This window comes from Acidovorax sp., assembly GCF_046291265.1.
GTDB lineage: Bacteria > Pseudomonadota > Gammaproteobacteria > Burkholderiales > Burkholderiaceae_C > Acidovorax.
This window is the reverse complement of sequence record NZ_JBKBTV010000021.1, coordinates 1-56,331: the sequence shown is the minus strand read 5'-3', so window position 1 is coordinate 56,331 and position 56,331 is coordinate 1. Positions and strand designations below refer to the sequence as shown.

The 56,331-nt window shown below is 64.6% G+C and carries 52 protein-coding genes (1 of these 52 only partly in view); 29 read left to right on the top strand and 23 right to left on the bottom strand.

The genetic code is table 11. The features are described from left to right. The 3 genes from gatB to gatC form a co-directional block, all read right to left on the bottom strand. Window positions 1-818 carry the 5' portion of an Asp-tRNA(Asn)/Glu-tRNA(Gln) amidotransferase subunit GatB gene (gene gatB, locus ACK41V_RS10510; protein ID WP_409781700.1) on the bottom strand. It extends 640 nt beyond the left edge of the window, so the window shows 818 of its 1,458 coding nt (coding positions 1-818); the start codon lies at window positions 816-818; its stop codon lies off the left edge, out of view. A gap of 111 nt (window positions 819-929) precedes the next feature. Continuing rightward, on the bottom strand, window positions 930-2,417 hold the full coding sequence (gatA, locus tag ACK41V_RS10505) for an Asp-tRNA(Asn)/Glu-tRNA(Gln) amidotransferase subunit GatA (protein ID WP_409781697.1): 1,488 nt from the start codon (window positions 2,415-2,417) through the stop codon (window positions 930-932). A gap of 12 nt (window positions 2,418-2,429) precedes the next feature. Further along, complete coding sequence (gatC, locus tag ACK41V_RS10500) at window positions 2,430-2,729, bottom strand: Asp-tRNA(Asn)/Glu-tRNA(Gln) amidotransferase subunit GatC (RefSeq protein WP_409781694.1); 300 nt, start codon at window positions 2,727-2,729, stop codon at window positions 2,430-2,432. Between the two features lie 204 nt (window positions 2,730-2,933). Between gatC and ACK41V_RS10495 the strand changes: the two genes are divergently transcribed. From ACK41V_RS10495 to mrdA, 4 genes are all read left to right on the top strand, one after another. Further along, on the top strand, window positions 2,934-3,977 hold the full coding sequence (locus ACK41V_RS10495; protein ID WP_409781691.1) for a rod shape-determining protein: 1,044 nt from the start codon (window positions 2,934-2,936) through the stop codon (window positions 3,975-3,977). A gap of 129 nt (window positions 3,978-4,106) precedes the next feature. Beyond that, window positions 4,107-5,027 (top strand): rod shape-determining protein MreC, encoded by a 921-nt coding sequence (mreC, locus tag ACK41V_RS10490; protein ID WP_409781689.1) that lies wholly within the window; start codon window positions 4,107-4,109, stop codon window positions 5,025-5,027. Window positions 5,028-5,091: 64 nt separating this feature from the next. Then, on the top strand, window positions 5,092-5,610 hold the full coding sequence (gene mreD / locus ACK41V_RS10485) for a rod shape-determining protein MreD (RefSeq protein WP_409781686.1): 519 nt from the start codon (window positions 5,092-5,094) through the stop codon (window positions 5,608-5,610). 26 nt (window positions 5,611-5,636) lie between these two features. Continuing rightward, window positions 5,637-7,577: a penicillin-binding protein 2 gene (mrdA, locus tag ACK41V_RS10480; RefSeq protein ID WP_409781683.1), complete on the top strand. Its 1,941-nt coding sequence runs from the start codon at window positions 5,637-5,639 to the stop codon at window positions 7,575-7,577. A gap of 84 nt (window positions 7,578-7,661) precedes the next feature. Here mrdA and ACK41V_RS10475 read toward each other — a convergent pair whose 3' ends face one another. The 5 genes from ACK41V_RS10475 to ACK41V_RS10455 all read right to left on the bottom strand — a co-directional run bounded on the left by ACK41V_RS10475 (window position 7,662) and on the right by ACK41V_RS10455 (window position 12,068). Beyond that, a complete protein-coding gene (locus ACK41V_RS10475) occupies window positions 7,662-8,561 on the bottom strand; it encodes a DMT family transporter (RefSeq protein ID WP_409781681.1) in 900 nt (299 codons plus the stop codon). Window positions 8,562-8,642: 81 nt separating this feature from the next. Continuing rightward, window positions 8,643-9,395, bottom strand: a complete 753-nt coding sequence (locus tag ACK41V_RS10470) for an amino acid ABC transporter ATP-binding protein (protein ID WP_409781678.1) — start codon at window positions 9,393-9,395, stop codon at window positions 8,643-8,645. Continuing rightward, window positions 9,392-10,174 carry an amino acid ABC transporter permease gene (locus ACK41V_RS10465; RefSeq protein WP_409781676.1) on the bottom strand — a complete coding sequence of 261 codons (783 nt, stop codon included), beginning with the start codon at window positions 10,172-10,174 and terminating at the stop codon, window positions 9,392-9,394. The genes ACK41V_RS10470 and ACK41V_RS10465 overlap by 4 nt, the downstream gene beginning before the upstream one ends. Window positions 10,175-10,303: 129 nt before the next feature. Then, a complete protein-coding gene (locus ACK41V_RS10460; protein ID WP_409781673.1) occupies window positions 10,304-11,068 on the bottom strand; it encodes an ABC transporter substrate-binding protein in 765 nt (254 codons plus the stop codon). Window positions 11,069-11,309: 241 nt separating this feature from the next. Beyond that, complete coding sequence (locus tag ACK41V_RS10455) at window positions 11,310-12,068, bottom strand: sulfite exporter TauE/SafE family protein (RefSeq protein WP_409781670.1); 759 nt, start codon at window positions 12,066-12,068, stop codon at window positions 11,310-11,312. 378 nt (window positions 12,069-12,446) lie between these two features. Here ACK41V_RS10455 and ACK41V_RS10450 point away from each other — a divergent pair, with 378 nt between their 5' ends. Together ACK41V_RS10450 and ACK41V_RS10445 are read left to right on the top strand one after the other, a co-directional pair. Then, a complete protein-coding gene (locus tag ACK41V_RS10450; RefSeq protein ID WP_409781667.1) occupies window positions 12,447-13,799 on the top strand; it encodes an ammonium transporter in 1,353 nt (450 codons plus the stop codon). A gap of 165 nt (window positions 13,800-13,964) precedes the next feature. Next, window positions 13,965-14,288, top strand: a complete 324-nt coding sequence (locus ACK41V_RS10445; protein WP_409781664.1) for a hypothetical protein — start codon at window positions 13,965-13,967, stop codon at window positions 14,286-14,288. A gap of 25 nt (window positions 14,289-14,313) precedes the next feature. Here ACK41V_RS10445 and ACK41V_RS10440 read toward each other — a convergent pair whose 3' ends face one another. Both ACK41V_RS10440 and ACK41V_RS10435 read right to left on the bottom strand, forming a co-directional pair. Next, complete coding sequence (locus ACK41V_RS10440) at window positions 14,314-14,664, bottom strand: antibiotic biosynthesis monooxygenase family protein (RefSeq protein WP_409781661.1); 351 nt, start codon at window positions 14,662-14,664, stop codon at window positions 14,314-14,316. Window positions 14,665-14,701: 37 nt separating this feature from the next. Continuing rightward, window positions 14,702-16,378 carry a GMC family oxidoreductase gene (locus ACK41V_RS10435; RefSeq protein ID WP_409781741.1) on the bottom strand — a complete coding sequence of 559 codons (1,677 nt, stop codon included), beginning with the start codon at window positions 16,376-16,378 and terminating at the stop codon, window positions 14,702-14,704. A gap of 292 nt (window positions 16,379-16,670) precedes the next feature. Here ACK41V_RS10435 and ACK41V_RS10430 point away from each other — a divergent pair, with 292 nt between their 5' ends. From ACK41V_RS10430 to ACK41V_RS10415, 4 genes are all read left to right on the top strand, one after another. Next, window positions 16,671-17,795, top strand: a complete 1,125-nt coding sequence (locus ACK41V_RS10430) for an MlaE family ABC transporter permease (protein WP_409781658.1) — start codon at window positions 16,671-16,673, stop codon at window positions 17,793-17,795. After that, on the top strand, window positions 17,792-18,694 hold the full coding sequence (locus ACK41V_RS10425; protein ID WP_409781655.1) for an ABC transporter ATP-binding protein: 903 nt from the start codon (window positions 17,792-17,794) through the stop codon (window positions 18,692-18,694). Before ACK41V_RS10430 ends, ACK41V_RS10425 begins: the two co-directional genes overlap by 4 nt. Then, window positions 18,694-19,659, top strand: coding sequence for an MlaD family protein (locus ACK41V_RS10420; RefSeq protein ID WP_409781652.1), 966 nt, complete (start codon window positions 18,694-18,696; stop codon window positions 19,657-19,659). Before ACK41V_RS10425 ends, ACK41V_RS10420 begins: the two co-directional genes overlap by 1 nt. Window positions 19,660-19,741: 82 nt before the next feature. Further along, window positions 19,742-20,446, top strand: coding sequence for an ABC-type transport auxiliary lipoprotein family protein (locus tag ACK41V_RS10415; protein ID WP_409781649.1), 705 nt, complete (start codon window positions 19,742-19,744; stop codon window positions 20,444-20,446). Between the two features lie 32 nt (window positions 20,447-20,478). On the opposite strand, the gene ACK41V_RS10410 is transcribed toward ACK41V_RS10415, so the two are convergent. The 3 genes from ACK41V_RS10410 to ACK41V_RS10400 all read right to left on the bottom strand — a co-directional run bounded on the left by ACK41V_RS10410 (window position 20,479) and on the right by ACK41V_RS10400 (window position 25,410). After that, entirely contained in the window at window positions 20,479-21,888 is a 1,410-nt protein-coding gene (locus tag ACK41V_RS10410; RefSeq protein ID WP_409781646.1) for an NAD(P)/FAD-dependent oxidoreductase, read from the bottom strand. Window positions 21,889-22,060: 172 nt separating this feature from the next. Then, entirely contained in the window at window positions 22,061-23,518 is a 1,458-nt protein-coding gene (locus ACK41V_RS10405; RefSeq protein WP_409781644.1) for a DUF1501 domain-containing protein, read from the bottom strand. Between the two features lie 11 nt (window positions 23,519-23,529). After that, window positions 23,530-25,410 (bottom strand): DUF1800 family protein, encoded by a 1,881-nt coding sequence (locus ACK41V_RS10400; RefSeq protein ID WP_409781641.1) that lies wholly within the window; start codon window positions 25,408-25,410, stop codon window positions 23,530-23,532. Between the two features lie 394 nt (window positions 25,411-25,804). Between ACK41V_RS10400 and ACK41V_RS10395 the strand changes: the two genes are divergently transcribed. The 4 genes from ACK41V_RS10395 to ACK41V_RS10380 all read left to right on the top strand — a co-directional run bounded on the left by ACK41V_RS10395 (window position 25,805) and on the right by ACK41V_RS10380 (window position 28,644). Beyond that, entirely contained in the window at window positions 25,805-26,023 is a 219-nt protein-coding gene (locus ACK41V_RS10395; RefSeq protein ID WP_409781638.1) for a CsbD family protein, read from the top strand. Between the two features lie 85 nt (window positions 26,024-26,108). After that, window positions 26,109-26,690, top strand: a complete 582-nt coding sequence (locus ACK41V_RS10390) for a hypothetical protein (protein WP_409781635.1) — start codon at window positions 26,109-26,111, stop codon at window positions 26,688-26,690. A gap of 214 nt (window positions 26,691-26,904) precedes the next feature. Beyond that, window positions 26,905-27,429: a hemerythrin domain-containing protein gene (locus tag ACK41V_RS10385; RefSeq protein ID WP_409781632.1), complete on the top strand. Its 525-nt coding sequence runs from the start codon at window positions 26,905-26,907 to the stop codon at window positions 27,427-27,429. A 168-nt stretch (window positions 27,430-27,597) separates the two neighbouring features. After that, entirely contained in the window at window positions 27,598-28,644 is a 1,047-nt protein-coding gene (locus ACK41V_RS10380) for a diguanylate cyclase (RefSeq protein WP_409781629.1), read from the top strand. A 130-nt stretch (window positions 28,645-28,774) separates the two neighbouring features. Here the strand turns inward: ACK41V_RS10380 and ACK41V_RS10375 are convergent, their stop codons facing one another. After that, complete coding sequence (locus ACK41V_RS10375; protein ID WP_409781626.1) at window positions 28,775-29,110, bottom strand: hypothetical protein; 336 nt, start codon at window positions 29,108-29,110, stop codon at window positions 28,775-28,777. After that, the gene (gene creD / locus ACK41V_RS10370) at window positions 29,107-30,600 is read right to left on the bottom strand and encodes a cell envelope integrity protein CreD (protein WP_409781624.1); all 1,494 of its coding nucleotides are present in this window, start codon (window positions 30,598-30,600) and stop codon (window positions 29,107-29,109) included. Before creD ends, ACK41V_RS10375 begins: the two co-directional genes overlap by 4 nt. Window positions 30,601-30,844: 244 nt before the next feature. Between creD and ACK41V_RS10365 the strand changes: the two genes are divergently transcribed. Continuing rightward, window positions 30,845-33,607 carry a di-heme oxidoredictase family protein gene (locus ACK41V_RS10365; protein ID WP_409781621.1) on the top strand — a complete coding sequence of 921 codons (2,763 nt, stop codon included), beginning with the start codon at window positions 30,845-30,847 and terminating at the stop codon, window positions 33,605-33,607. Between the two features lie 109 nt (window positions 33,608-33,716). Further along, window positions 33,717-34,094: a phosphopantetheine adenylyltransferase gene (locus tag ACK41V_RS10360; RefSeq protein ID WP_409781619.1), complete on the top strand. Its 378-nt coding sequence runs from the start codon at window positions 33,717-33,719 to the stop codon at window positions 34,092-34,094. Here the strand turns inward: ACK41V_RS10360 and creC are convergent. From creC to ACK41V_RS10340, 4 genes are all read right to left on the bottom strand, one after another. Continuing rightward, window positions 34,078-35,571: a two-component system sensor histidine kinase CreC gene (gene creC / locus ACK41V_RS10355; protein ID WP_409781616.1), complete on the bottom strand. Its 1,494-nt coding sequence runs from the start codon at window positions 35,569-35,571 to the stop codon at window positions 34,078-34,080. The genes ACK41V_RS10360 and creC overlap by 17 nt on opposite strands. Window positions 35,572-35,655: 84 nt before the next feature. Continuing rightward, a complete protein-coding gene (creB, locus tag ACK41V_RS10350) occupies window positions 35,656-36,345 on the bottom strand; it encodes a two-component system response regulator CreB (RefSeq protein ID WP_409781614.1) in 690 nt (229 codons plus the stop codon). A gap of 159 nt (window positions 36,346-36,504) precedes the next feature. Continuing rightward, window positions 36,505-37,140 carry a MarC family protein gene (locus ACK41V_RS10345; protein WP_409781611.1) on the bottom strand — a complete coding sequence of 212 codons (636 nt, stop codon included), beginning with the start codon at window positions 37,138-37,140 and terminating at the stop codon, window positions 36,505-36,507. Further along, window positions 37,140-37,889, bottom strand: a complete 750-nt coding sequence (locus ACK41V_RS10340; protein ID WP_409781608.1) for an SDR family oxidoreductase — start codon at window positions 37,887-37,889, stop codon at window positions 37,140-37,142. Before ACK41V_RS10340 ends, ACK41V_RS10345 begins: the two co-directional genes overlap by 1 nt. Window positions 37,890-38,003: 114 nt before the next feature. Between ACK41V_RS10340 and ACK41V_RS10335 the strand changes: the two genes are divergently transcribed. Beyond that, window positions 38,004-38,693 (top strand): dienelactone hydrolase family protein, encoded by a 690-nt coding sequence (locus tag ACK41V_RS10335; protein WP_409781605.1) that lies wholly within the window; start codon window positions 38,004-38,006, stop codon window positions 38,691-38,693. A 14-nt stretch (window positions 38,694-38,707) separates the two neighbouring features. Next, window positions 38,708-39,640 carry an amidohydrolase gene (locus ACK41V_RS10330; RefSeq protein WP_409781602.1) on the top strand — a complete coding sequence of 311 codons (933 nt, stop codon included), beginning with the start codon at window positions 38,708-38,710 and terminating at the stop codon, window positions 39,638-39,640. 67 nt (window positions 39,641-39,707) lie between these two features. On the opposite strand, the gene ACK41V_RS10325 is transcribed toward ACK41V_RS10330, so the two are convergent. Together ACK41V_RS10325 and ACK41V_RS10320 are read right to left on the bottom strand one after the other, a co-directional pair. Further along, entirely contained in the window at window positions 39,708-40,886 is a 1,179-nt protein-coding gene (locus ACK41V_RS10325) for a heavy metal sensor histidine kinase (protein ID WP_409781600.1), read from the bottom strand. Between the two features lie 52 nt (window positions 40,887-40,938). Next, the gene (locus ACK41V_RS10320) at window positions 40,939-41,619 is read right to left on the bottom strand and encodes a heavy metal response regulator transcription factor (RefSeq protein ID WP_409781597.1); all 681 of its coding nucleotides are present in this window, start codon (window positions 41,617-41,619) and stop codon (window positions 40,939-40,941) included. 335 nt (window positions 41,620-41,954) lie between these two features. On the opposite strand from ACK41V_RS10320, the gene ACK41V_RS10315 reads away from it, so the two are divergent. After that, window positions 41,955-42,965, top strand: a complete 1,011-nt coding sequence (locus ACK41V_RS10315; RefSeq protein ID WP_409781595.1) for a porin — start codon at window positions 41,955-41,957, stop codon at window positions 42,963-42,965. A gap of 281 nt (window positions 42,966-43,246) precedes the next feature. Beyond that, window positions 43,247-44,797 (top strand): tetratricopeptide repeat protein, encoded by a 1,551-nt coding sequence (locus ACK41V_RS10310; RefSeq protein WP_409781592.1) that lies wholly within the window; start codon window positions 43,247-43,249, stop codon window positions 44,795-44,797. A gap of 85 nt (window positions 44,798-44,882) precedes the next feature. Here the strand turns inward: ACK41V_RS10310 and ACK41V_RS10305 are convergent, their stop codons facing one another. Together ACK41V_RS10305 and hemB are read right to left on the bottom strand one after the other, a co-directional pair. Continuing rightward, window positions 44,883-46,016 carry a magnesium transporter CorA family protein gene (locus ACK41V_RS10305; RefSeq protein ID WP_409781589.1) on the bottom strand — a complete coding sequence of 378 codons (1,134 nt, stop codon included), beginning with the start codon at window positions 46,014-46,016 and terminating at the stop codon, window positions 44,883-44,885. 60 nt (window positions 46,017-46,076) lie between these two features. Beyond that, a complete protein-coding gene (gene hemB / locus ACK41V_RS10300; RefSeq protein WP_409781586.1) occupies window positions 46,077-47,075 on the bottom strand; it encodes a porphobilinogen synthase in 999 nt (332 codons plus the stop codon). Between the two features lie 339 nt (window positions 47,076-47,414). Here hemB and ACK41V_RS10295 point away from each other — a divergent pair, with 339 nt between their 5' ends. The 9 genes from ACK41V_RS10295 to tuf all read left to right on the top strand — a co-directional run. After that, window positions 47,415-47,843, top strand: coding sequence for a CopD family protein (locus tag ACK41V_RS10295; protein WP_409781583.1), 429 nt, complete (start codon window positions 47,415-47,417; stop codon window positions 47,841-47,843). 27 nt (window positions 47,844-47,870) lie between these two features. Continuing rightward, on the top strand, window positions 47,871-48,968 hold the full coding sequence (locus tag ACK41V_RS10290; protein WP_409781580.1) for a VanZ family protein: 1,098 nt from the start codon (window positions 47,871-47,873) through the stop codon (window positions 48,966-48,968). 135 nt (window positions 48,969-49,103) lie between these two features. Further along, a complete protein-coding gene (locus tag ACK41V_RS10285) occupies window positions 49,104-49,463 on the top strand; it encodes a (2Fe-2S) ferredoxin domain-containing protein (RefSeq protein ID WP_409781577.1) in 360 nt (119 codons plus the stop codon). A gap of 96 nt (window positions 49,464-49,559) precedes the next feature. Then, entirely contained in the window at window positions 49,560-50,213 is a 654-nt protein-coding gene (locus ACK41V_RS10280) for an alpha/beta hydrolase (RefSeq protein ID WP_409781574.1), read from the top strand. A gap of 76 nt (window positions 50,214-50,289) precedes the next feature. Beyond that, complete coding sequence (locus tag ACK41V_RS10275; RefSeq protein ID WP_409781572.1) at window positions 50,290-51,459, top strand: D-alanyl-D-alanine carboxypeptidase family protein; 1,170 nt, start codon at window positions 50,290-50,292, stop codon at window positions 51,457-51,459. A 336-nt stretch (window positions 51,460-51,795) separates the two neighbouring features. Next, the gene (gene rpsL / locus ACK41V_RS10270) at window positions 51,796-52,173 is read left to right on the top strand and encodes a 30S ribosomal protein S12 (RefSeq protein ID WP_008905797.1); all 378 of its coding nucleotides are present in this window, start codon (window positions 51,796-51,798) and stop codon (window positions 52,171-52,173) included. A 163-nt stretch (window positions 52,174-52,336) separates the two neighbouring features. Then, window positions 52,337-52,810 (top strand): 30S ribosomal protein S7, encoded by a 474-nt coding sequence (rpsG, locus tag ACK41V_RS10265; RefSeq protein WP_005798541.1) that lies wholly within the window; start codon window positions 52,337-52,339, stop codon window positions 52,808-52,810. A gap of 149 nt (window positions 52,811-52,959) precedes the next feature. Then, window positions 52,960-55,062 carry an elongation factor G gene (fusA, locus tag ACK41V_RS10260; protein ID WP_409781567.1) on the top strand — a complete coding sequence of 701 codons (2,103 nt, stop codon included), beginning with the start codon at window positions 52,960-52,962 and terminating at the stop codon, window positions 55,060-55,062. Window positions 55,063-55,287: 225 nt separating this feature from the next. Continuing rightward, window positions 55,288-56,331: elongation factor Tu (gene tuf / locus ACK41V_RS10255; protein ID WP_409781565.1), on the top strand; the 1,044-nt coding region annotated here is incomplete at its 3' end.

Genomic DNA, 56,331 nt, shown 5'->3' with positions numbered 1-56,331 from the left:
TCCGCAGCATCTTCCTTGGTCCGCATCGCGCGCGTCTCGCCCGTATCCGGGTCGAACAACACCGTCGCCTGCTGGATCGCATGCCCGTCTTCGATCTGCTCGATCTGCCAGCGGATCTCGTAGTCGATGGCCTGCTGCATGAACTTGAAGCTGTTCAGGTTCTTGATCTCGCGGCGTGTACCCAGTTCGGCGCCGGGCTTGCGCACCGACACGTTGGCGTCGCAGCGGAAGCTGCCTTCCTGCATGTTGCCGTCGCAGATACCGATCCAGGTCACGATTTTGTGCAGCTCTTTGGCGTAGGCCACCGCCTCTTCGGACGAGCGCATGTCGGGCTCGGTCACGATCTCCAGCAAAGGCGTGCCCGCACGGTTCAGGTCGATGCCCGATTGGCCAATGAAGTCCTCGTGCAGCGACTTGCCCGCATCTTCTTCCAGATGCGCGCGCACCAGCTTCACGGTCTTCTTCTGGTCGCCCAGAAAGAACTCCACCTCGCCGCCTTGCACGACCGGGATCTCGAACTGGCTGATCTGGTAGCCCTTGGGCAGGTCGGGGTAGAAATAATTTTTGCGGGCAAAAATGCTCACGGGTGCGATGTGCGAGCCCAGTGCCAGCCCCAGGCGAATGGCGCAGGCCACGGCCTCGCGGTTCATCACGGGCAGCGTGCCGGGCAAAGCCAGGTCCACGGCGCAGGCCTGGGTGTTGGGCTCGGCGCCGAAGGCCGTGCTGGCGCGGCTGAAAATTTTGCTCTGGGTGGCGAGCTGGGTGTGGGTCTCAAAGCCGATGACGACTTCGTAACCCTGAATCAGTTTCACAGACATGGGTTCTGTCCTTGGCTATCAAAAGAGGAGCTGGTAGCGCTTGATTTATAAAAACTTCAACATCTTTTGATGTTGAAGTCTTTTAATGGCGAGCGCTATCAGCTATGAATTTCAGAGCGGACTGCGCAGATGGAAGTCAGTGGCTTGTTGCAGGCGGTGGGCTGCATTCAGAAGGCGGGCTTCTTCAAAGTAGTTGCCAATCAATTGCAGGCCGACTGGCATGCCACCTTCGCCAAAGCCTGCGGGCACGCTCATGCCGGGCAGGCCCGCCAGCGAGCCGGGCAGCGTGAAGATGTCGGCCAGGTAGTCGGCCAGCGGGTCGTTGCCGTGTTCGCCCAGCTTCCAGGCCACGGTGGGGGCCACAGGGCCCGCAATCACGTCGCAGTCTTTGAACGCGTTCTGGAAGTCGTCCGCAATCATGCGGCGAATCTTTTGCGCCTGCAGGTAGTAGGCGTCGTAGTAGCCGTGGCTCAGCACGTAGGCGCCGATCATGATGCGGCGCTTGACCTCGTCGCCAAAACCTTCGGCGCGCGTCTTTTTGTACATGTCCACCAGGTCGGTGTAGTCCTTGGCGCGGTGGCCGAACTTCACGCCGTCAAAACGGCTCAGGTTGGACGACGCTTCGGCCGGGGCAATGATGTAGTAGACCGGGATGGACAGCTCGGTGCGCGGCAGGCTGATCGGCACCAGCTTGGCGCCGAGCTTTTCGTATTCCTTCAGGGCCGCATCGACGGCGGCGCGCACGTCGAGCGACAGGCCTTCGCCAAAAAACTCGGCGGGGATGCCGATGCGCAGGCCGTCAATGCTGTCGTTCAACTTGGCACTGAAATTCTCGGCAGGCACGTCGAGCGAGGTGGAGTCGCGGTCTGGGTCGGGGCCGCACATGGCGGACAGCAGCAGCGCGCAGTCCTCGGCGCTGCGGGCCATGGGGCCCGCCTGGTCCAGGCTGGAGGCGAACGCGATCATGCCGTAGCGGCTGGCGCGGCCATAGGTGGGCTTGATGCCGGTGATGCCGCAAAACGATGCGGGCTGGCGGATGGAGCCGCCGGTGTCGGTGCCGGTGACGGCCGGGGCCAGGCGCGCGGCCACGGCCACGGCGCTGCCGCCCGATGAACCGCCGGGGATGCGGCTGGTGTCCCAGGGGTTGCGCACGGGTGCTGGGGCGTCAAAGCCCAGGGGAGCGACTGCCGAGTTTTCGTTGGACGAGCCCATCGCGAACTCATCGCAGTTGAGCTTGCCCAGCGTCACGGCGCCTGCATCGGCGAGCTTGCTGACCACGGTGGCGTCAAACGGTGACTGGTAGCCCGCCAGCATCTTCGAGCCTGCGGTGCTGGGGAAGCCGCGGGTAACGAAGATGTCCTTGTGGGCAATGGGCACGCCCGCCAGCGGGCCGGCCGTGCCAGCGGCGATGGCGGCGTCTTGCGCGCGGGCCTGGGCCAGGGTGATGTCGGGGTTCACGGCCACGTAAGCGCCCAGGTTCTGGTGGGCTTGTGCGCGGTCCAGAAAATGCTGGGCGGCTTCGACGGCCGAGACGCGGCGCTCGCGCAGTTCGGTGGCCAGCTGGGTCACGCCCAGGTCATGCAATGCGGTGGAAGTCATGCGGCGGGGCTCTTACTCGATCACTTTGGGCACGAGGAACAGGCCTCGTTCGACAGCGGGGGCGCTTTGCTGGTTGGCTTCACGCTGGTTGGGCTCGCTCGACACGTCTTCGCGCAGCCGCAGGGCCACGTCCTGGATGGCCGCGACGGGGTGGGAAAGGGGCGTGACGCCCGATGTATCCACAGCCCGCATCTGTTCCACGATGTCAAAGAAGCCGTTGAGCTGCGTGAGCATGCGCTCACTTTCGGAGGGTGTCAGCTCAAGCCGCGCCAAGTTGGCAATGCGGCCGATGTCCTGGGGGGTCAGTGCCATAGGGAGGAAAATTGAGGGAAACCAGAAGTAAAGCTGTGATCCGGGCCGCGCCGGAGGAAGTTATTCACAGGGGATGGGGTATTATCCCGGCTTTGCCGCAAGGCTCTCGAAATGGGAGTCAATTGCGTGAAAAAAGCCTTAGACAGCCCCCAAAACCAGGCGATGGCAGGCCGACGCGCGTGCTATGCCCGAGAGGATTTTTGAATGTTCGGAGCCTTCCGTCGGTATTTCTCCACCGACCTTGCCATTGACCTTGGCACAGCCAACACCCTCATTTTCGCCCGCGATAAGGGCATTGTGCTCGATGAGCCCTCTGTCGTCGCCATCCGCCACGAAGGCGGGCCCCACGGCAAAAAAGTCATCCAGGCCGTAGGTCACGAGGCCAAAGCCATGCTGGGCAAGGTGCCCGGCAACATCGAAGCCATCCGGCCCATGAAAGACGGCGTGATTGCCGACTTCGTGATCACCGAGCAGATGATCAAGCAGTTCATCAAGATGGTGCACCCCCGCACGCTGTTCACCCCCAGCCCGCGCATCATCATCTGCGTGCCCTGCGGCTCCACCCAGGTCGAGCGCCGCGCCATCAAGGACGCCGCCGAAGCGGCTGGCGCCACCGCCGTCTACCTGATTGAAGAACCCATGGCTGCCGGTATCGGCGCTGGCCTGCCCGTTTCCGAGGCTTCTGGCTCCATGGTCGTCGACATCGGCGGCGGCACCACCGAAGTCGGCGTGATCTCGCTGGGCGGCATGGTCTACAAGGGCAGTGTGCGCGTGGGTGGCGACAAGTTCGACGAAGCCATCATCAGCTACATCCGCCGCAACTACGGCATGTTGATTGGTGAGCCCACGGCCGAAGCCATCAAGAAGAACATCGGCTCGGCCTTCCCTGGCTCCGAAGTGCGCGAGATGGAAGTCAAGGGCCGCAACCTGTCCGAAGGTGTGCCGCGCAGCTTCACCATCTCCAGCAACGAAGTGCTGGAGGCGCTGACCGATCCCCTCAACCAGATCGTCTCGGCCGTGAAGAACGCGTTGGAGCAGACCCCGCCCGAGCTGGGCGCCGACATTTCTGACCGCGGCATGATGCTGACCGGCGGCGGCGCGCTGCTCCGTGATCTGGATCGCCTGCTGGCCGAAGAAACCGGCTTGCCGGTGCTGGTGGCTGAAGACCCGCTGACCTGCGTGGTCCGTGGTTGCGGCATTGCGCTGGAGCGCATGGACCGCCAGGGCAGCATTTTCACGAGCGAGTAATCCCGGTGCCTGCATTCTCCAGGCACTTTTTTCGCTCTGAATTGCATGACTGCAACTGCTCCTATGCTTCTTTCTGAGCACCTGCCCGCGGAGCCGCCTCCGCTTGGCAGGCACTGACCGCTGCGCACCATGGCTTTCGGTACCCTGGAGCGCAGCGCTCCCCCATTGTTCAAACAGGGCCTCTCGGCCCTTTCGCGTTTGGCCGTCTACGGTGCTCTGGCGCTGTTTTTGATGGTGGCCGACGCGCGCTTTCAGCTCACGGGCCCGTTTCGGCAGGCGGTGGCCACAGCGCTGTACCCTTTGCAGTGGCTGATGCTGAAACCGGTGGAATTCGCACGCCACGGATCGAGCTATTTCGACTCCCTGCAGACCGCGCAAGACGAACTCGACACCGCACGCCAAAAGATGGCCCTCATGGGCCAACGCGCCAACCAGGCCGAACAGCTGGCGCTGGAAAACGGGCGCCTGCGGCAACTGCTGGCCCTGCGTGACCGCCTGGAAACCCCCGCGCAGGCGGCTGAGGTGATCTACGACACCGCAGACACCTACACGCGGCGCGTGGTGATTGATCGCGGGCAAATGGGCGGCGTCGAGCCCGGCGCGCCCGTCATGGATGAGGCCGGTGTGCTGGGGCAGGTCACGCGCGTTTTTCCGCTGGTGAGTGAAGTCACCTTGCTGGTCGACCGCGACCAGGCCATTCCGGTGCTCAACGTTCGCACGGGTGCGCGGGGTGTGGCCTATGGCGACCCGGTGGCCGGGCATGGTGGTGGCATGGAACTGCGTTTCATGCCCGCCAACGCCGATGTGCGCGAAGACGATCTGTTGACCACCAGTGGCGTGGACGGTTTGTATCCGTCGGGTCTGCCTGTGGCGCGGGTGGTGCGTGTGGAGCGGCGGGCCGATTCTGCGTTTGCCCGCATCTACTGCATGCCGCTTGCCCAGGTGCAAGGCGCCCGCCATGTGGTGGTGCTCAAGCCGCTGGCAGACAACGTGCTGCCGCGACCCGAGCCGGTGCAAACAGCGCCCGCCAAACGAGGGACGCGCAAATGATTTACGCCATCTTGCCGGTGCGTCGCACTGAAGGTGCAGCCCCCGTCCCGAAAGGAGGCCCGCGATGATCATGCCGCGTGGTGAACCGCTGCTGATGCCCGTGAACCCGGTGTTCATCGTGGCCAGCCTGGCCGCGGGACTGGCCGTGAACCTGCTGCCGCTGGGGCGTGTGGTGTGGGCGCCCGACGTGCTCATGCTGTTGCTGGTTTTTTGGGGCGTGCACCAGCCGCTGCGCATTGGCATGGGCGTGGCGTTTGTGTTGGGGCTGTGCATGGATGTGAGCCAATCGGCCTTGCTCGGCCAGCACGCGCTGTCCTACACCGTGCTTTCGTTTGGGGCCATTGCCATCCACCGCCGCCTGTTGTGGTTCAGCGTGCCATCGCAGTCCCTGCAGGTGCTGCCCCTGTTTATCCTGGCCCATGCGATCGAGCTTTTGCTGCGCATGGCGTCCGGCGGCATATTCCCGGGGGTGTGGAGTTTTCTGGCGCCGCTGCTGGAGGCGCTGCTCTGGCCGCTGGCCAGCTGGGTGCTGCTGGCGCCCCAGCGCCGTCCGCCCGACCGTGACCAAAACAGGCCTTTGTGACCAACAACCATGCTGGATAGCCTGACATGACCGAACTGCGCAGCAGCGAAGCCGACGCCTCGCGTTTTCGGGTGCGCGCGCTGGTGATTGGCGCGGTGGTCTTTTTTGCCTTCTGCCTCATCGTCGCCCGGCTGGTGTTCTTGCAGGTGGTGCGCCACGACGACCTGGCCGCGCAGGCCGAGAGCAACCGCACGGCGGTGGTGCCCATCGTGCCCAACCGTGGGCTGATCATGGACCGCAATGGCGTGGTGCTGGCCACCAATTACTCTGCCTACACGCTGGAGATCACGCCGTCCCGTGCGGGGACGCTGGACGACACCATTGACGAATTGTCCAAGGTGGTCGAGATCCAGACCCGCGACCGCCGGCGTTTCAAGCGGCTCATGGAAGAGTCGCGCAACTTCGAGTCCCTGCCGATCCGCACGCGCCTGACCGACCAGGAAGTCGCGCGTTTTACGGCTCAGCGCTACCGGTTTCCGGGCGTGGACGTCAAGGCGCGGCTGTTTCGCAACTACCCGCTGGGCGACGTGGCCAGCCATGCCATCGGATACATCGGGCGCATCAACCAGACCGAGAAGGCGCGCATTCAAGACTCTGAAGACGAGGCCAACTACCGGGGTACGGAATACATCGGCAAGCTGGGCATCGAGCAGAGCTTTGAATCCGCTCTGCATGGCGCCACCGGGGTGGAGCAGATGGAAACGTCGGCGGGCGGGCGGGCGGTGCGCAAGCTGTCCAGCCACGCGGCCACGCCCGGCGACAGCGTGATGCTGTCCATCGACATCAAACTGCAAAAGCTCATTGAAGACATGTATGGTGAGCGCCGTGGTGCACTGGTCGCGATTGACCCGCGCAACGGAGAAATCCTGGCGTTGGTCAGCAAGCCCACGTTTGACCCCAATCTCTTTGTCGAAGGCATCGACTCAGAAAGCTGGACCGCTCTCAACGAGTCCATCGACAAGCCGCTGCTCAACCGTGCCCTGCGTGGCACGTATCCGCCGGGCTCCACTTACAAGCCTTTCATGGCCATGGCCGCGCTGCAGCTGGGCACGCGCTCGCCCAGCATGGTGGTCAGCGACCCGGGTTACTACAGCTTTGGCGGCCGCACATTCCGTAGCCATGAGGGCGGCCTGGGCGGTGTGGACATGCACCGCGCCATCCAGCAGTCGAGCAACACCTATTTCTATTCGCTGGCGGTGGAGATGGGGGTCGATGCCATCCATGACTTCATGAAGCCGCTGGGCTTTGGGCAGTCCACGGGCATCGACCTTAACGGCGAAGTGCGGGGCATACTGCCCAGCACCGAGTGGAAGCGCAATGCCTATAAGCGCCCCGAGATGAAACGCTGGTTTCCCGGCGAGACCGTGTCGCTGGGCATTGGGCAGGGCTACAACAACTTCACCATGCTGCAGCTGGCGCTGGCGCAGGCCACGCTGTCCAACGGCGGCATCCGCTACCGGCCGCACATGGCCAAGGCCGTGAAGAATGCGGTGACGGGGGCCATCACCGAGATCAGCCAACCGCCCGGCGAGGATCTTGGGTATCTGCCCAAGAACGTGGAGGTCGTGCGCAACGCCATGGTGGCCGTGAACAAGGGCGGCACTGGTACGCGCGTGTTTGCCGGGGCGCCGTATACCGCTGGCGGCAAGACCGGCACGGCCCAGGCGATGACCATGGGCCAGAACGTGAAATACAACGCCAAGGCGCTCGAAGAGCATCAGCGCGACCACTCGCTCTTTACCGCCTTTGCCCCGGCCGAAAACCCCACCATTGTGCTGGCGGCCATCGTGGAGAATTCGGGCTTTGGCGCCGCCCATGCCGCCCCCATCGCGCGCCGGGTGTTTGATTACTGGTTGCTGGGCGAATATCCCAATGACGAAGACATGGCTGCCGTGCAGAAAGGCCTGGCTTCGGCGCCCATCGGCAAGCCGCGCAAAGCGGTCGATGTGCCGCTCATTGCGCCGTAATTGCTATATAAATGATAGCTATATGCGCTTTATTTATAAGCGCTAGAGCCTGTTTTGGCATAAACATTCACCCAACTCCTCATATCACGCCTGCTGCGGGCGCCCCGCGCGCGCAGCAGGCTGGATCTGGCTGAACACCAGCGCCGCCACGATCAGCGCGGCACCACCGAGTCCCGCCCAGCCCAGCCTTTCGCCCAGCAGCGCCCAGGCCGTCAGGGCCGCAAACACCGGCTCCAGCCCGAACACGATGGCGCTGCGCATGGCGTCCACGCGCTGCTGTCCCCACGCCTGAAGCGTGACCACCACCACACTGGCCAGCAGGCCCAGGTACAGCAGCGCCACCCACGCATCCACGGGCAGGCTGGCCAGGGTTTGTAGCCAGTCCATGCGGCCGTCGCGTGTCAGCAGCAGCAATGCGGTGGACGCCAACGCTATCACGGTCGCCTGCGCCGCCGCCATGCGCGTGGCCCGCAGCGGCTGTGCCGCCGTGCGGCGCGCGCACTCCTCCAGCGCCAGGATGTACAGCGCGTAGAACACCGTGCTGGCCAGCGTCAGCGTATCGCCCAGGTTCCAGGGCTCGTTCTCGTGGAACATCAGCGCCATGCCCGCGCAGGCCATCACGCACGCGGCCCACAGCCGCCAGCCATAGCGGCGGCCCATGAAGGCCATGGCGATCAGCGGCACGACCAGCACGTTGAGCCCGGTCACAAACGCGTTGCGGTTGCTGCTGGTGCGCGCCAGGCCCTCGATCTGCAGCCAGAACGCAATGAACAGCAGCAGCCCCAGGGCGCAGCCCCACCGGCGTTCGGGGCGCCGCATGCCCCACCACAGCGGCGCCAGCACCACCAGGGCAATCACAAAACGCAGCCAGATGATCTGCAGCGCGTCGAGGTGGGCCGAGAGCAGTTTCATGGCCGGGAAGGTGGTGCCCCACACCACGGTCACAACGAGCAGGGCCATCAGGCCCCAGCGTTCAGTGCGCATGACAAGAAATCCCCAAGATCAGAAAGAAAAAGGGCCGCCGGTTGCCCGGCGGCCTCTGCAAGGCCGAAGAGGCAGCGCGGGTCAGTGGCTGACCTGCCCCAGAAACGCGCGGATGCGGTCGTTGGCCGGGTTGCCGAAGAACTCCTGTGGCGGCGCGTCGTGCGCAATGCTGCCTTGGTCGAAGAACATCACCCGGTCGGCCACCTCGCGGGCAAAGCCCATCTCGTGGGTGACCACAATCATGGTCATGCCGCCGCGCGCCAGGCCGCGCATCACGTCCAGCACTTCCTTGACCATCTCGGGGTCCAGCGCCGAAGTGGGCTCGTCAAACAGCATCACCTTCGGAGCCATGGCCAGGGCCCGCGCAATGGCCACCCGCTGCTGCTGCCCGCCCGACAGTTGCCAGGGGTACTTGTGCGCGTGGTCCTGCATGCCCACGCGGCGCAGCAGTTGCATGGCTTCGTCGTTGGCCTGGGTGCGTGGGGTGCGGCGAATGCGACGGGGCGCCAGGGTCACGTTGTCCAGCACGCACATGTGGCCGAACAGGTTGAACTGCTGGAACACCATGCCCACTTCGCAGCGCTGGCGCTGCAGCGTGCTGAGATCGTCGCAGACCTCCACGCCGTCGATGGTGATGCGCCCGCTGTCGTGGGGCTCCAGCCGGTTGATGGCGCGCAGCAGGGTGCTCTTGCCCGAGCCCGATGCGCCAATGATCACCGTCACCTCGCCGGTGTGGAAAACGGTAGAGACGTCCTTGAGTACCTGGTGTGTGCCAAAAGACTTGCACACCCGCTCGGCCACGATGTAGGGCTTGGGTTGAACGTTCGGGTTCACAGATTGCGCCCTTCCACGTCAAAGCGGTACTCGACGGCATTGGAAATTTGCGTGACCAGCGTGGTCAACAGCAGGTAAGTGATGGCCACCGTGGTCAGCGTGGCAATGGGCTGGAAGGTGGCTGACTGGATGCGGTTGCCCACGTTGGTCAGCTCCACCACACCAATCGCATAGGCCAGCGAGGAGTCTTTGAGCAGCGCCACAAAGTTGCTCACCAGCGGTGGCAGCGAGATCTTGAACGCCTGCGGAAACACCACGTCCAGAAACACATGCATGCGGCCCAGGCCCAGCGCCCTGGCGGCCTCCGTCTGCCCACGGGGCACGGCCAGCAGGCCGGCGCGCAGCGCTTCGGCGTTGTAGGCACCCACGTTCAGCCCCAGGGCCACCACGGCAGCGGCAAAGTCGGGCAGGTTCAGCCCCGGCACCAGCACGGGCAGGGCAAAGTACACAAACAGGATCTGCACCAGCAGCGGCGTGCCGCGGATGGCCCAGATGTACACGCCAGCCACCCAGCGCACGGCAGTCCAGCGGGAGGTCCGGGCCAGTGCCGCCGCTGTGCCCAGGGCCAAGCCCACGGTACCGCTGACCAGCGTGAGCCACAGCGTGGTGCGCGCGCCCTCAGAGAACGCCTGGGCGTTGGGCCCGATGGGGTCCGGGAAGAACGACAACACGTGGCCCAGCAGAGAGAGGGCCAGCACCATCAGCACCAGCGCTGCGACCAGCGTGGCATTGCTGCGCTGCTGTCGGGACCAGCTTTGTGGCCAAAGAGCGAGAAGCATGGATCAGACGACCGGAAGGTCTTGTTTGGAAATCGGGCGTGGTGGCAGGGTCTTCATCCGCCCGCCACCAGAAACAGCAAAGGGTGCGCAGCGGGCCTGGGCCCTCTGCGCACCCCCCGTGCCGTCACATCAGTTGCAGCGCACGTCTTCCTTGAAGTACTTGTTGGAGACGGTGACGTAGCTGCCGTCGGCCAGCACTTCGGCAAATGCCTTGTTCCATGCATCGGCCAGGCCCGTGTTGCCCTTGGCCATGGCGGGGGCGATGCGTTCGACGAACAGCATGTCTCCGAGCTTGAAGCCCGCCTTGGCGTTCTTGGCGGCGGCTTCTTTGGCCACGAACTTGTCGCTCACCCACGCGTCCACGCGCTTGGAGATCAGGGCGCGCTGGGCGTCGGTGTCTTGTGGGAAGTTCTTCACTTCCTTCACGCCGCTGACCTTCTTGACTTGCTCCAGGTAGCTGGTGCCAGTCTGAACGGCTACGACCTTGCCTGTCAGGTCCTTGGCGTTGCGGATTTTTGCATCCATGGCCACGATGATGCCGCCCGAGCAGTAGTGGGGGTTGGCAAAGGTCACTGCCTTGGAGCGTTCTTCGGTCACGCCGTGCGAGGCGATCACGGCGTCCCAGCGGCTTTGGCCCAAGCCGGTCAGCAGGGCGTCAAAACCCAGGGTCTTCCATTCCAGCTTCAGGCCCATCTTCTTGACCACCAGCTCGGCCACTTCCACCTCAAACCCCGTCAGCTTGGTGCCTTCGAAGAAGTTGAAAGGGGCAAACTGGCCTTCGGTGGCGATGATGATCTTGCCGTCCTTCTTGATCTCGTCCAGCGTGCGGGCCTGGGCGGCGAGGGTGGCGCACAGCGCGATGGCGGTGACAACGGCAGCTTTGAAAAACTTCATAGTGACTAGTTCCTGCAGGGGTGGTTCAGGTACAAAAAATCCGGCATGCGGGTAGGCAAGCCGGAGCGGGTGGATGCTGGCATCGCCATCAGCGATGCCCCTCGTCATCAAACGGAAACGTGCAGAAATTATAGGACGCTCGTTCGCATTTGAACCATGCAGGGCAACCCCGATGACCTGGGCGCGGGCTGGTGGTAGGACTGGCCCAAAGCAAGCACAGTGCCACCTCGGTCGTCGCACCTCAGCGCAGGAACGCGTCGTACCCGGTCTTGAGGATCAACGTGCTCACCACCACAATGAAAATGCCGCGCACAAATCCGGTGCCATGTTTGAGCGCCATGTGTGTGCCCAGCAGGCTGCCCACCACATTGGCCACGGCCAGCGTCACTGCAAAGTGCCACCACACATGGCCCTTGGCGGCAAACAGGGCAATGGCAGCGATGTTGGTGGCGCAATTGAGCAGCTTGGCCGAGGCCGATGCATTGAGAAAGTCGTAGCCCAGCAGCCGCACAAACAGAAAAACGAAGAAGCTGCCCGTGCCTGGGCCGAAGAAGCCGTCATAAAAACCAATCAGCACGCCGATCAGGCTGGCGGCCACGACCTCGGCGCGGCCTGCAAAGCGGGGGGTGTGGTGCCGCCCGAGTTCCTTTTTTGCCAGGGTGTAGACCAGCACACCGAGCAATACCAGGGGCAGCAGCTTGCGCAAAAAGTCGGCCGACATCACCGTGACGGCCCATGCGCCCGCAAACGACCCTGCAAATCCAGCGCCCGCAGCGGGCAGCATGGCGCGCCAGCGAATCTGCACGCGGCGGCTGTATTGCCAGGTGGCCATGGCCGTGCCCCACACCGACGCTGCCTTGTTGGTGCCCAGCAGCGTAGCGGGTGCGGCGCCCGGAAACGCTGCAAACAGCGCGGGCACCATCACCAATCCACCCCCGCCCACAATCGCATCCACAAAACCCGCCAGCAGCGACGAAGCGGTGATAAAAAGCCATTCCATCGCAGGATTGTCGCACCGCGCCTGCTATCAATTTGAATAGTAAAACGAGCCAGACCGGTGGGCCCGCACGACGCAACGAAAAGCGAACGGGCAAGAAAAAGGCGCTGGGATCACCAGCGCCTGGAAAAAGTCTGCACCTCGTTGGGTGCTTGAAATTTGATTATTGGTAGAAAGGATGTCTCCTCGGGCCCCTCGCTTTGGCACACCGAAGCGCGCTTTCGAGTGGCGTAACTGTAACGGCTGCACCCCGCTGGTGCATTGGGGGTTTCCCGCACCCTGTTCTGGGGCGTTGGCGGGGCTTCACGCGCTGAATCAGATAGAACGGGCTGGCACGGCTCCTGCAATGCGACTTGTAACAATTTGCGAAAGGGAGCCTACATGCGGGCAGCCAACCACCGGTTCATTGCGGGCGTGTCGTTGTGTCTGGGGCTGTGCGCCAGCGCACTGGCCCAGACGACCCCCGAGGTTGCTGCGGCTGCCGCCGCGCCCCTCACCCGCCCGGGGCTGGTGCAAGTGGCATCGGTCAATGCCGCCGATACCGCGTGGATGATGACCTCCACCGCGCTGGTGCTGCTGATGACCCTCCCCGGCATTGCGCTGTTTTATGCCGGCATGGTGCGCAAGAAAAACGTGCTCAACACCATGGCCAGCGTGGTCGCCATTGCGGCCCTGGTCAGCGTGTTGTGGTTCGCAGCAGGTTACTCGCTGGCGTTCACGCCCGGCAGTCCGTGGCTGGGGGGTTTTGAACGCATGGGGTTTGCGGGGTTTGACTTGCAACTGGCCGCAGGCAAGCTGGCCGTCAGCCACGTGGCACCACACATCCCCGAGTCGGTGTACGCGATGTTCCAGCTCACCTTTGCCATCATCACCGCCGCGCTGCTGGTGGGGGCGTTTGTGGAGCGCATGCGCTTTTCCGCGATGCTCATCTTCATCGGCCTGTGGACCTTGCTGGTCTATGCCCCCGTGGCGCACTGGGTGTGGGAGCCGGGTGGCTGGCTGGCGCAGATGGGGGCGCTGGATTTTGCCGGTGGCTCGGTGGTGCACGTCAATGCGGGCGTGGCTGGCCTGGTGTGTGCCTGGTATCTGGGGCGTCGCACGGGTTATGGCCGTGAGCCGTTTGAGCCCTACAACCTGGGTCTCACCATGGCAGGCGCTGGCATGTTGTGGGTGGGCTGGTTTGGTTTCAACGCCGGGTCTGCCGTGGCCGCCGACGGGCGTGCGGGCCTGGCCATGGCTGTCACGCACTTGGCCGCGGCGGCGGGCGCTTTGTCGTGGATGCTGGGCGAGTGGGTGGTGCGTGGGCGGCCGTCGCTGCTGGGGCTGTGTTCGGGCCTGGTGGCGGGGCTCGTGGCCATCACACCCGCGGCGGGTTTTGTCACGCTGCGCTCGGCGGTGCTGATCGGCGTGGTGGCGGGCCTGGCGTGCTACTGGGGAGCTACGGGTCTCAAGCGGCTGTTGCGTGCCGATGACTCGCTGGACGTGTTTGGCGTGCACGGCATCGGCGGCATCGTGGGCTCGCTACTGACCGGTGTGCTGGCCACCAAATCGGTGGGTGGCGTCGAGGGCAGCCTCGTCACGCAGGCCATTGGTGTGGGTGCCGTGATGGCCTACAGCCTGGTGGTGACAGGCGTGTTGCTGTGGATCACCAACTTTGTGGTGGGCCTGCGTGTGGATGAGCAAAGTGAGCAGGCCGGCCTCGACATTGCCCAGCACCGCGAGCGGCTGGGGTAGATGGAAGCCCCCCTGAGCCGCTTTGCGTCTTCCCCCGGCGGGGGACGCCTCCAGTGGTCTGGCAAAGCCAGTTCCACGGTGGCACTGGCCTGGGCCGCGCCTCTGTCATGGCCAGTTGATGGCGTGCAGTTCCCTGAATGACTGAATTGCAGTGAGGATTCGACCATGCCAGATACCGACACCCTCGCCATCGCCGCCCACCTGCATGTGCTGCTGCGCCGCAAGACGGGGCGCGTCACCGACACCGAGTGGATGGCCGTGAATGCCGACTACGCACGGGAAATCGTCCGTTTTGCGCGCCAGCATGCGGTGGAAGACAACCTGCCTGAGCTGGCCGAGTGGGCCGACCGGCTGGACCATGTGTTGCACGCGGCGCCACCGCCCGCCACGCGCCGCCCGCTGATGGACGTGGCCACGCAGGCGGTGCGCCAGCGGATTGCGCCATCGCCACCGCCGGAGTTGCCGCGTTACGTGGGGGGCATACGCTGAGGGTGTGGCGCCCTCAGCGGCCGGTTCAGTGGCCGCCGGGGCCCTGCACGAACAGGCCCGCCGTGGGCAGCAGCCCCTTGAGCTTGTCATCGCCGTAGGTGCGCAGCACCTGTGAGATCACGACCTGGTAGCCATTGAGCCACTGCGCTTGCGCGGCCTTGGCCTCAAGGTGGGTGGGGTGCTGCATCAATGCCTGCAGGGCTTCGAGCGATTGCCAGTAGTAAACGTTGGATACCAGGCCCTTGCCCGTGTCTTCCCACGATTCCTCGCCCAGGTAGCCGTCAATGGACCGGGCCGCGTTGGCAATCGCTTCGTCCAGGCGGTGGAACGTGTCGTCAAACTGCTTGGCAGCAAAGATGAAGGTGGAGGAGTACATCGGCGCGATGTTATCCACGCCCGTGACTTGCCGGTCGTCAGCCCGCGCGCCGCGCCTGAATGATCCACTCCGCCGCCTTCTCCGCCATCATCAGCGTGGGCGAGTTGGTGTTGCCGCTGGTGATGGTGGGCATGGCGCCCGCGTCCACCACCCGCAGGCCCGCAATGCCGCGCACGCGCAGTTGCGAGTCGAGCACGGCCATCGGGTCATCGTCCCGCCCCATCTTGGTGGTGCCCACGGGGTGGAAGATCGTGGTGGCAATGTCACCGGCCAGGCGGGCCAGGTCCTCGTCGCTTTCAAACTGCACACCGGGTTTCCATTCCTCGGGCTGGTACTTGGCCAGCGCGGGCTGGGCCACGATGCGGCGCGTGACGCGCAGGCTGTCGGCGGCCACCTGGCGGTCTTCGGGCGTGCTGAGGTAGTTGGGCGCAATGGCAGGGGCGGCTTTGAAGTCTGCGCTTTTGATGTGCACCGTGCCGCGGCTGGTGGGGTTGAGGTTGCACACGCTGGCGGTGAAGGCCGGGAAGCTGTGCAGCGGCTCGCCAAACGCATCCAGCGACAGAGGCTGCACGTGGTATTCGATGTTGGGGTAGGGCTGGTCAGCGCTGCTGCGGGTGAAGGCGCCCAGCTGTGACGGCGCCATGCTCATGGGGCCGCTGCGTTTGGCAGCGTATTCCAGCCCAATCTTGGCCTTGCCCCACAGCGAACTGGCCATGGTGTTGAGGGTGGGCACGCCCTTGACCTTGAACACCGCGCGGATCTGCAGGTGGTCCTGCAGGTTAGCGCCCACGCCCGGCAGGTCGTGCACCACATCGATGCCGTGCTGCTGAAGCAAAGCGGCAGGGCCGACGCCCGACAGTTGCAGCAATTGGGGCGAGTTGACGGCGCCCGCGCTCAAGATGACTTCGCTTGTGGCGTGCGCGGTGACCATTTCGTGGCCGTCCCACACCTGCACGCCGGTGCAGCGTTTGCTGCCGTCGGGCTGGGTTTCGATGATGAGCCGGGCGGCCTGTGCGCAGGTCCACATTTCAAAGTTGGATCGGCCATAGCAGGCGGGCCGCAAAAAGGCCTTGGCCGTGTTCCAGCGCAATCCGCTTTTCTGATTGACTTCGAAATAGCCCACGCCTTCGTTGTTGCCGCCGTTGAAGTCGTCGGTGGCCGGAATGCCCGCCTGCTGCGCAGCCTGTGAAAACGCGTCCAGTACGTCCCAGCGCAGGCGTTGCTTTTCGATGCGCCATTCGCCCGTGCTGCCGGTGGTCTTGCTGCCGTGCAGGCGTTTGAAGTTTTCGTTCACGCCTTCGGGTTTGTCCAGGCGCCAGTGGTCTTCGTGTTTGCGGAAATGGGGCAGGGCGCTGTCCCAGCGCCAGCTTGCGTCGCCGGTCAGTTCTGCCCACTGGTCGTAGTCGCGGGCCTGGCCGCGCATGTAGATCATGCCGTTGATGCTGCTGCAGCCGCCCAGCGTCTTGCCGCGCGGGTAACGCAGCGTGCGGCCGTTCAGGCCCGCGTCGGGCTCGGTGTTGTAGAGCCAGTCGGTGCGCGGGTTGCCAATGCAATACAGGTAGCCCACGGGGATGTGGATCCAGTGGTAGTCGTCTTTGCGGCCAGCCTCGATCAGCAGCACGCGGTGGCGGCCGTCGGCGCTCAGGCGGTTGCAGAGCAGAGCGCCAGCCGTGCCGCCGCCAATGATGATGGTGTCAAACGTGGTGTCGCTCATAGCTGTGGGCTGGGGGCCGTGCAGGGCCGTGGTGGTTGGGTGGTTCATTGTGCGGATCGCACAGAGGCTGTCGATAGGGTGTGGGATGATTGCTATATTTTTTGTAGCTGTATGCGCTTATGGGTATTGCGCTAGGTGCCAATTTGATAATAATTACACAACGTGCGGCCCAGGTTGTGCTTGGCGGGCCCTTGTCTGACGGGCTGCTGTAGCCTTGCTCCGCTACCATGCACGCTCCCTTTCCTTTCTGGCGGCCGCTGATGTCGTCTTTGTCGCCCTTGCCGCCCAGCCCATGACCGATCACGCCCCCCACATTGTTCGCACCGACACGCCCCAGGGCCCGTGTGCGCAACTGCGTGGGCGTTGGGGCGCGGCCGAGCTGGGCACCCGCGCGCAATGGCAGGCGGTGTCCGGTCAACTCCACAACAACCCCGCCGCGCCCACCCTGGGCTGGGACCTGCAGGAACTGCAGTGGCTCGACCATGTGGGCGCACAGCTGTTGTGGAACCACTGGCAGCGCGACTGGCCCGCCCAACTGGCTTGCACCGACAGCCAGCGCGACATGCTGGAGCGCGTGGCGCAGTTCACCACGGCGCCGCCACCGCCTACGCCGTGGCGCCTGGGCCAGGAGGTGGATCACCTGGGCGTGCTGGTGCTGCACGGCGTAGACCACGCCCGCCACATGCTCGAAATGGTGGGCCAACTGGTGCTGGACCTGGGGCGCCTGCTGCGCGCACCGGCCCGCGGGCCGTGGCGCGATGTGTCGGGCCACCTGTACCGCATGGGCGCCACCGCGCTGCCCATCACGGCGCTGGTGGGTTTTTTGATCGGGGTGGTGCTGGCCTACCTGATGAGCCTGCAGCTGCGCCAGTTTGGCGCCGAGTCGTTCATCGTCAACATCCTGGGCATCTCGCTCATCCGCGAGCTGGGGCCCATGCTCGCGGCCATTCTGGTGGCGGGGCGCTCGGGCTCGTCCATCACCGCGCAAATCGGCGTGATGCGCGTGACCGAAGAGCTCGACGCCATGCGCGTCATGGGCATTCCGCACGGCTTTCGGTTGGTCATGCCGCGCACCATTGCGCTGGCGCTGGCCATGCCGCTCATCAGCGTGTGGACCACCCTGGCCGCGCTGGCGGGCGGCATGCTGGCGGCCGACGTGGCCATGGACATCTCGCCCGCCTATTTTGTGCAGGCGCTGCCCGCCGCCGTGAAGGTGGGCAACCTGGGTCTGGCCATGGCCAAGTCGGTGGTGTTTGGCGCGCTGATTGCGCTCATCGGCTGCCACTGGGGTTTGCGCGTCAAGCCCAACACCCAAAGCCTGGGCGAAGGCACGACGGCATCGGTGGTCACGTCGATCACCATGGTCATCATCGTGGACGCGCTGTTTGCCGTCGCCTTCAAGAACATCGGAATATGAGCAGCCCCGCACGTACCTCCCAGCCCGAGCCCATCGCCGTGGCGCAGGGCGAGCCGCCGATCGTGGACGTTCAGGGTCTGTGGACGCAGTTTGGCAAGGGCGCTGAGACCTTCACCGTGCACCAGGACCTTCAGTTCACCGTGCAGCGCGGCGAGATGTTGTCGCTGGTGGGCGGCTCGGGCACCGGCAAGACGGTGCTGCTGCGTCAGATTTTGGGTCTGGCCCGGCCCACGCGCGGGCAGGTCACGGTGCTGGGCCGTCCTGCCTCGGAGATGGGGCGCGAGGGCGCGGCCAGCCGTGTGGGCATGTTGTTCCAGCACGGCGCGCTGTTCTCGGCCTTCAACGTGCTCGACAACGTGGCGTTTGCGTTGCGTGAGCAAGGCACCTTGCCCGACGACCTGGTGCGCGATGCCGCGCTGGTCAAGCTGCAGATGGTGGGCCTCAAGCCCGAGCACGCCAGCCGCATGCCGGCCGACCTGTCGGGCGGCATGGTCAAGCGCGTGGCGCTGGCCCGTGCGCTCATCATGGACCCGCCCCTGTTGCTGCTGGACGAACCCACCGCCGGGCTCGACCCGAACAGCGCCGACGAATTCTGTGCGCTGCTGCGCGAGCTGCGCGCATCGCTGGGCCTGACGGTGGTCATGGTCACGCACGACCTGGACACCCTGTTTGCGCTCAGCACCCGCGTGGCCGTGCTGGCCGATAAAAAAGTCATCGTCACCGGCCCGCCGCACGAGGTGGCCCACTTCAAGCACCCGTTCATCGAACACTTCTTCATGGGCGAACGCGGCCAGCGCGCCATGGCCCCTGTTCAGGCCCCTGTTTTAGCTGCTGTTCAAGCCGCTGCCCCGCCCCCCGTACCCCAGGCTGCGCCCGCACCCCACAAGGAAAACCCCTGATGGAAAATAAATCACACGCCCTGGCCGCTGGCCTTTTTGTGCTGGTGGTGGCTGCCATGCTGGCGGGCCTGGCCATCTGGCTGACCCGCGACAACGCCAACTACGAGCAGTACGAGCTGTCCACCAAAGACGGCGTCAGCGGCCTGCAGCCCCAGGCCACGGTGCGCTACAAAGGGGTGGCCGTGGGCAAGGTCACGCGCATCGGGTTTGACCCGCAGGTCAGCGGCAATGTGCTCATCCGCATTGCGGTGAACGAGCAGGCGCCCATCACCCCCACCACCTTTGCCGTGCTGGGCTACCAGGGCGTCACCGGCCTCGCCCATGTGCAGCTGGACGACGCCGAGCAGCCTTACCCCGAACTGCCCCCCGGCCCCAGCGGCCTGCCGCGTTTGCCGCTCAAACCCTCGCCGTTTGGCAAGCTGGCCGAACAGGCGCCTGCCATCCTCGCCCAGGTCGAAGAAGCCACACGCCGCATCAACCAGATACTGGGCGACACCAACCAGCAACTGCTCACCCAAACCCTGGGCAACATCAGCAGCGCCGCCGCAGGCGTCAACACCCTCACGCAAAAGCTCGACGCCACCGTGACCCAGCGGCTGGACCCCGCCCTGGCGTCGATCCCGCCCCTGGCGGGCGAAGCGCGCAAAACCCTGCAGGCCTTGCAGCAAGCGGGCAACAGCGTGACCACCCTCGCATCCGACTTCAGCAAGACCACGCAGCGCATCACGGCCGAAGGCGGCGCCATCGACCAGATCACCCTGGGCACCCAGGCCCTGGCGCGCGCGGCCGACCAGTTCGGCACCACCACCCTGCCGCGTGTGAACCGGGCGGCCGACGACACCTCGCAGGCGGCGCGCCGACTCGGTCGCGCGGTGGGCGGCATCACCGACAACCCGCAGCTCTTCATCTACGGCTCGGGCCGCATCCCGCCCGGCCCGGGTGAAACTGGATTTGCTGCGCCCTGACGCGAGGCCCCGCTGGGTGACTTTGCGTGCGCCCGGCGCCGCACAACCAACAAGTGGTGCAGACCCCTTTGAGGATTTGGAAATGAATACTATTAAAAGCATAGCTACTAGCGCTTATGGAATAAGCGCTAGAGGCCTATTTGGCCTAATTTTTTCGCTGAGTGCCGTCGCACTGGTTGGCTGCTCGGCATTGCCCGAACCCCCCTCGCGCCCGGTGATGTACGACTTTGGCCCCGGCCCCATGCAAACGGCTCCCAGCGACCGCCGCGCCCCGCTGCCCGCGCTGGGCTTGGCCGAGGTGGATGCCCCCGGCCTGCCCGACGGCAGCAACGCCGTGCTGTACCGCCTGGCCTACGCCGACGCCCAGCAATTGCGCCCCTACGCCCAGGCCCGCTGGAGCCAGCCCCCTGCCCAGTTGCTGCAACAGCGCCTGCGCGAACACCTGGGCCTGCGCCGCGCCGTGCTCAAGGCCGACGACGGCGCAGCGCAGGTGCGTGACACCGCCCAGGGCGGCAACCTGCCCCCGGTGCTGCGGGTGGAGGTCGAAGAATTCAGCCACACCTTCACCAGCGCTACCGAGAGCGTGGGCCTGCTGCGCCTGCGCGCCACCGTGGTGGACCTGACCCCGGCGGGCGAGAAGCTGCGCGGACAGCGGGTGTTCGTCGTTCGCACCCCCGCACGCAGCGCCGATGCGGCGGGCGGCGTGGCAGCGTTGGCTGAGGCGTCCACGCAGGCGGCCAAAGAGGTGGCGGAATGGGTGGAGCAGGTGGGCGCGCCGCAGTCTTGAGCAGGACGCATCTGTTCCGCGCAGATGTGGGTCTAGGCTTGCTGGGTACTTTTGTCGTCAGCGGCTGCCGCCACCTCGCTGGCCGAACTGCCCGCCTTGACGGGCAATGACGCGATCCCCGTCACCACCCGCGCGTGGCGCGCAAAGCTCCAGTACGCCCACGCCCAGTCCATCAGCACGACCATGCGGTTGCGAAAACCGATCAAAAAGAAAACGTGCGCGAACAGCCAGAACAGCCAGGCAAAGTAGCCTGAAAACCGCACCGGCCCCACGGGCGATGTGAGGTCCACCACGGCAGAGTTGCGGCCGATGGTGGCCAGGTTGCCGTAGTCGCGGTAGCGAAACGGTACTGTCTCGCGCCCCGCCAGGCGCCGCAGGATGTTGGCAGCGGTGGCGCGGCCCATCTGTTTGGCGCCGGGCGACACGCCGGGCACGGGGCGTGGTGGCTGGCCGGGAACATGGCTTTGCGCTGCGGCCAGGTCGCCAATCACGCTGATCTCGGGGTGACCGGGCAGGCTCAGGTCGGGCAACACGACCACGCGGCCAGCGCGGTCGGTGGTGCTGCCCGTGGCCTCGGCCAGATGGCGGCCCAGGGGCGAGGCCGCCACCCCGGCAGCCCAGACCACGCATTTGCTCTTTATTTGATAGCTATTGGCGCTTGATGGTTGAGCGCTAGAGGCCGATTCGACCAATAATCCTTGCGCGTCGATGGCGGTGACGCGGGCGTGGAGGCGCACGTCCACACCCAGCTTTTCCAGTTGTTCTTTGGCGCGCTGGCTCAGTGCTTCGGGCATGGCCTGCAACACACGGGCGCCGCCTTCCAGCAGGATGATCTTGGCGCTGGCGGGATCGATGTGGCGGAACTCGCCAGGCAAGGTGTGGCGCGCAATCTCGGCCAGGGTGCCCGCCATCTCGACGCCGGTGGGGCCACCGCCGATGACCACAAAGTTGAGCCACTCTGCGCGGCGTTCGGGGTCGGGTTCTTTCTCGGCCGCCTCAAAAGCCAGCAGAATGCGGCCGCGAATCTCGAACGCATCGTCCAGCGTCTTGAGGCCTGGGGCGTAGGGCGCCCAATCGTCGTTGCCAAAATAACTGTGCGCTGCGCCCGTGGCCACGATCAAATGGTCATATGGCAGCGCCAGGCCATCCTTCAGGTGCACCGCGCGCGCCTGCACGTCGATGCGTGTCACCTCGCCCAGCAACACCGTGGCATTGGGTTGGCCCCGAAACAAATGCCGAATGGGCGCCGCAATGGCCGGTGCCGACAGCCCGGCCGTGGCCACCTGGTAGAGCAGCGGCTGAAAGAGGTGGTGGTTGGTGCGGTCGATCAGGGTCACGTCGACCGCAGCGCCGCTCAGCGCACGGGCGGCTTCGAGGCCGCCAAAGCCGCAGCCGATGATGACTATGCGAGGGCGGGAGGGGGAATTGGAGGAATGAAGCATGGCCGATTATTGGCGCTCTCAGCCTCCGGGCCGCCTGAGAAACTGTCGCCGCCCCAGGCCAGGGCCGCAAGCCAAGGCCCGCCCCGCAGCGAGCGCTGCGTCCCCTTGCCCGCAGCACGCAGCGCTGCGAGAGCGGGGGGAAGCGGCGCAGCCGCTCAGGGGGTGATTCAGTTCACGCCATGAACCCCAGATTCACCGGGTAGTCCGCCCGCCCTGCGGCGGTCCCGAAGTGCGTGATGTTCGGCAGCACCCCCGCCAGTTCGCTGTCGGCCACGCCAAACCATTTGGCCAATGTGGCGGCGTATTGGTCTACGGACGTGGTGGGAAGCAGGCGGCCCTGGCCCACATGCCATTGGTCTTCGGGCGCCGCCGTGTTGGTGATGCTGACCGGAGGCGCGCTGCCGTAAAACGCCTTGCCTTTGACGGCGCCGCCCACCATGAGGTGGTGGCTGCCCCAGCCGTGGTCGGAGCCGTCGCCGTTGGAGCTGAGCGTTCGGCCAAAGTCGGACGCGGTGAACGCGGTGACCTTGTCGGCCACGCCCAGCTCTACCGTGGCGTTGTAGAACGCGGTCATGGCCTCGCTCACGCGCTGCATCAGCACCGGCTGCTGTGCAATCAGGTTGTCGTGCAGGTCAAACCCGCCCAGCGACACCATGAACACTTGGCGCTTGCTGCCCAGTGTGGTGCGCGCACCAATCAGGCGGGCCACCATCTTCATTTGGTCGGACAGGGAGTTGCCGGTGGGGAAGGGCGTGCCCAGCGTGACACCAGCCAGCCCGCTGGTGATCTGCCCTTCGGCGGCGATGGCGCGTGCGGTGACGCGGGTGTATTCGTTTTCCAGCGTCTGGCTGCTGGGCTGCTGGATGAGCGACGTGAGGGCTGCGCGCACGGCGGTGGAGCCATACACGCTGTTCTTGACCCCGTTGATGGACACCGCGCCGTTGGTGCTGACCTGATATTGCAGGGCCGAGTCGCCCGACATGAACACCGCGTTGCCGGTGACCGAGATGCAGGTGAACAGCGAATTGCCGTTGGACGACAGCGCGAGGTCGCCCATGTTGCCGCCCCAGCCCACGGTGGAGCCTTCGGGCGAGGACGACTGCCACACCGACTGCTGGTCGTTGTGTGAGAACAGCTTGGGCGGCAGCGGGTAAGTGGCGCGGTCCGGGCTGTTGTATTGCGCCCGTGTCAGCGGCACCACCAGCGGCCCCACGTTGAGCTGCACCGCGGCCTTGCCGCTGTTGAACAAGCCTGTCAGCCCGGGCATGGACGGGTGCAGCGCGTATTGGCGGCCCCCGGGCAACGGCTCGGTCGGGTTGAGCAAGGTGGCGGCAAGGGCGGCCTTGCCCAGCGCGATGCCGCCTGCAGACTGGCCCCCGCCGCCACCGCGAATGGTGTTGTAGCGGGTGTAGCTCGGGTCGTCGTAGGTGACCACGGTGTTGGCGTAGTCGTTGCCGCCGTACAGAAACACGCAGACGAGCGCCTTGTAGTCGGTGGCGGTAAAGGCCGCAGCCTCGCCCATGGCGGCGAGGTTGAGGGCAAATGGCAGCGCAGTGCCTGCCAAGCCCAGCTGGGTGGACCGGCGCAAAAACGCGCGGCGGGTGTGGAGTTCGGGTTGAAGCAAATGCATGGCGGGCTGACTTACTTTTGAACGAGGTACTCGGCCGAAGCCATGACCAGGAAGATGGCGGCGGCAACGCGGTTGAGCTTGGCGTCGGCGGTGCTGGCGGCGGTGATGTTGGTGGTCTTCAACGCGTCGGAAATCACCTTGACCGTATTGGCGGACAACTGGCCTGCGCACATCAGCAGGTTGATGCGTGCAACCAGCGCATCGGCATCCGGCGCCAGGGACAGTTCGGCGGTGTATGCCGGTTTGATGTCGCGGCCATTGTTGCCGTTGCTGCCGTTGTTGGGCTGGTCGGGCGCATTCACAAAGATGCCGTCTTTGATGATGCTCTGCATGTAGTTCAGGTAGCCGCCCACGCTGCTTTCGTTGACCAGCTGGAACTCTGGCGCCACGGCGCCGCTGCTCGCCAGCGCGGTGGACGGCGGCACGTAGCCGGGTCGAAAGAAGTTGAACACCGAAGGCGAGCGCAGTGGGCTTTGGCCCAGGCGCGAGCCGGGGTCGCTCAGGTTGCCGATCTTCCAGCTGCCGAACGTGGAGTTGAGGCCAAAGGTGCGACCCCATTGCACAAAACGCAGCATGGGCTCCCGCAGCTTGCCAAATCCGGACTGCGCGAGGCCTGCAGGCGACCGCGCTTCGTCGTCCAGCAAGATGGCCTTGACCACGGCGCGCAGGTCACCGCGCACCCCTGCGCCGTTGTTGTTGAAGGCCGCTGCTACGCGCGCCACGTAGGCGGGCGACGGGTTACTGGTCACCAGCCGCTGGATGAGCTGCTTGCCGATGAATGGGCCCACGTTGGAGTGGTTGAAGAGGGTGTCCAGCGCGGTCCTGAGCGCTGCAGCGCCCGGCGTGCTGGCCGCTATGGTTGTGCCCAGGAAAGTGGCTGCCATGGTGGAGTGGCGTGACTCGGTGAGCGCCATGGGCAACCGTGCAAACGTGGTGCTGGGCACGGTGCGGTTGGTGCCGGGTACAACGGTGGGCGCGTTTTGCGACTGGTCGTAGTCGTAGCCCGTGAACACGCGCGCGAGGTTGGTCACGTCGCTTTGGGTGTAGCTGTCGATGGGTTTGCCAGCGCCATCGCGCCGGACCGTGCCGTCAGGGTTGAGTGCCGCCAGTCCGATGGACATGAGCTGCAGCACCTCGCGTGCGTAGTTTTCATCGGGCAGACGACCGGTCGCCGCGTTTTCTTTCTGATTGCCGCGGGTGTTGAGGTAGTAGCCCATCGCGGGGTTCAGGGTGACATCCTCCAGCAGCTTGCGGTAGTTGCCAAACGCATTGGCGGCCAGCTGGTCCCAGTAGTGCGCCATGGCGTGGCTGCGCCAGCTGAAATCAAGCCCCGAGAGCGACACCACACAGATCTCGGACAGCGCCAGCGCTACGCGCTTTCGCAGGCCGTCGGTAGAGGTCATGAGCTGGTTCCAGATCATGGCGTCGGCCGGGTAGGTGTTGTCGTAGTACGAGGTGTCGTTGCTGATGTCGGCATAGCCGCGCTGATTCAACCAGTCCCAGCCGGTTGGGCCCATGCCGGTGGCGAACTGGGTGTCCAGCCAGTCGGCAAAAGAGGTGGCCCGCAGCGCAGCGATTTCGGTGGTGGACGCTGAAAACTGGGCTTGCAGCAGGAAGCGTGCGGCTTCCCGGTCGGTGGTGGCCACCGGGTGCGCGTAGCTGCCCAAGGTGGGCGTTGGCGTCGGTGTGGCCCCGCCGGGGCCTGCGCCCGGGCCGTCGCTGGAACTGCCTCCACCACCGCAGGCCGCCAGCGCGGTGGCCGCCAGCAGCGCGGTCAGCACGGGTGCCTGCGCTCGATGTGGGCTGATGGGCTGTTCCAGAGATGAAAAATCGCCCTCGGCTGCTTCCTCGGCCAGCGCGGCTGCCAGAGGCTCCTCGTGTGTGTATTGCATGATTTTGTGGGGGTGTTGCGCGCGTCTTCAGGGGACGCAGGTGTCACTTCAACACACGGCGGCGTTGCATGGAAACACAAGCGTTACGAAACGAAACGCTCCCTCTGAGCGCCGTGGTCGGCGCTCGCCAGGCAGTGAGGGCTGGTTGCAACACTTTGCGGGTTTCTGGTGCTATTTGTAGCCATTTTGAAGGGCCTCCGTCTTGCCGCCCAGTGCGGGTCACGGTGCATCGGTGGTGTCCGTCACACCCGTAGTCCTGTGCTGACGCGCGCTGCGTTGCAAAGCCTACGAGCGCCAAACGGATTCGTTTTTACAGTCATTCCCATCGCATCACGCAAGTAGTTCCACGCAATTCGAGTGGATGGCTGAAGCGAATTTTTTGAGGATGCACACCATGAATGAAGACACCGTCAAGGGCAATTGGAAGCAGTTCAAGGGCAAGATGGTTGAGCAGTGGGGCAAGCTCACCAATGACGATTTCGACGTCATCGACGGCAAGCGCGAACAGTTCCTGGGCAAGCTGCAAGAGCGCCAGGGCATTGCCCGCGACGCCGCTGAAAAACAGCTCAAGGACTGGCAAGACCGCCACCCTGATTTCCGCTTCAACGATTAATCGTTAGCCCGGTGCGGGGCTCCATGCCCCGCATGCACCGCTCACACACAACACCCCATATTCAATTGACCCCGAGGAGAAAACCATGAAATTCGCACGCACTCTGATCGCTACCGTGGCTGCTGGCTTGCTGGCAACGTCTGCTTTCGCCATGACGTCTGCCGAGCACAAGGCCGCCAAGGACACCATCTCGGCCACCTACAAGGCCGACAAGAAAACCTGTGATGCCCTGAAGGACAACGCCAAGGACATCTGCCAGAAGGAAGCCAAGGGCAAGGAAGACATCGCCAAGGCGGAACTGGAATCCCAGTACAAGCCCAGCGCCAAGAACACCCAGAAAGTAGCCGAAGCCCGCGCTGAAGCTGCTTACGAAGTGGCCAAGGAAAAGTGCGACGACTTGAAGGGCAATGACAAGGACGTGTGCGAAAAGGACGCCAAGGCTGCCCAAGTGAAGGCCAAGGAAGATGCCAAGGTCGCAGCCGTACAGGCCAAGCCAGCAGACAGCGCTGCTGAAAAGGGCGCCGCTGTGGCAGAAGCCCGCAAGGACGCCAACGCCGAAAAGAACGACGCCAACTACAAGGCTTCGAAGGAGCGTTGCGATGCCATGTCGGGTGATGCCAAGTCCAAGTGTGTGGACGACATGAAGCGCATGTACAACAAGAGCTAATCTGCTCTTTTCGGCAGCGCTGTGCTGTAGCGCACCGTGCTGCCGCCATTGCAAATGCCTGTGCCCCGCCCCGTGCGGGGCATTGTCGTTTTCGGACGTTTTTTTGCGACAGGTCCAGCGCCGCGTGCTCTGTCTGACCTGCATCAATATGCCGAGGCGCCACGGCTTTTAAGCTCCCTCTTTGTTTGGTTGTACGTATGCAAAGGGATTGCCCATGGCCCAACTCGAATGGTCGGACGCGCTGGACCTGGACTTGCCGTTGATGGATGACACCCACCGGGAGTTTGTGGACCTGCTGGCTGCCGTGGACGGCGCAGACGATGCGCACCTGGAATCCACGTGGCAGGCACTGGTGGACCACACGGAGCAGCATTTCGGGCAGGAAGATGCCTGGATGGCAGCCACCCGCTTCGCGTCAGGCAACTGCCACAGCCAGCAGCACAAAGTGGTGCTGCAGGTGATGCGTGAGGGCTTGGCGCGCGCGCAGCAGGGGGATCTGAAGGTTTTGCGCATGATGGCCAGCGAACTGGCGCTTTGGTTTCCGCAGCATGCGCAAAGCATGGACGCCGCGTTGGCGCTGCACCTGCGGCGCGTGGGCTTTGATGCAGCCACCGGCATGGTGCACGCTCCCCAGGCGCTGCCGGGTGCGTTGATCCATGGCTGTGGAGGCGCCACGTGCAGTGATGCAGCACCAAGCGCGCCGGTGGCTGACGCGTCCCGGCAGGCGGCGCTGGTCTGATCTGACAACGTAGCGCTGTTCGAGCAGGGGGAAAAGCGGGTCGCTGCGCGGGATGTGATGCGGGTTTGAGCGGGGTGCGCCAGCGTGCATATCCCCATGCGGCCGCCGAGCTTGTGTGGCATGCTGCCTCACCTTTAGCAAGTGGCGGCGGATTGGCCGCTTCGCTCCATGGCCGAAACCTTCGCCCCCGATGCTCTGAGCAACGACGCTGATCGCTTGAAGGCGCTGCAGCGCTACGGCATTCTTGATACCCCGATGGAGCCCGCTTACGACGAGCTGGCCGACATTGCGGGCCATGTGTGCGAAGCGCCCGTGGCATTAATCAGCTTTGTGGACCGTGACCGGCAGTGGTTCAAGGCCTCGCTCGGTCTGGACGTGCCAGAGACGCCGCTGGACCAGTCCGTGTGCCGCTACGCGATCCGGCAGTCGGGTGTTTTCATCGTGCCCGACCTGGCGCAGGACCCGCGTTTCGCCAATTTGCACATCGTGACGCAGGAAAACCCCATGCGGTTTTATGCCGGCGCCCCCATCGTCACGCCCGACGGCTATGCGTTGGGAAGCCTGTGTGTGCTGGACCACCGGCCACGGCAATTGTCAGAACGGGTGACGGGCCTGTTGAGCGCGCTGGCCCGCCAGGTGGTGCGGCTGCTCGAACTCAAACGCGCCAACGAACGCCAAGGCCAGATGCTGATAGAGCTGGAAGAAGCCCGCCACCGCATGGCCTTGCTGGCCCACACGGATGTATTGACCGGGCTGGCCAACCGCCGCTCCTTCACAGAGCGCCTGCGCCAGGAGCTGGCCCTGCTGCAGCGCGGCGGCGAACCCGCCTGCCTGCTGATGATGGACATCGACCACTTCAAACGCGTGAACGACGTGCATGGCCACCACGTGGGCGACCAGGCGCTGCAGCTCTTTGCCACGCTGTGCCGCGACGTTTTTCGGGCGGCCGATGTGGTGGGGCGCTGGGGTGGCGAGGAGTTTCTGGCGCTGCTGCCCGCGACCGGGGTGGCGCAGGCGCAGGCGGTGGCGCAGCGTGTGCATGCTGCGCTGGCCCAGCACCCGGTGCCGGGCATCGATGCCCCGCTGGTGTTGTCCGTCAGCATGGGCCTGGGCAATTTCGACCCAGCGCGCCCGCTGGACATGACCTTGCGCGCACTGGATGCAGCGTTGTACACCGCCAAGCGCGAGGGGCGCAACCGCACCGTGTTGGCGTAGCGCTTCGGGCCGCGCGCCTGGCCCCGGATTTCGTGGTGGTGAGATCGTTTTATCATTTTGATAGCTGCTAGCGCTTATAGATAAAGCGCTAGAGCCTGTTTTGATGCATATTTTCAAGCTGCATCAGTGATCAGTGATGTGAACAGCGCGGCAGCAGCAGGCCTGCCATGCGCCAGGACAGATCCCGCAGTGCGCCGCGCAACGCGGTAGAGGGAGTTGCCGCCGCTGCGTCACACGCGCTGCCGGGGCGGTACACGTCTGCCAGCACCTCCTGTTTGGCACGGAGCAATGCGACGCGGTCATGCGCTTGCAACGCGGCCATCAACCGGTCTTGGTGGCGCTGCACGCGCGCTGCCTCGGCGGGCGACAGCACGGGCTGCCACGGCGCTGAACCGCCGTCAGCTGCAGGTGACACCAGGTGCTGTGCCCAGGGTATGTTGTCAGGTGGGCGGGTGTGCGTTTTCATGGCGACTCCTTGGTGGGGGTGTGGGTGGTGGTGTTGGTGGCATTGGTGGTGTGGCCAGGGACAGCGGGAAGGGGAAAACCTGTCGCCTTGGGCGTGTGGGGCGTCTGGGGCGCCATCCCCTGCGTCAGCCCATACCAGTTCACCTTGCGCGTCAGCACCATCACTGCAGTCAACACCAGGAACAGCGCAATCGCTCCCACCACCAACGCCGTCTGCTCCAGCTGCAGCAACACATACAGCAGTCCATACAGCAGCGCCACACCCGCACCCAGCGGAATGCCCCGCGCCAGGCTGCCCAGCATGTGGCTGGCGTAGTACCCCAGCAGCAGCACACAGGCGGTGGCGGCCGCCGCGTACGACGCACCAAACGGCAGGTGCTCCGACAGACTGACCAACAGCAAGAAGAAGCTGCACAGCGCGCTGCCCACCAGCAAATACTGCACGTGGTGCACGCGCAGCTTCTTCATCAGTTCAAACAGGCCCACAGCGACAAAAGTCAGCGCGATGAACAGCACGCCGTATTTGGTGGCGCGGTCACTCAGCGTGTAGGGGTTCACGGGGTCCACAAAAGCCACGCTGAAGCTGTCTGCGCAGTCGCGTGGTGTGGTGCCGCCGGGGGGGTATTCGTGGGCGTTTTCGTCATAGCCGCCCACGCAGATGCGGCTGCCGCCTGCGATGTCGGCCTGCGCCGTGGTCGCCAGCGACGACAGCCGCCACTGGGCAGAGAATCCATCCGGTTTCACCTCCCGCTCGGAGGGCAGAAAACGGCCCGCAAACGACGGGTGGGGCCAGCTGCTGGTCATCAGCACCTCGGTGTTGCCACCCAGCGGCACGATGGAGATGCGCTCGGTGCCCACCAGCTCCAGATCCAGCGTAGCGGTCAGGCCGTCGGCCTTGCCGCGCACCGACTCGGGCAACGCTGCGTGCAGGCCGCGGCTGTAGGTAGGGTGGAACGTTCCGGGTTTGAGCGGCAAGGCCTGCTCGCCCAGCGTGAGCTGCGCAGTGCGAATGCCCCGTGCATCGCCCACCGCCATCATCACGATGGGTGCGCCGCAGTGCATGCGTGAATTTTTCATGGTGCTTTGCGGCTGCAGGCTGGCCAGTGACCCCCACTGCGCGGTGATGTGGGCCTTCAGGTTGAAGGTGTTCACCTTGTGCAGCCCCCGGGAGCGTTCTTCCATCGCGGCGCCGGAGGTCAGCTTGAGCTGCTCGGGCATGGCGGTCAGCAAGAACTCGCGCCGCTGCTCCACCATGCGGCGCTCATCGCCCTTGCCGGTCTCGACATCCCAGCTCTCCACGCACGCGCTGTGAATCATCGGCCCCATCAGCGTCTGCGGCCCCGCCAGGCTGTCGGCCACGCTTTGTGCCGTGAGGCTGCGGTAGCGCAGCCGGTCGCGCACCACGTCTTCGATCATGCCGAGACCTATGAGCAGCAGCACGGTGATGGCGGCCAGCGCGACCAGTTTGGTGAACAGGGGGTGTTTGAACAAAAGATCCTCCACAAGTGAATGTTGTGAAGGCAGTGTTTTGCTCGGGCGTGAGGGCGCTATGAAGTTTGTGAGGCCAGTGTGAAGCGCGCACGCTGCGCCCCGGACGCCAGATACCGGCTGACACAAATTGCCCCTCATTCCTAACAAATTCGCTGTGACTTCGGCGCCAAAGGCGTAGCGCCGTGCAAGGGTTCACCCGTAGGATTTGTGAAAAATTCCACCACCCCGGTGAGAGAGGGAAACCATGAAATCCACGATGAACCCCCACGCGATGTGGGGCGTGTGTGTTGCCGTTGCGCTCGGTGTCTCCGCCTGCGGCGGTGGCTCGGGGGAGGGGCAGGACACCCAGAGCGCCCCCGTCGCCGCGATGGCCCGGTCCGCAGCTATGGCGACCAAGGCCGCATCTGACCAGCCCGGTGTGGTGGTCAAGCCGGTGTCTGCCACATCGTCGGCAGTGGAGAACCCGGGCATGTCCGCCGCAGCGGCAATAGACGGCAATCCAAACTCCCGCTGGGGCAGCCAATTTGTGGACGACGCCTGGATCCAGTTCGACTTTGGCGCGCGCACCGACATCGGTGCCATGAAGCTGGTGTGGGAGCGTTCGTATGGCAAGGAATACGCTCTGCAGGTGTCTGACGACGGCCAGAGCTGGGCGCAGCTGCGCTACGTGATGGAGGGCAAGGGCGGCACCGAAGAGTTTCTGAACCTGGGCGCGAGCGCGCGTTTCATCCGCTTGCAGGGCGTGGCCCGCCATTCGCAATACGGCTATTCGCTGTTCGAGGTGGAGTTCAAAACGCCCGGCAGCGACAACACCCAGGGGACCCAGGCGATATCGCCGCTGCGGTTCCCGGCCGATGGCCAGGGGTTGACGCCGCTGCCCGCAGCGCCGGAGCCGCTGGAGCAAGTGCAGTTCACGCTGGCCGACGGCACGCTGGTGACCCGGTTTGGCGCGCGGGCGCTGGGCCGCCATGGCCGCGAGCGCGGCGAAGAATGGAACGAGATCGGCCACGGCCCGAACGACACGGTGGACGCCGCAGGCCAGCCGGTGGACAAGGGCCCCGGCGCGCACCTGACCTTTGTGACCCAGTATTTCAAGAACCGCACCTGGGGCATGGAGATCATCGACAACAGCCGCGTGGCGGGCGTCACCAAGCCCACGCTGGTGGTCAACCGCTACACCACGGTCGACTTCTTGCCCGGCGACACCGCGTTCTTTCGCGCGTTCGACCGGCCCGGTGTGACGGGCTACGGGTGGATGAACCCCGGCGAACTGGTGGACCGCAGCGTCAAGGTCTGCGCGCCCACGCCGTACCCCGCCAATGGCCAACTGGCCAGCGCCAACGGCATCAACGGTGCCTGCACGCTGCGCGTGAAGGACTACCCCGGCCATGGCGGTCTGGGTGTGGATGGACTGCCCAACGGCACGCACGTGCCTTCGCGGCCGCTGGTGGCGGGTGACGTGATCGAGGTGTCTCCCGCCATGTTCTCCACGCGAGAGGCCATGGCGGCCAAGGGCGACGCTGGCGGCATCCGCTACTACTCGGCCGAATGGCTGTATGTGGTGGGCAGCGGGCTCACGCCCTGGTACGGCGTGCAGCCGCGCCTGAACTCCGCTCCGCTGCCGGTCATCACGCTCTCGGGCGGGTCGGGGTCGGTGTCTTACAACTACTCGGACAACGGCAGCTCCATGTTCCAGCAGCCGTTCAACAACATCGGCATGCAGAACATGCAGCGTTTTGTGGAGGGCCGCCGCCTCATCCATACCAACTTCACCACCGGCGCCCACAGCGAGCCCGGCAACGACGCCTACACCGCCGCTGCCAAGCTGCAGGGCACACATTTCAACCAGTCCATGTGTGTGGCCTGCCACGTCAACAACGGCCGCAGCCCCGCCCCCACGCGGCTGAACCAGCGCCTGGACACCATGTCCCTGCACGCCGCCAGCCTGAGTGCCGCCGGGCAGCAACAGCCCCATCCGCGCTACGGCAACGTGGTGCAGATGAACTCCATCGCCGCCACCGGCCACGTGCAGGACTGGGGCAACAGCGTGCGGGTGGCGCGGTTTGAAACGCGCGAGGTGCGGCTGGCTGATGGCACCGTGGTCGAGCTGCGCAAGCCCGTGTTGGCCTTTGACGGCGCGGTACCCGCCGCGCACTCGCTGCGTGCCGCCCCCCCCATGATCGGCATGGGCTTGCTGGAGGCCGTGCCCGAGGCCGACATCCTGGCACTGGCGCGCAGCACGCCCGATGTGGATGGCGTCAAAGGCCAGCCCAACTATGTGTACGACCCCGAAAGCGGCGTGGTGCGCCTGGGCCGTTTCGGCTGGAAGGCCGCCAAGGCCACGCTGCGCCAGCAGACCGCCACGGCGTTGCTACAGGACATGGCGGTCACTTCGCCCGTTTACCCGTCGCGCAGCTGCCACTACGGGCCAGCGGCATGCAGTACGGGCCCGCGTGTGGCAGGCATTACCGAGTCGGATCTTTCATCGCTTTCTAACTACCTGGCCCTGGTGGCCGTACCCGCGCAACGCAGCCTGCCCAGCGGTTTCCCCAGGGGCGTAGCGCCGCTGGACGAACACCGTGTGGATGCCCCACAGGTCGCGCTGGGTGCACGGCTGTTTGACAGCATGCGCTGCACCGCCTGCCACGCTGCGCAGCTGAAGACCGGCGGTGGCCATCTGTTTGCCGAGTTGCGCAACCAGACCATCCGCCCCTACACCGACCTGCTGCTGCACGACATGGGCCCGGGCCTTGCTGACAATTTTGCCGAAGGCCAGGCCCGTGGCGCGTTGTGGCGCACCGCGCCGCTGTGGGGCATCGGCTACACCGACAAAGTGATGGGCAAGGGCCGCAGTGCCGACGTGGGCTATCTGCACGACGGCCGCGCACGCACGCTGACCGAAGCCGTTCTGTGGCACGGCGGCGAGGCCGATGCGGCGCGTCAGCGGTTCGAGGCCCTGCCTCGCACAGACCGCGAGGCGCTGCTGGCGTTCCTGCGGTCGCTCTAAAAATCTAAGTGAAGCGGTTGTCTGGATGACGTCCCAGGTCATCGCCGGTTGCGTGCAATCGGGCTACAAATTGGGCACTCACACAGTTTGTCCCGAAAGGCCGCTCGCCATGCGTTTTGTTGTTCCGGTTGTCCTGGTGCTGGTCGCACTCATCCATACACTGCCTATCGTTGGCGTGCTGGGTGCGAACCAGGTGGCGCGGCTGTATGGCATCGCTGCCCCTGATCCGGACGTGGAGCTATTGCTGCGGCACCGGGCGGTGCTTTTTGGGCTTCTCGCGGCTTTCCTGGCTTATGCCGCTATCCGCCCGCTACTGCACCGCGCGGCCCTGGCCGCGGGCTTTGTGAGCGTCGTGTCCTTCCTCGTGCTGTCTCACCTGGTAGGCCCCTACAACGCCGCACTGGCAACCGTCGTCCGGGTGGACTGGATCGCGCTGGTCCTGCTCGTGGCCGGGGCGGTCGCCCATGCCCTCAAGCGCGGGGAGTGAGGCTCCCCGCAACAAACTCCAGCGCCACCCGCAGCCCCGGGGCCGTGTTGCGCACCACCATCTGCCCTCCGTGCAGCGCCATCACGCGCTTGACGATGGCCAACCCCAGGCCCGAGCCGCTGCGTTCGCCACCCGGGCGCGCCGTGGTGAAGAAGCGTTCGCCCAGGCGGGGCAGCGCGTAGTCGGGCACGCCCGGGCCGCTGTCGAGCACGGCCACGGTGGCGCCGTCCAGCGCCACCTGCACGGTGCTGCCTGCGGGGGCAAAGTCAATCGCGTTGTCGAGCAGGTTGGTCAGTGCCAATGTCACCAGCTCGGCCTCCCACGGGCCGCTAGTGCCCGAGCCGGTCAACACGAGCGCGATGCCGCGCTGCGCCGCGCGGCCACGCGTCTGACCGATGGCAGCCTCGGCGCAGGCCTGCAAGGCCACGGGGGCGCGGCCTTCCGCGTGGTGGCGCTGCTCCAGTTTGGACAGCTCCAGCAGCCGGTCGATGATGCGCTGCAGGCGCTCGCTCTGCTCCACCACCTGGGTCGCAAACTGGGTGCGATCAGCGGCGGGCAGGTCGTCCTGCAGCAGTTCGCCCGCGCCGCGGATGGCGGCCACGGGGCTTTTTAGCTCGTGGGTGAGGGCGCGCACATAGCCCTCGATGTAGTCGCGCCCTTCCAGCCGGGCGCGCATGCGGTCCATGGCGCGGGCCAGATCGCCCAGTTCGCCGGGCACCTGGGGCACGGCCAGGGCGGCGGTGGGGGGCGCGTCCGGGTCGTGGCGCTCGCCATCGGCGGGGCCCTGAACGCTCAGTGCGTAGTCGCGCAGACGGCGCACATTCCACACCATCCACAGCGTCACGGCCACGCCCACTGCGGCCGACAGAGCTAGCAGCAGCAGCCCCCCCATGAACACCTTTTGCTCGGCACGGTCGATAAAACGTTGCACGGTGCGCGTGGGTTTGGCCACGGTCAGCACGCCAGCAATCTTGCGCATGCCAGCCTCTTGCACGTAGATGGGCGCCGCCACATGCATCACGCCGCTGGTGTCGTCGCTTTCCACGTCGCGTGTGGAGCGCGCGCCATATTCGCCGCGCAGCGTGCGGGCCACGTCGCGCCATTGCGAATAGTCGGCGCCCACCGCGCGGTTTTCTGAATCAAACAACACGCGGCCTGTGGTGTCGGTCACGTAGATGCGGTAGTCCAGCGACTGTTTGGAGAACCCCCAGATCGCCGCGTCAATCGGCCGCGTGGCATAGCTGCGCACATGCTGGGCAAATGGGCTGGTGTTGCTGTCCACGCCCGCAGCCAGCCTCCCCGCTGCCAAATCTTCGCTGGCCAGCTCCGCCAGGATGTTGGCGGTGTCTACCATCATGTCTTCCATCACCTCGCGCACGCTGGGCTTGATCTCGGCCATGAACACGCGCAGCACAAAAAACGCGGCGATGCCATTGATGAGAAAAAACGCAAAAAGCAGGCGGATGCCGAGGCGCATGGGTTAGCAATGCCCTATTCAAAAACAATAGCTACTAGCGCTTGATGGATAAGCGCTAGAGGCCAATTTGGCTCAAAGTTTGTTTCAAACATCAAGGCAGTAGCCCATGCCCCGGTGTGTGCTGATGTACTCGCGCGCCGGGTCCACCTCGCGCAGCTTGGCGCGCAGGGTCTTGATGTGGGTGTCTACCGTGCGGTCGGTGCTCTCGCTGTCGTCGCCCCAGGCAGCGGCCAGCAGCGCGTCGCGCGAATGGATGCGGCCCGCGCCGCGCAGCAGGCACGACAGCAGGCGGTATTCGCGCCGCGTGAGCAGCAGAGGCTGGCCGCGCAGGCTGATGCGTTGCCCGGACTCGTCGTCGTGGAAGAGGGGGGCTGCGGCAGCCGGGGTCGACGATGCGCCGTTGCCCGCCCGGCGCAGCAGCGCCTTGACGCGTGCGGCCAATTCGCGCGGGCTGAAGGGTTTGGTCAGGTAGTCGTCGGCGCCCAGCTCCAGGCCGAGCACGCGGTCGATTTCTTCGCCGTGCGCACTGAGCATCAGCACCGGCAGGGACGCGGTCAGGGGCGCTGTGCGAATGTCGCGCAGCAGGTCCAGCCCGCTGCCATCGGGCAGGCCCACGTCCAGCACCAGCAGGTCAAAGCGGTGCGATGCCATCTGCTGGCGTGCATCGTGAACCAGCAGGCTGTGGGTCACCTGCAGCCCATCGCGCTCCAGCGCATAGGCCACGGTCCGGGCGATGGCGGGGTCGTCTTCTAGCAGCAGCAGGCGTGCAGACATTTCTCAATGATCCCCTGTCCGGTGATCGACGTGTAGCCTCTGCCACGGGCGTGGCCCCAGCCAGTGCGCCCGTGGAACTGGCTTTGCCAGGCCACCGGGTGCGTCCCCCTCCCGAAGGAGAGGGGGAAGGCGCCGCAGGCGACTCAGGGGGTGTTTCATTTATCGTGCTACGAGGATAGGGAAAAGCTTGCCCAGCCCGTCGGCCATCACCTCCACCGCCAGCGCCGCCAAGATCAGGCCCATCAGCCGCGTCATCACGTTGATGCCGGTCTTGCCCAGCACCCGCGCAATCGGGTCGGCCAGCGCAAAACACACGGCGGTGGCCAGGGCGATGACCACGCCGTAACCCACCAGTGTCAGCGTCTGCCACACGCCCTGCGCGCGGTCGGCATAAATCACCACGGTGGACATGCTGGCCGGGCCGGTCAGCAGCGGGATGGTGAGCGGCACCACGGCAATGCTGCTGCCCGCTGCCGCCTTCTCTGCGCCTTCTTCGTATTCATTGGTGGTGGCCTTGGCCTCGGCGGGCTGGGCGTTGAGCATGTTCATCGCGCTGATGAGCAGCAGCATGCCACCGCCCACCTGAAAGCTCTGCAGCGAGATGTTGAAGAAGTCGAGGATTTGCAGACCCAGCAATGCGCAGGCCGCGATCACGCAAAACACGCTGAAGCTGGCCACCTGGATGGTTCGGCGCCGCTGTGGGTAAGAAAACCCCTGCGTGTAGTGGATGAAAAACGGAACGATGGCCAGCGGGTTCACGATGGCCAGCAAGGTAATGAGCGGTTTCAGGTCCATCAGCGTCCTCCAGAGACTTCGAGTAATGACATGGTCGTGTAAGGCGACGCATCCGACATCAGCCACACGATGGCCTGCGCCACCTCTTCGGCCGTGCCGCCGCGCTGCATGGGCACCTGGTGGGCCAGGTCGCGCACGCGGTCAGGCAGGCCGCCGCTGGCGTGGATGTCGGTCTCGATCAGGCCCGGGCGCACGGCGTTCACGCGGATGCCCTCGGCCGCCACCTCGCGCGCCAGACCGATGGTGAAGGTGTCGATGGCGCCCTTCGCGGCTGCGTAGTCCACATACTGGTGGGCGGCGCCCAGCCGTGCGGCGGCACTGGAGACGTTGACGATGGTGCCGCCCTGGCCGCCGTGTTTGGTGCTCATGCGACGCACGGCCTCGCGGGCGCAGACGATGCTGCTGATCACGTTGACGTCGAACATGCGGCGCAGGCGCTCCACGCTCATTTCGTCCACGCGGGCGGGCACATCGACCACCCCGGCGTTGTTCACCAGGGCGGTGATGCGGCCCAGTTGCGCATCCACGGTGGCGAACATGGCCAGCACCTGGGCTTCGTCAGCCACGTCGGCCTGCACAGCCAGCGCGGTGCCGCCTGCGGTGCGGATCTGCTGCACCACCGCATCGGCAGCGGCTTGGTTGGCCTGGTAGTTCACCGCCACCGCCCAGCCCTGCTGCGCGGCCAGCAGGGCGGTGGCCGCGCCAATGCCTCGGCTGGCGCCGGTGATTAACGCAATCTTGTTGTCCATGAAATGCGGTCTCCTGCAAGAATGGCGCATTGGAACAGGTTCTGTGCGCTGCGGGCAGCGGTTTGCAGCACGCGCACCCCCACTCCAGCGCATTTTTATCAAGGAGATTGCAGCATGGGACAGTTTGTCGATCTGACTTCCGGCGATGGTTTGGTTTTTCCTGCGTGGGTGGCTCGACCTGACGCAGCACCCCGGGGCGCCGTGGTGGTGCTACAGGAGATTTTTGGCGTCAACTCGCACATCCGCGCGGTGGCCGACCGCTTTGCCGCCCGGGGCTACCTGGCGGTGGCGCCCGCCACCTTCCACCGCGTGCAGCAGGGCGTGGACCTGGGGTACACCGCCGAAGACATGCAGGCGGGCATGGGCCTGAAAGCGGCGGTAGAGGCCTTGCCCGCACCCGGCGTGATGCCCGACATCCAGGCCGCCATTGACTACGCCGCGCAGCAAAGCGGCTGCAAGGTGGGCATCGTGGGATTCTGCTGGGGCGGCCTGCTGACCTGGCGCGCGGCCTGTCAGCTCAATGGCCTGTCGGCGGCGGTGCCTTATTACGGCGGTGGCATGACCACAGTAGACGAAGCCGCCCGCCAGCCGCAGGTGCCCGTGCTGGCGCACTTTGGCGAGCGCGATCACTACATTCCGCTGGATGGCGTGCAGGCCTTTGACCGCGCCCACCCCGAGGTGGAAGTGCATGTCTATGCCGCAGACCACGGCTTCAACTGCGACCAGCGCGGCAGCTACGACGAGCCCTCGGCCATGACGGCGCGGGACCGCACGCTGGCGTTTTTCGACAAACACTTGAGCTGAAGGATCGGGCCACCATGGCACACGCTGCGCCGGTTTTTAAGCCTTTTTGGCCTCTAGCGCTTATCCATCAAGCGCTGATAGCTATTGTTTTGATAGTTGGTGCGGCGCAGGCCCACGCTGCGGACTACACCGGTCCGCTGTTCGACGCCCACCTGCACTACAACGAAGAGGCCTGGAACGGCACCACCGGCCCGCATCCGCCCTCGGATGTACTGGCGCGCATGAAGGCGTCGGGCGTGCGTGCCATCGTGGCCAATTCGCGGCCCAACACCGGGTCGCTGGCGCTGGCGGCCTTGCCCGAGGTGCGCGCGGCGGGCGTCGCCGTGGTGCCCTTTGTGCGGCTGTACCGCAACCGGGCGGACTACACCGGCTGGTTCAGCGACGAAACCATCTACGACATGGTGCTGGCCGAATTGGCCAAGGGCACGGGCTCCGGCCCGTACCGCGGCATTGGCGAGTTCCACCTGTACGACAGCGCCAACGCCGATGGCCCCGTGGCCAAAAAACTCATGGCCCTGGCCGAACAGCGCGATCTGGTCGTGCTGGCCCATGTGGACGATGCCGCCATCGACTTGCTGATGGCCAACACGCCCTCCAAAGGCCAGAAGGTGCGGCTGATCTGGGCGCACACCGGCATCGGCGGCGCTTCGGTGGAGCGTGTGGACGCACTGATGGCGCGCTACCCGGGCCTGGTGGGCGAGCTGTCGTACCGCCCCGGCCTGGTGTGTGAGGGCGAGCAACTGTGCCCCGCCTGGCGCGCGCTGCTGCTCAAGTACCCCACGCGGTTTGTGGTGGGTTCGGACACTTGGGTGAACCAGCGCTGGCAGTATTACGAGAGCCTCATGAAGGGCTACCGTACCTGGCTCGGCGGCCTGCCCGCCGACGTGGCGCGCAAGGTGGCGTGGGACAACGGGGCGGGGTTGTTTGGCGTCACGGCACCCCGTTGACCTGGCTTGCGAACGTTCAAGCCCTCAACCAACCGCAACCAACCGCAACCACCTGCCACCCACTGAGCTACCGGCCGATTCGTCCCCGTGGGATACCAACCTCGGACACACGTGGCGGCTGCGGCGGGAACGAGAGGGTGAACACCGTGGGCTGGCCCGGCCCGCTGCGGACGCTGACCGTTCCTCCGTGCAGTTCCATGGCGCTTTTGACGATCGCAAGTCCCAGTCCAGCGCCGGGTGCTTCTTCCGTGTGCTCGGCTTCGACACGGTAGCTGCGCTCGAAGATCTTTACCTGGTGCTCGGGCGCAATCGGCTCGCCCTCGTTGGATATCGAGATGTGGCAGCTTCCGTCTGATGACACCTCTGCAGAGAGCACAACGGTGCTGCCCGGGCGTGCGTGGCGAATGGCATTGGTCAGCAAGTTGGCGTTGGCGCGGGTGAGCAAGGTGTCATCGGCCCAGACGTGGGCGTTTGCCTCTACCTGCAGCGCCAACTGCAGGCCCTGCTCCTGCGCCAGCAGCTCGAAGAAGGCTGCGGTGGCGCCCAGCCGCTCCTCCAGGGGTATCCAGGTCGCGTGGATGGCGCTGTGCTGACTGTCTGCGCGCGCCAGGAACAGCATGTTTTCGATCAGGCGTCCCATGCGCTCATACGCTGGCACGGTCGCCTCAATCACCGCGCGGTATTCGTCGGCACTGCGTGGGCGGGCAAGCGTGACCTGGGCAGCGATCAGAAGGCGGTGGATGGGCGCCCGCAGATCGTGCGCAAGGTCGGATGAAAAGCCCGACAGTTGGGTGAAGGAGTCTTGCAACCGGTCGAGCATGTGGTTGAACGCTCGGGCCACGGGCTCCAGTTCGGCAGGGTTGTGCTCCGGGGCCAGCCGTTCGTGCAAGGCCTGGGCGCTGATGCGATTGGCCGTATTGGCCAGGCGGTTGGCCGAGGTCAGAATGAGCCGGGTGGTGCACCACGCGAACAGGCTGGCGGCCAGTGCGCCGACGCCGAGCGTGATGGCGAATGCACGCCATGAGCGCAGGGCAAAGTCATGGCGCCGCGACAGCAGGTCCTCGGCGGGGATGTGGACCATGGTCCCAGCGCTGGCCAGAAGCGGCTCGATGTCGTCGAAATCCTGGCCCAGAAGGTAGATCACCATCCAGAAGCTCGCGGTGATCAACAGCAGGGTGATCACGGCAATCGCCAGCGCGATCTTCAGGGTCAGAGAACGCCGCAGGTTGGCTGCCCGGCGCCGCATCGGTGTACGCGGGAGCGCCGCTGGCCCTGTAGCCGAGTCCAAGACCCTCGTCTCAGGCGCTCTGGTGTTCGAGGACATAGCCGACGCCCCTGACCGTGTGAACCAGCTTCTCCGTGAAGGGCTCGTCGAGCTTGGCGCGCAGTCGGCGCACCGCGACATCGACCACATTGGTGTCGCTGTCAAAGTGCATGTCCCACACGTTCTGCGCGATCAGGGTGCGTGATACGACCTGGCCCACATGGCGCGCCAGGTAGTCCAGCAGAACAAACTCCTTGGTGGTGAGGTCGATGCGGGACTTTCCTCGCTTGACGCGCCGACGGGCGGTATCGACCTCCAAGTCGCCCACGCGCAACACCCCGTCCGGGGCGGGTAGGGGGGCGCGGCGGCGCGCAACCACCTGGATGCGTGCGAGCAGTTCGGAAAAGGCAAAGGGCTTGACCATGTAGTCGTCGGCACCCAACAGGAGCCCCTTGACACGGTCATCCACGTCATCCCGGCCCGAGAGGAAAAACACCGGTGTCTGTTGGTGTGTGCGAATGCCCCGCAGCACCTCCCAGCCGCTGACGCCAGGCAGTCCCACGTCCAGCAGGATGAGGTCGTAGTGCCCTGAGGTGGCCAGGTGCAGGCCCTCGACACCATCGAACGCTGTGTCCACGATATGGCCGTTCTCAGTCAGGCCTTTGTGCAGGTAGGCCGCGGTCGATTTTTCGTCTTCAATGGAAAGCAAGCGCATGGGGCGAAATCCCGAAGGATTCAAAAAGAAGGACTGCAGACGAATTAAGGGAAGCTGCGGATTGACTTGGCTGGATTGTTGGGGGTCTACCTGGGTTTGAGAAGCTTGCCGGATTGAAATGGACTGTTGCGAATTCACGAACAGTCGCAGCTTCAGGTCGGTTGTGGCGGGTGTGAAACGGCGTGGTCGCAAACCGGGGGGGTGGCACATGCACGCCCCCCTCTGTTGCGCTTTTCGGTCTGTGGGTGCGCGGGAGCATTGCCTACGCTTGCACCATGTCCTGCCAACAAGGCGTGGGACATGACTCCGATTGAACCCACTTATCAAGGATGACCATGAAAAAATTCGCCACACTGGCTGTGCTTGCAGCCATCAGCGCAACCTCTTATGCACAATCGTCCGTCACGCTGTTCGGCGTGGCTGACGTGGCGTTCCAAGTTGGTCGCGGCACTGAAACCAACCGCACCAGCCAAGGCAGCGGCGGTCTGTCCTCCAGCCGCCTCGGCTTCCGCGGTATCGAAGATCTGGGCGGTGGCCTGAAGGCTGGTTTCTGGCTGGAAGCCGGTTTTAACCTGGACGACGGCACAGGCGTCGCCAACACCTTCAACTTCAACCGCCGCTCCACCGTCAGCCTGATGGATGACAGCTGGGGTGAAGTCCGCCTGGGCCGCGATTTCACCGCGACCTACAACAACATCTACGACGCATTCGGTGACAACGGCGTGGGCGCTCTCCTGAAGACGACCTCGCTGGGTGCGAACTACGGCTATGCCATGCAGACCCGCACCAGCAATGCCATTTCGTACTTCACCCCCAAGAATCTGGGTGGATTCTTTGGTCAGGCGCAGTACTACCGTGGCGAAGCCGCCAACGGCTCCAATGACGGCACGGGTTATGGCCTGCGCGGCGGCTACGAAAATGGCCCCCTCAATGTGGGCGTGAGCTATGGCGCTGTCTCCAGCCTGGGTGTGTACGGCGATGTGACGAATGCCAACATTGGCGGTTCTTACGATTTCGGCGTGGCCAAGCTGCTGCTCCAAGCAGGCCAGGATGAATCCGACGCCCGTGACCAGAAGGCTCGCCACTACCTGGTCGGCGCAACGGCTCCTGTGGGTGCGGGCTTGGTCCGTGCTTCGTGGACGCGAATCAGCGTTCAGGACAGCAATGTCCAGGCCAACAAGTTCGCAGTCGGCTACGTGCACAACCTGTCCAAGCGCACGGCCCTGTACACCACCTTCGCATACCTGAAGAACAAGAACGGCTCGGCTCTGGCACTGAACGGCTCCAGCACCCGCCTGGGCGGCAATTCCAAGGGCCTGGATATCGGCCTGCGCCACATGTTCTAAGGCGATCTATTTGATCGTTGCCCATTGCAGTGGGCAAACCTCTCCAAGGTAGACGATAGGCCCGCTCCCCTCCAGGGGACGCGGGCCTTTTCTGTTTTTACAGGGTGCGTCTGCAAGCCATGCGGTTCCGTTCATTACGCAAATGTCATGTTCGCGCAACCCCGCCGTCATGCGTGCATTTCTATCCTTCAAATCTGTCCAAAGCAGGGGGTGTTTGCCGGTTTGCGTCCTAAAGGCCGCTTCAGTGTGCCGCCCCCGCAACACATTGAAGAGAGCCAAGCATGCGCAGACAAGACATTCAATTGCTGATCCTGGCCCGCCAGGGCGATCCAGCTGCTCGCAGCAAAGCGGGGCGACGTTATTTGGTGGGGGGCGACGGCTTCCCCCGCCATGTGGCCACGGGGATTGAATACCTCTCGCACCCCAGCGTCCGCGAACTTCCAGAAACCGCGTGTGCCATTGCCGAGAGCTTGCCTCTGCAAGACCTGCTGACACTGAAACAAGAAGATGCGCTGCACAAGGCGGCCGCATCGGGCAGTCCACTGGCGCAATTCAAGTTGGGAGTGTGGATGGCGTTGGCGCGCAGTCGCGTCGCGGCGGGGCAGGCGTGGCTGGAGGCCGCCGCCGCGGGCGGCCACGTCGAGGCCAGTCAGGTGATGGCTGCCGTGGGGGCTGCGCGTTCGGACCGAACCCTGGAGGCGATGGTGGAGTCGATCCAATCCAGCGCAGCAGTGGACGTGGTGCAGGTTGCGGTGATCGCGGCGCGCCAGGCGCATGAAGAGGGCGCGCTGGACCCGTTGGTCGACTGCTTGCGCGTCGCGTTGATGGTGGCGCCGCGCTTGACGCACGCCCTGTCGGACCTCGTGTTGGCCGCTGTCTTGTGGGCCGAACGCGAGAACCATTCCTTGCGCGGGCTGGCGCCCGACCAGATTGAGGCCTGCCTGGAGCTGGCCATCGTGCGCGGCGATCGGGATGCTGCCAGCCTGCTCGGCCGCGCGCGCTGCGGTATTGACAGCGGTACGCTGACACCCGCGCGGTTGAGCACGTCGTTGAACCTGCGCAAAGGGGTGGCCCTGTTGCTGCGCGCAGCCGATGCGGGCCGCGATGACGCATGGCTGGCCCTGTACGAGACGCACGCTGACCACCGCTCATCGGTGTCCAACCCCCAGATGGCCCGCTTCTTCCTGGAAAAGGCTGCGATCGCGGGGCGGTCCGAGGCGCAGCGCAAACTGGGGGCCTTGATACTGCGCTCGTCGAATTCGGTGGTGGAGTCGGAGCAGGCCATTGCGTGGCTGCATGCGGCCGCCAACCAGGGCGACGCACACGCGCAGCGTCTGCTGGGCTCCCTGGTGCTGCCGTTGGTGGGAGACGAGTCCGCGGCGCGCGCAGCGATCGAGGAAGTGCGCCAGGGTGACCCCTGGCTGGCCGTGCGGTTGACGCTGGCGCGCGACTTTGGCTTGACCAAGCTGGAAGCCTTGAGCGTCGACCCTGTCGAGGGCCGTCGGCCGTGGGGTCTGCTGGTGGGGCGCAACCCGTTCATTACCCAGGCCCGTCTGTCTGCACCGCGTGCCGTGCCGGCGTTGACGCCCGAGGCGCTTCAGAACCTGGGGCGCGCGGCGGCCTTTTTTGAGCAGTCGCGCGGCGATGGCAATGCGTTTGAGGGCGATCTGCGCCGCCGCTCGGTGCGTCAGCGCCGGGTGTTCGAGCGCTTGAATTTGTCGGAAGACCTGTTCTTTTCCACCGCTTCGTCGAGCCGGCTGGAGGCTTTCCGCCTGGGGCCAAAGTGGGCTTTTCGTGCACGGCAACCACTGGCGATGGCGCTGGCGGCCTGAGGGTGGGCTCACGGTGACGACATGCCCCGCCGAGTGCGCCGGGTGGGCAAGGCTCACCGGGCTGTCGGCGGGGTGGCCCTCGCACTCACATTCGGCTCGAACGCGCCAGATAGCGTTTGCGCCAGAACACCAGCACCAGCGCTACGGCGGTGAACACCATGGACCCCAGCGCCCACCAGAAGCCATTGGCTTTGTGAATCAATGGCAAAAACTCGAAGTTCATGCCAAAGATGCCCGCGATCAGGTTCAGCGGCAAAAACACGGCGGTCAGCGCGGTGAGCGTGCGCATGATGTCGTTGGTGCGGTTGCTCTGCACCGAAAAGTGCATCTGCACGGCGGTTTCGGTGCTTTGCTCCAGCCGCCGCACGTGGTGCACCACGCGCTCGATGTGCTCCAGCACGTCGCGGCTGCGCACCTTCAGCAGGTCCAGCTCGCGCAGTCCGGCGGGGTTGTCTGGCAGGGCCCAGGTTTCCAGCGCGTCGATCCAGTCCTGCACGGCAGTGCGCTGGTCTTCGCAGATCTCGTCGAGCATGTGCAGCGACAGGCGCGCTTCGAGCAGCGAACTCCAGTTCACGTAGCGAGCGCGGGGCTTGAGCAGCTCGTTTTGCCAGTGGTCGAGCTGGCGCGTGAGTTCGCGGCGCAGGTCCAGGTAGCCGTCCACCATCAGGTTGACCACGCGCAGCATCAGGTCGGCGGGCGTGGTCGGTCTGCGTGCACCGGGCACGGGGCTTGCGCGGCCCTCGCTGGGGCTGGTGGGCAGGGCGGCCAGCAGGCGGGCGGCATACGCGTCGCGCACCGCACAGTCGGCGGGGTGCACGGTGAGCAACAGTTGGTCAAACACCGCAAAACCCACGGGGTTGGTGTCAATGCGCCGCAGCACGGGGGGGCCGCCGCGTTTGAGCGGGCTGGTGGGGTCGGCGCTGGTGGCTGGGGCGTCGGTTGGGTCGCCCTGTGCAGTGGCCAGGCGGCGGAACACCAGCAGGTCGTACTGCGACGTGTAGTCGTAGTGCGAAGGAAGCTGCGCGTTGAGCAGGTCGGACACATGCAAGTCCACCAACTGCAGCCCCACCAGGGTCTGCAGGCAGGCCTGAATCTCCGCCAGCCGCGCCTGGAACGCCGGGCGTGAACAGGCGATCCAGACAAAACCCTGCTCCGGCATCTGCGTGGGCAGTGCCGACAGCTCCGTCACGCCGCTACTCTGGATGTGGAAAATGCGCATGGCGCCCCGATTTATAGTGAAAAGTGCCTCTAGCGCTTATTGGTAAAGCGCTGATAGCTACTATTTGAGGAGCAAGCGTGCCGCATCGCGCGCGAAGTAGGTCAGCACACCATCGGCGCCTGCGCGCTTGAAAGCCAGCAGGCTTTCCATCATCACGGCGTCGTGGTCCAGCCAGCCGTTGGCGGCGGCGGCCTTGATCATGGCGTACTCGCCGCTCACCTGGTAGGCGAACGTGGGCACGTGGAACTCGTCCTTCACGCGGCGCACGATGTCGAGGTAGGGCATGCCGGGCTTGACCATCACCATGTCCGCACCTTCGGCGATGTCGATGGCCACCTCGCGCAGGGCCTCGTCGCTGTTGCCGGGGTCCATCTGGTAGACGTTCTTGTCGGCTTTGCCCAGGGCGCCACGCGTGCCCACCGCGTCGCGGAACGGGCCGTAGAAGGCGCTGGCGTACTTGGCGCTGTAGGCCATGATGCGCGTGTGGATGTAGCCCTGTGCTTCCAGCGCGTCGCGGATGGCGCCAATGCGGCCGTCCATCATGTCGCTGGGGGCGACGATGTCCACACCCGCCTCGGCATGCGTGAGGGCCTGGCCGGTGAGGATCTCCACGGTCTCGTCATTGATGATGTAGCCGGTGTCGTCCAGCACGCCGTCCTGGCCGTGGCTGGTGTACGGGTCCAGCGCCACGTCGGTCATCACGCCCAGGCCAGGGAATTCTTTCTTGAGCGCCCGCACCACGCGCGGGATCAGGCCGTCGGGGTTGAGCGCTTCTTTGCCGTCGGGCGTCTTGAGCGACGGGTCAATCGCCGGGAACAGCGCCAGCACCGGAATGCCGAGCTTTACGCAATCTTCGGCCACGGGCAGCAGCAGATCGAGGCTCAGGCGGTCCACACCGGGCATGGAGGTCACCGCGTCGCGGCGCTGGCTGCCTTCGTGCACAAACACCGGGTAGATCAGGTCGTGTGGCGTGACGGCGTTTTCGCGCACCAGGTTGCGGCTAAACGCATCGCGGCGCAGGCGGCGCGGGCGGTTCTGGGGGAAGGGGGTGGGATGCATGAGAGGAATTATCCCCCTGAGCCGCTTCGCGTCTTCCCCCAAGGGGGACGCACCCCCTGGACCGGCGGAGCCGGATCCACGGGTGCACTGATATGGGGGCGCCAGTTGCGGAGGCTGCGTGGATGTCGCCCTGAAATGCCACTTGTAACGCCCCGGCCCCGGTGCTAAATTGGCGCCGGGCGGCTTGCCGCTCCCCGCTTTTCCTCCCTGAGCGGGGCCTTGGATTGCAGCGATGCAAAACAGGCTTTCCTGGCCCGGCGGATTTGCCGGGCTTTTTTTTGGGTCGGGGGTTTCGGCCCTTTGCGCCGTTAGCGCCGTTTGGGCCCGTAAACTGCAGCCATGCTCTGGGTCAAAGCCTTTCACATCGTTTTCGTGGCCAGCTGGTTTGCTGGCCTTTTCTATTTGCCGCGCATCTTCGTCAATCTGGCGATGGTGGCGCCAGGCTCGGCCGCCGAGCGTGACCGCCTGCTGCTGATGGCCCGCAAGCTGCTGCGCTTTACCACCTTGCTTGCCGTGCCCGCGCTGGCGCTGGGCGCGTGGCTGTGGATGGGCTATGGCATCGGCTGGGGACCGGGCAATGGCTGGATGCACGCCAAGCTGGCCGTGGTGGTGCTGGTGATCGGTTACCACCACGCCTGCAGCGTGGTGCTGCGCAAGCTGGCCGACGGCACCAGCCGCAGGAGCCATGTGTGGTTCCGCTGGTTCAACGAGGTGCCCGTGCTGCTGCTGCTAGTGGCCGTGGTGCTGGTCGTCGTCAAGCCGTTTTAAGCGCACAGAACCACAGGCCCGATGCCGGTGCACAGAACCTCCGCATGGCCCCTGGCGCTGACCTATACGGCGCTGATCGTTTTTGCGAGCCTGTTCCCGTTTGACGGCTGGCGTGCGCAGGGCATTGATCCGCTGGTCTTTTTGCTGGCGCCGCTGCCGCCGCCGTACTGGACCGGGTTTGACATCACCACCAACATCGTCGGCTACGCGCCGCTCGGCTTTTTGCTGGTGCTGGCCATGCTGCGGTCGGGCTGGGCGCGCAGCCCGGTGCTGCTGGCCACGCTGGCGGGCGGGCTGTTGTCGGTGCTGCTGGAGTTTTTGCAGATCTATCTGCCCCGGCGTGTTCCGTCCAACCTGGACCTGGTGCTCAACACCGCCGGCACCTTGGTGGGCGCCTTGAGCGCGGCATTGCTGGAGCGGCTGGGCGCCATCGACCGCTGGAGCGATTTTCGGGGCCGCTGGTTTGTGGCCGATGCGAGCGGCGCCATGGTGCTGTTGGCGTTGTGGCCGATGGCGCTGTTGTTCCCGGCGGCCGTGCCTTTTGGGCTGGGGCAGGTGCTGGAGCGGCTGGAGGCCGCGCTCATCGAGCTGCTGGAAGACACGCCTTTTTTGGACTGGTTGCCGCTGCGCGAGAGCGAGCTGTCTCCCCTGTCGCCCAGTGGCGAGCTGTTGTGTGTGGTGCTGGGCCTGCTCATCCCCTGCCTGCTGGGCTACTGCGTGATCCGCCAGATGGGGCGGCGTGCGTTGTTTTCGCTGGGCGTGGTGGCGATTGGCGTGGCGCTGACCGCGCTGTCGGCCGCGCTGAGCTGGGGCCCTGTGCATGCCTGGGAATGGATGGGTCTGCCGGTGCGCGTGGGGGTGTGGGGCGCGCTGGCGCTGGCGCTGTTGCTGATGGGGCTGCCGCGCCGGGCCTGCGCCGCCTTGCTGCTGCTGGCGCTGGCGTGGCACCTGGCGCTGCTCAACCAGGCGCCCACCAGTGCCTACTTTGCGCAAACGCTGCAAATCTGGGAACAGGGCCGTTTCATCCGCTTTTATGGCCTGGGCCAATGGCTGGGCTGGCTGTGGCCCTATGTCACGCTGCTGTATGTGGTGCTGCGCTTGTCGAGGAGAGAACACTCCCCCTGAGTCGCCTTCGGCGCCTTCCCCCTCTCTCGCTGGGCGGGAGGGGAACGCACCCGGTGGACTGGCAAAGCCAGATCCACGGGTGCACTGGCGTTGTGCGTGCCAGTTTCACGGCGCGGGGTTCGTAAAATGCCCGGTATGAGCGACACCACCTCCGCACCGGCCGCAGCGCCCGGCTATTACCAGCGCCACATCTTTTTCTGTCTGAACGACCGCGCCAATGGCGAGGACAGCTGCGCCCACCACAACGCCCAGGCCGGTTTTGACCGCTGCAAGCAGCAGGTCAAGGCGGCAGGCCTGGCGGGCGCGGGCAAGGTGCGCGTGAACAAGGCCGGTTGCCTGGACCGCTGTGCTGGCGGCCCCGTCGCGGTGGTGTACCCCGAGGGCACTTGGTACACCTACGTGGACGCAGCCGACATTGACGAGATCGTCGAGTCCCACCTGAAAAACGGCCAAGTGGTGGAGCGTTTGGTCACCCCGGCGGAACTTGGGCGCTGAAAGCGCCTCCATCCGTTTCGTTGATAAATTTGAATGATTTTGGCCGCTAGCGCTTATCCATCAAGCGCTGGTAGCTATTAATTTGGTAGTAACTCTGTGAATGCCCAAACCGAACGCCTGACCTTGTCCGGCCCCGCAGGCGCCATAGAGGCCGTGCGTGACGCGGCCACGCTGGCCGACGGTGCTGCGGCGCCCCGTGGCGTGGCCATCATTGCGCACCCCCACCCGCTGTTTGGCGGCACCATGGACAACAAGGTGGTGCAGACCCTGGCGCGCGCATTTGTGCAATGCGGGTGGACGGCGGTGCGGTTCAACTTTCGCGGCGTGGGCGCCACCGAAGGCGTCTACGACGAAGGCCGGGGCGAGCTGCAGGACCTGCTGGCCGTGGTCGAGCAGGTGGCGCCCGCCGCCGAAGGCCAGCGCATTGCGTTGGCCGGGTTCTCGTTCGGCGCTTTTGTTACCAGCCATGCGCTGGCCACACTCTGGCCCCAAGGCCGCGTGGACCAGGCCGTGCTGGTTGGGACCGCAGCCAGCCGCTTCACCGTCGCCCCCGTCCCTTTCGAAGCCCACCTGCACACGCTGGTGGTGCACGGCGAGCAGGACGACACCGTGCCGCTGTCGTCCGTGATGGACTGGGCCCGGCCCCAGATACTGCCTGTCACAGTCGTCCCGGCTGGGGGGCATTTCTTTCACGGACAATTGCCGCTTTTGAAAAACTTGGTGGTTCGCCACCTGCAATCGGGCGTTTAAGAGCGTCTGCCCCGCCGCGCTGATCTGCGCCTTTTCCCCCACCCTTTTTCGAGCCTTTCCAGCCCCTTATTGCCCCATGAAACGAATCTTGTCCGCGTTGCGATCTTTGGCCGTCTTTGCTGCGGTGGCACCAGCCGCCTTCGGGGCACTCGCCCAGGCGCCGCAACCCCCCGAAATCGCCGCGCGCACCTACCTGCTGGTGGACATCACCGCCAACCAGGTTCTGGCCGCCAAGGACATTGATTCACCCGTCGAGCAGGCGTCGCTGACCAAGCTCATGACCGGCTACCTGGTGTTTGATGCGCTGCGCTCCAAGAAAATAGCGCTCGATCAAAAGCTGCCTGTCAGCGTGCGCGCCTGGAAGATGCCCGGCTCGCGCATGTTCATCGACCCCAAGATGCAGGTGCCGGTCGAAGACCTCATCAAGGGCATGATCGTCCAGTCCGGCAACGACGCCACGGTGGCTTTGGCCGAGGGCGTGGGCGGCACGTACGAGAACTTCGTCAAGCTGATGAACGACCAGGCCAAGGCGCTGGGCATGAACGGCACCAGCTACAAGAACCCCGAAGGCCTGACCGAACCCGGCCACCTGACCACCGCGCGCGACCTGAGTGTGCTGGCCACGCGGCTCATGAAGGACTTCCCGGAGTACATGCATTACTACTCCACCAAGCAGTACAGCTATCCGGGCACGCCAGCCTCCAACGGCACCAACCGCAATTCGCTGCTGTTCCGCGACCCGACGGTGGACGGCCTCAAGACGGGTCACACGGCCGCAGCAGGTTATTGCCTGGTCGCCACGTCCAAGCGCGACTTTCCGGGTGTGGGCCAGCGCCGTCTGTTGTCCATCGTGCTCGGCACGGCCAGCGAGAACGCGCGGGCCAACGAAAGCCAGAAGCTGTTGAACTGGGGCTACACGGCCTTCGAAGCCGTCAAGCTGTTTGAGGCGGGCAACCCGGTGGCCACGCCAGCCCTGTGGAAAGGCACCACCAACACCCTCAAGATCGGCCGTGAAGAAGCCATCGTGGTCGCCGTGCCTGCGGGCAGCGCGGGCAAGCTCACCACCCAGATCTCGCGCCCCGATCCGTTGGTGGCCCCGTTCACCAAGGGCCAGGCGATTGGTACGCTGAAGGTGATGCTGGCCGACCAGGCCGTGGCGGAAGTGCCCCTGGTCGCGCTGGAAGGCGTGGAGCAGGCCGGCATCCTGGGCCGCGCCTGGGACGCTATTCGGTTGTGGATTAAATAGGGTGCAACCCCCTGAGGCGCTGCCGCGCCTTCACCCCTTCTCGAATGGCCGCGCCACTCGAGAAGGGGGACGCAGTCGGTGCACACAAGTGGAGCGCTGCTGCGCAGCTTGGGCGGCCCTTGCACGGCTGCCCTGGCACAGGCCGCGCGCTTTCAACGGCAATAGGCGCGTTGGCTGACCAAGATCGGCATTCGAGTAGGGGCCGTGCCACTTGCCCGTTTCGGGCCATGCTGCTACATTAGAAGGCTTTTCGGAATTTCCGAAGGGATTCACGTTTTCGCTTTTAGCGAAGCTTGTAGCTTTCACGAAGCAAATTCACGTTTAGGGACGTATTTCATGCCAACCATCAATCAACTGGTCCGTCAGGGGCGCGAGGTCGAAAAGACCAAGTCCAAAAGCCCTGCGATGGAAAATTCTCCACAGCGCCGCGGCGTGTGCACCCGTGTGTACACCACGACGCCTAAAAAGCCTAACTCCGCTCTGCGTAAGGTCGCCAAGGTGCGCCTGACCAACGGTTTTGAGGTCATCTCCTACATCGGCGGCGAAGGTCACAACCTGCAGGAACACAGCGTAGTGCTGGTTCGTGGCGGTCGTGTCAAGGACTTGCCCGGTGTGCGTTACCACATCGTGCGTGGCTCGCTCGACTTGCAAGGCGTGAAAGACCGCAAGCAGTCGCGCTCCAAGTACGGTGCCAAGAAGCCAAAGGCCAAATAAGCCCTGGCGGTTGTGTCTCCATCGGTGTTTGATTCGCCTGGCAGGCGCAGTCAAACGAAGTGACCCCAAGCGCGGATGTTCCGTGTGGGTCGAGTAAGTGGGGTTCTGAATGAATCTCGCGGTGTCTGAAAAGATGCCAACTGAAGCAATATGAGGTGAAAAAATGCCACGTCGTCGCGAAGTCCCCAAACGTGAAATCCTGCCGGATCCTAAGTTCGGCAATGTAGAGCTGTCCAAATTCATGAACGTGATCATGGAAGGCGGCAAAAAGGCGGTTGCAGAGCGCATCATTTACGGTGCCCTGGAACTGATCGAGAAGAAGCACCCTGATAAAGACCCGCTGGAAGCCTTCACCGTTGCCATCAACAACGTGAAGCCCATGGTCGAAGTGAAGTCCCGCCGTGTGGGCGGTGCCAACTACCAGGTGCCCGTCGAAGTGCGCCCTGTCCGTCGCCTGGCCCTGTCCATGCGCTGGATCAAGGAAGCCGCTCGCAAGCGTGGCGAAAAGTCGATGGCCCAACGCCTGGCCAACGAACTGCTCGAAGCCACCGAAGGCCGTGGTGGTGCCATGAAGAAGCGTGACGAAGTTCACCGCATGGCCGAAGCCAACAAGGCATTCAGCCACTTCCGCTTCTAAGAACGCGGATTTGTCCCCATCAGGGCGCAAGGCTGCCGGCATTTTTGCCTGCAGCCTTGTGTTGATTGGGGCAGTCACAAAATAGTCGGGTCTGGCCTGCAAGATGGGCGCCCCGACCTCACCAATACAAAGATCACCAAGGATCCACCATGGCACGCAAGACCCCCATCGAGCGCTACCGCAATATCGGTATCTCGGCCCACATTGACGCTGGCAAGACCACGACCACCGAACGTATCCTGTTCTATACCGGTGTGAACCACAAGATTGGTGAAGTGCATGATGGCGCGGCGACCATGGACTGGATGGAGCAAGAGCAAGAGCGCGGCATCACGATCACTTCGGCTGCTGTGACCTGCTTCTGGAAGGGCATGGACCTGTCCTACCCCGAGCACCGTTTCAACATCATCGATACCCCCGGCCACGTGGACTTCACGATTGAAGTGGAGCGTTCGATGCGCGTGCTCGACGGCGCCTGCATGGTGTACTGCGCCGTGGGTGGTGTGCAGCCCCAGTCGGAAACCGTCTGGCGCCAAGCCAACAAGTACAAGGTGCCACGCCTGGCCTTTGTGAACAAGATGGACCGCACCGGCGCCAACTTCTTCAAGGTCTATGACCAGATGAAGCTGCGCCTGAAGGCCAACCCCGTGCCAGTGGTGATCCCGATCGGTGCTGAAGAAAAGTTCACCGGCGTGGTCGATCTGCTCAAGATGAAGGCCATCCTGTGGGATGAGGCTTCGCAAGGTATGAAGTTCGACTACGCTGAAATCCCTGCAGACCTGCAGGCTTTGGCTGAAGAGTGGCGCGAGAAGATGGTGGAAGCTGCGGCTGAAGCCTCGGAAGAGCTGATGAACAAGTACTTGGAAGAGGGCACGCTCTCGGAAGAGGAAATCAAGTTCGGCCTGCGTACCCGCACGATCGCCACTGAAATCCACCCCATGTTGTGTGGCACGGCTTTCAAGAACAAGGGTGTCCAGCGCATGCTGGACGCCGTGATCGACTACCTGCCATCGCCCGTGGACATCCCGGACGTGACGGGTACGGATGAAGACGAAGCCCCCGTCACCCGCAAAGCGGACGACGGCGAGAAGTTCTCGGCTTTGGCGTTCAAGCTGATGACCGACCCATTTGTGGGCCAGTTGACCTTTGTGCGTGTGTACTCGGGCGTGTTGACCAAGGGCGACACCGTGTACAACACGGTCAAGGGCAAGAAAGAGCGCATCGGCCGTATCGTGCAGATGATGGCCAATGACCGCGTGGAAGTCGACGAAATCCGTGCGGGCGACATCGCTGCTTGCGTGGGCTTGAAAGACGTGACGACGGGTGAAACGCTTTCCGACGTGGGCTCGCCCATCATTCTGGAACGCATGGTGTTCCCTGAGCCTGTGATTACCCAGGCTGTGGAACCCAAGACCAAGGCCGACCAGGAAAAGATGGGCATCGCCCTGCAGCGCCTGGCTGCTGAAGATCCATCCTTCCGCGTGAAGACCGATGAAGAGTCTGGCCAGACGCTGATCGCTGGTATGGGCGAGCTGCATCTGGAAATCATCGTGGACCGCATGAAGCGTGAATTCGGCGTGGAAGCCAACGTGGGCAAGCCCCAGGTGGCTTACCGCGAAACCATCCGCAAGACGGTGGAAGAAGCCGAAGGCAAGTTCGTGCGCCAGTCCGGCGGTAAGGGTCAGTACGGCCACGTTGTGCTCAAGATCGAACCCAACGAAGTGGGCAAGGGCATCGTGTTCGTCGACGCGATCAAGGGTGGTGTGGTTCCTCGCGAATACATCCCTGCGGTCGAAAAGGGCATCAACGAAGCCGTGACGCAAGGCGTGCTGGCTGGCTACCCCGTGGTGGACGTCAAGGTCACGCTGCACTTCGGTTCGTACCACGATGTGGACTCGAACGAACTCGCGTTCAAGATGGCTGCCATCTTCGGTTTCAAGGAAGGCTGCCGCAAGGCCGGTCCCGTGATTCTCGAACCCATGATGGCTGTGGAAGTCGAAACGCCTGAAGACTACGCCGGCAACGTGATGGGCGATCTGTCCAGCCGTCGCGGCATGGTGCAAGGCATGGAAGACATTCCTGGCGGTGGCAAGGCCATCCGCGCTGAAGTGCCTCTGTCGGAAATGTTTGGCTACTCGACCACGCTGCGTTCCGCAACGCAAGGCCGCGCCACTTACTCGATGGAATTCAAGCACTACAGCGAAGCGCCGCGCAACGTGTCCGAAGCCATCATGGCTGCGCGCTCGAAGTAATGGTGTGATGGGGAAAAGGACCGCTTCAGCATGTCCTTTTCTTCGAAATTTGAATGAAATTGGCCTCTAGCGCTTGTGTATCAAGCGCTGGTAGCTATGTAAATAGTAGCAAGATTCTTGCAATCTGCGACCCGGTGCCGTCCTGTTGCCCTGTGCGGGACGAATCAGCAATCGGGTGCAGACGTTAAACCCTGACACAGGCACTGCTCTTTGGAGATTTCAAAAATGGCAAAAGGTAAATTCGAACGGACCAAGCCCCACGTCAACGTGGGCACGATCGGCCACGTGGACCATGGCAAGACAACGCTGACGGCGGCCATTGCCACCGTGCTGTCTGCCAAGTTCGGCGGCGAAGCCAAGGCCTACGACCAGATCGACGCAGCACCTGAAGAAAAGGCCCGCGGCATCACGATCAACACCGCCCACGTGGAATACGAAACGGCCAACCGCCACTACGCCCACGTGGACTGCCCAGGCCACGCCGACTATGTGAAGAACATGATCACCGGCGCGGCCCAGATGGACGGCGCTATCCTGGTGTGCTCGGCCGCTGACGGCCCCATGCCTCAGACCCGTGAGCACATCCTGCTGGCCCGCCAGGTGGGTGTTCCTTACATCATCGTGTTCCTGAACAAGTGCGACATGGTCGACGATGAAGAGCTGCTCGAACTCGTCGAAATGGAAGTGCGCGAGCTCCTCGACAAATACAACTTCCCTGGCGACGACACCCCGATCATTCGCGGTTCCGCCAAGCTCGCCCTGGAAGGCGACAAGGGCCCACTGGGTGAAGAAGCCATCATGAAGCTGGCCGAAGCACTCGACACCTACATTCCCCAGCCAGAACGTGCCATCGACGGTGCCTTCCTGATGCCCGTGGAAGACGTGTTCTCGATCTCTGGCCGCGGCACCGTCGTGACCGGTCGTATCGAACGCGGTATCGTCAAGGTCGGCGAAGAAATCGAAATCGTCGGTATCAAAGACACCGTCAAGACCACCTGCACCGGCGTGGAAATGTTCCGCAAACTGCTCGACCAAGGTCAAGCAGGCGACAACGTTGGTCTGCTGCTGCGCGGCACCAAGCGCGAAGACGTGGAACGCGGCCAAGTGCTGTGCAAGCCCGGCTCCATCAAGCCACACACCCACTTCACCGCTGAGGTGTACGTTCTGAGCAAGGACGAAGGCGGCCGTCACACGCCTTTCTTCAACAACTACCGCCCTCAGTTTTACTTCCGTACGACCGACGTGACTGGCGCTATCGAGCTGCCAGCC

Coding starts and splice junctions, on each gene's coding strand:
- gatA (WP_409781697.1), bottom strand. CDS start 2,417: ATGACTTCCACCGCATTGCATGACCTGGGCGTGACCCAGCTGGCCACC.
- gatC (WP_409781694.1), bottom strand. CDS start 2,729: ATGGCACTGACCCCCCAGGACATCGGCCGCATTGCCAACTTGGCGCGG.
- ACK41V_RS10495 (WP_409781691.1), top strand. CDS start 2,934: ATGTTCGGAGCCTTCCGTCGGTATTTCTCCACCGACCTTGCCATTGAC.
- mreC (WP_409781689.1), top strand. CDS start 4,107: ATGGCTTTCGGTACCCTGGAGCGCAGCGCTCCCCCATTGTTCAAACAG.
- mreD (WP_409781686.1), top strand. CDS start 5,092: ATGATCATGCCGCGTGGTGAACCGCTGCTGATGCCCGTGAACCCGGTG.
- mrdA (WP_409781683.1), top strand. CDS start 5,637: ATGACCGAACTGCGCAGCAGCGAAGCCGACGCCTCGCGTTTTCGGGTG.
- ACK41V_RS10475 (WP_409781681.1), bottom strand. CDS start 8,561: ATGCGCACTGAACGCTGGGGCCTGATGGCCCTGCTCGTTGTGACCGTG.
- ACK41V_RS10465 (WP_409781676.1), bottom strand. CDS start 10,174: ATGCTTCTCGCTCTTTGGCCACAAAGCTGGTCCCGACAGCAGCGCAGC.
- ACK41V_RS10460 (WP_409781673.1), bottom strand. CDS start 11,068: ATGAAGTTTTTCAAAGCTGCCGTTGTCACCGCCATCGCGCTGTGCGCC.
- ACK41V_RS10455 (WP_409781670.1), bottom strand. CDS start 12,068: ATGGAATGGCTTTTTATCACCGCTTCGTCGCTGCTGGCGGGTTTTGTG.
- ACK41V_RS10450 (WP_409781667.1), top strand. CDS start 12,447: ATGCGGGCAGCCAACCACCGGTTCATTGCGGGCGTGTCGTTGTGTCTG.
- ACK41V_RS10445 (WP_409781664.1), top strand. CDS start 13,965: ATGCCAGATACCGACACCCTCGCCATCGCCGCCCACCTGCATGTGCTG.
- ACK41V_RS10440 (WP_409781661.1), bottom strand. CDS start 14,664: ATGTACTCCTCCACCTTCATCTTTGCTGCCAAGCAGTTTGACGACACG.
- ACK41V_RS10435 (WP_409781741.1), bottom strand. CDS start 16,378: ATGAGCGACACCACGTTTGACACCATCATCATTGGCGGCGGCACGGCT.
- ACK41V_RS10430 (WP_409781658.1), top strand. CDS start 16,671: ATGACCGATCACGCCCCCCACATTGTTCGCACCGACACGCCCCAGGGC.
- ACK41V_RS10425 (WP_409781655.1), top strand. CDS start 17,792: ATGAGCAGCCCCGCACGTACCTCCCAGCCCGAGCCCATCGCCGTGGCG.
- ACK41V_RS10420 (WP_409781652.1), top strand. CDS start 18,694: ATGGAAAATAAATCACACGCCCTGGCCGCTGGCCTTTTTGTGCTGGTG.
- ACK41V_RS10415 (WP_409781649.1), top strand. CDS start 19,742: ATGAATACTATTAAAAGCATAGCTACTAGCGCTTATGGAATAAGCGCT.
- ACK41V_RS10410 (WP_409781646.1), bottom strand. CDS start 21,888: ATGCTTCATTCCTCCAATTCCCCCTCCCGCCCTCGCATAGTCATCATC.
- ACK41V_RS10405 (WP_409781644.1), bottom strand. CDS start 23,518: ATGCATTTGCTTCAACCCGAACTCCACACCCGCCGCGCGTTTTTGCGC.
- ACK41V_RS10400 (WP_409781641.1), bottom strand. CDS start 25,410: ATGCAATACACACACGAGGAGCCTCTGGCAGCCGCGCTGGCCGAGGAA.
- ACK41V_RS10395 (WP_409781638.1), top strand. CDS start 25,805: ATGAATGAAGACACCGTCAAGGGCAATTGGAAGCAGTTCAAGGGCAAG.
- ACK41V_RS10390 (WP_409781635.1), top strand. CDS start 26,109: ATGAAATTCGCACGCACTCTGATCGCTACCGTGGCTGCTGGCTTGCTG.
- ACK41V_RS10385 (WP_409781632.1), top strand. CDS start 26,905: ATGGCCCAACTCGAATGGTCGGACGCGCTGGACCTGGACTTGCCGTTG.
- ACK41V_RS10380 (WP_409781629.1), top strand. CDS start 27,598: ATGGCCGAAACCTTCGCCCCCGATGCTCTGAGCAACGACGCTGATCGC.
- ACK41V_RS10375 (WP_409781626.1), bottom strand. CDS start 29,110: ATGAAAACGCACACCCGCCCACCTGACAACATACCCTGGGCACAGCAC.
- ACK41V_RS10365 (WP_409781621.1), top strand. CDS start 30,845: ATGAAATCCACGATGAACCCCCACGCGATGTGGGGCGTGTGTGTTGCC.
- ACK41V_RS10360 (WP_409781619.1), top strand. CDS start 33,717: ATGCGTTTTGTTGTTCCGGTTGTCCTGGTGCTGGTCGCACTCATCCAT.
- creC (WP_409781616.1), bottom strand. CDS start 35,571: ATGCGCCTCGGCATCCGCCTGCTTTTTGCGTTTTTTCTCATCAATGGC.
- creB (WP_409781614.1), bottom strand. CDS start 36,345: ATGTCTGCACGCCTGCTGCTGCTAGAAGACGACCCCGCCATCGCCCGG.
- ACK41V_RS10345 (WP_409781611.1), bottom strand. CDS start 37,140: ATGGACCTGAAACCGCTCATTACCTTGCTGGCCATCGTGAACCCGCTG.
- ACK41V_RS10340 (WP_409781608.1), bottom strand. CDS start 37,889: ATGGACAACAAGATTGCGTTAATCACCGGCGCCAGCCGAGGCATTGGC.
- ACK41V_RS10335 (WP_409781605.1), top strand. CDS start 38,004: ATGGGACAGTTTGTCGATCTGACTTCCGGCGATGGTTTGGTTTTTCCT.
- ACK41V_RS10330 (WP_409781602.1), top strand. CDS start 38,708: ATGGCACACGCTGCGCCGGTTTTTAAGCCTTTTTGGCCTCTAGCGCTT.
- ACK41V_RS10325 (WP_409781600.1), bottom strand. CDS start 40,886: ATGCGGCGCCGGGCAGCCAACCTGCGGCGTTCTCTGACCCTGAAGATC.
- ACK41V_RS10320 (WP_409781597.1), bottom strand. CDS start 41,619: ATGCGCTTGCTTTCCATTGAAGACGAAAAATCGACCGCGGCCTACCTG.
- ACK41V_RS10315 (WP_409781595.1), top strand. CDS start 41,955: ATGAAAAAATTCGCCACACTGGCTGTGCTTGCAGCCATCAGCGCAACC.
- ACK41V_RS10310 (WP_409781592.1), top strand. CDS start 43,247: ATGCGCAGACAAGACATTCAATTGCTGATCCTGGCCCGCCAGGGCGAT.
- ACK41V_RS10305 (WP_409781589.1), bottom strand. CDS start 46,016: ATGCGCATTTTCCACATCCAGAGTAGCGGCGTGACGGAGCTGTCGGCA.
- hemB (WP_409781586.1), bottom strand. CDS start 47,075: ATGCATCCCACCCCCTTCCCCCAGAACCGCCCGCGCCGCCTGCGCCGC.
- ACK41V_RS10295 (WP_409781583.1), top strand. CDS start 47,415: ATGCTCTGGGTCAAAGCCTTTCACATCGTTTTCGTGGCCAGCTGGTTT.
- ACK41V_RS10285 (WP_409781577.1), top strand. CDS start 49,104: ATGAGCGACACCACCTCCGCACCGGCCGCAGCGCCCGGCTATTACCAG.
- ACK41V_RS10275 (WP_409781572.1), top strand. CDS start 50,290: ATGAAACGAATCTTGTCCGCGTTGCGATCTTTGGCCGTCTTTGCTGCG.
- rpsL (WP_008905797.1), top strand. CDS start 51,796: ATGCCAACCATCAATCAACTGGTCCGTCAGGGGCGCGAGGTCGAAAAG.
- rpsG (WP_005798541.1), top strand. CDS start 52,337: ATGCCACGTCGTCGCGAAGTCCCCAAACGTGAAATCCTGCCGGATCCT.
- fusA (WP_409781567.1), top strand. CDS start 52,960: ATGGCACGCAAGACCCCCATCGAGCGCTACCGCAATATCGGTATCTCG.